Genomic DNA, 57534 nt, shown 5'->3' on the forward strand with positions numbered 1-57534 from the left:
ATGAAGTGATGCCACAGCAACTCATGGGCCTTCACTATTGCTTGCCGATCGGCGTTCTGCTCCACCCGGCACAGCGTCGACTTGCCTGCCAGCGTATCCTCTTCACCGAGCGCTGTCTGAAGGGCCTGATCATAGCGCAGGGCCTCATGGTCGTTGAAATCTTCATAGCCAGCGGCGACACCGAACACCCGCTGACGAACCAACGTGTCGAGCTTATGACGAACCTGTTCCGGTGAGCGGGGATCATGAAGCACGGCGGCCAAGCGGCGTGTTAGGCGATGCTGTTTATCGACTTCACGAAGCAGGAGTAATCCGGCGTCCGACGTAATGTGGCCCCCGGAGAAGTCGGCTTCAATTTGGCGGCGAGAGAGTGGCGAGAAGGTCAGCTTTTCAGGTACCATTTTGGAAGCGGCTGTTGGTGTTGGTTTTTGGTGTAAGGCCCTGAAACGTTAACACTTTCAGCCGCTTTCTTTTATACCCTGTGAGAAATCCGGGCTAGGATTTTTAATGGTAAGGTTGAAGGTGAGATGGCTTGGAAAGGTTCGGAGATCTGCGATAGCCGTTCATGGATTTGGGAATTTACTGACGAAGAACTAAGAGTAATTAATGACGCTCTGAGCCATCTCAAGAAAAAGGGGGGGATAGCGCCTAATTTTAACAAGGAAGACTTTCCTATCCATAATATTAAGTCACGGATAGAAAGCATTAATGAAGAGCTAGAGAATGGTAAAGGTTTTCTTTTAATTCGTGGCCTTGATGCTGGTAAGTATAGTGAGGAGGATCTGGCATCTATCTATTATGGGCTAGGCCTGCATATGGGAAGGCCGGTTACTCAGAATCCTAAAGGAGATATGCTAGGTGTAGTGAAGAACGTTGGTAACGTTAACGATAAGCGTGCCAGAGTTTATGAAACAAATTCCTATTTGCCTTACCATACGGATCTTTCGGATGTTGTGGGCCTCCTTTCCATAAATAAGGCAAAATTGGGTGGTGTAAGTAGCTTGGTTAGTGCAGCAGCTATTTATAACACTATCTTAGAGGAGGCTCCAGATCTGCTCGAAGTTCTATATACCCCTTTCTATTTCGCTCATATTGGAGATGATAACTATACTCCTTGTCCAATTTTTAGCTATCATGAGGGAAAGCTGAGCTGTCGATATCTCAGGAAGTATATTGATCTAGGTCATGAACTTAAGGGCGAACCTCTTTCGGCGGATCAAAAGGCAGCGTTGGATCTTGTTGACGATATTATTCACCGCAACGAGATTAAACTAGATATGATGCTGGAGCCTGGAGATATTCAGTTTGCTAATAACTATATGGTTTTGCACTCGAGGAGCGCATTCGAAGACTACGCTGACGAGCAGCTTAAGAGAAAGCTGCTGCGACTGTGGCTGAAGATGCCAAATGCTCGAAAATTGGCACCGGATTTTCCAGGTCGGAATGGGTTCTCGGATTGAGAGTATGAAACCTACATAACTTAAACTGGCAAGGTTGAGTGTGGTGGGCCGACCTAAGAAGTATTGGGGAAGGGCTGTGGGCTTGCTATAAAATTCATGTGATATTGGGTGCATTGGTGCAACCGATGCGCCTGGTACAACAACAAACTTATAGGCTTAAACGTCATGACGAAGCAGACAACAAATTCGTACTCGACTCACCAGCGCTTGGCCCGTTCCTTCACCTTAGGTGCTCTCCTAGTTAGTCCGCTCATTATGATGCAGGTGCAGGCGAGCGAAATCACTCTTAACTACGCTTTCTTTGCGCCGGCTCAGACCTTTCCTGCAGTGCAGATGGAGCATTGGGCAAAAGAACTTGAGCGGCGTACCGATGGCCGAGTATCGGTCAACACCTTTCCCGGTGGAACTCTGCTAACTGCCAACAATATGTATGATGGCGTGCAGAGTGGTGTCGCCGATATAGGTCTTTCTGTCACTTCATATGAGCCGGCTCGTTTTCCCTTGTTGAATATGGCGTCAGGGCTTACTGGTATTGATATTGATTCTACAGTCGGGAGTCAAGTAGTCTATGATTTGGTTAATGAATTCCCTCCTCAGCAACTAGGCTTAGAGGACTTTAAGGTTGTTATTGCTTTTGCTATTCAGCCTAGCTATTTACACAGTAAAAAACCAGTGACATCTCTGGAAGATATAGAAGGGCTGGAACTTCGAGTTCCGGGCGATAATACTGATGTAATAGAGGCTCTCGGAGGGGTGCCAGTAGGGCTGAGCCAAGCTGAGGTGGGCGAGGCTCTACAGGCGGGTGTGGTTGATGGTTATGTGAGTTCACGAGAAGGATTGATGGATCTCCAATATGCTCGTAGTGTTAAGTATGTCACTGATTATCCAATGACTAATGCTTTTCTAGTGGCAGTAATGAATCGTCAGCGCTGGGACTCTCTCCCTAAGGATGTCCAGCAGGTAATTGATGAGTTGGGCGCCGAGGTGGCCCACTTCGCTGGCGACTACTTAGATAGCCATATTGAAGAGTCACTGAACTGGGCCGCTGAGAACCATGGTGTTGAGACTCTGGTACTGAGTGACGAGGAGGCAGAACGTTGGGCTGAACGCCTGAAACCAATCAACGAGGCACGTTTGACGGAGGCGGCTGAGATGGGGCTGCCAGCTTATGAGTTTTATGACCGTATGATGGAATTGATTCAGAGTTATCGCCATCCCTGAGCCGGGATCGTTCCTACTCTTGGTGACCCTATGTCGCCAGGAGTGATTGAGGCAGTGGGGCAATCGATACATGTATAGACTCAATTTGCTGATAGGCCGTGGACTGCTGGGTGTTCTTGGTGACAGCCAATATAGTGATGCGGCAGGTGGGACCTTCTTTTGGGGGAACTAGCTAGGTTGTTGGCTGGTTGACACCAGTAGTGGTTTCCCCCTCACTGGCTTATGCACAGCTGAACAAGGCCCATGTGGAACTGGATATTTTGGTAGCACATTTCCCTTATCGTCTACAAGCAGTTACTTGGTCAAAGTACCCAATGGCCTCTGGCATGGTTGCGTTATCGGCATCCAGTCCAGCAATGTAATCTGAACCGCCCCGGTTATTCCGGAGATCGGTTTGTTTGAGTCAAGTAGCTTCACCCGACTCCTCCAATTGACGATAATACGTCCTTTCTCGTTCTGCTGGTGGAACGTTTCCGATGTGTTCCAGCAGTCGGCGACTGTTGAACCAGTCAACCCATTCCAGCGTGGCATACTCAACGGCATCCAGTCCCTTCCATGGGCCACGATGATGGATCACCTCCGTTTTGAAAGCCGATTATGGTCTCGACCAGCGCATTGTCGTAGGAATCGCCGGTGGTGCCGACTGAGGCATTGATACCCTCGTCAGCCATACGCCCGGTGTAGCGGATCGAGAGATATTGGCTCCCCCTATCACTATGGTGGATCAACCCGTGTCTGTGTTTTCGTGCCCACAGAGCTTGCTCCAGAGCGTCCAGCACCAGTGCCGTTCTCATCGACGTTGCTACACGCCAACCCACGATACAGCGTGCATAAACATCGATAACGAACGCAACGTAAATGAAGCCAGACCAGGTAGCGACATAGGTAAAATCGGCCACCCAAAGCTGATTTGGACGCATGGCCGTAAAGTCACGCTTCACTAAATCAGGTGCCCGTTTCTGACCGGGATCACTGATGGTCGTGAGGGGCGTTGGCCTCGCACCACGCCGCGAATTCCCAGGCGTTGCATGAGCCGTTCTACAGTGCAACGAGCAACATTAACGCCCCCACGGCGGAGTTGCCGCCAGACCTTACGAGCACCGTAGACGCAGAAGTTTTCTTCCCACACTCGCAGAATCTCAGCGGTAAGAAACGCTTCCTGCCGATATCGATCTGCCCGCCGCTCAGAATCGGGCTCAAGTGCCTTGTGGTGGTAATACGTCGATGGGGCGATTGGCAGCTGGCTACAAATCGACTCGACCCCGAACTGAGCACGATGCTCGTCGATAAATGACACCATCAATTGGGTTTGCGGTAGAACTCCGTCTGGGCGGAAAAAGCAGCCGCCTTACGGAGAATTTCATTGGCGCGCTTCAATTCGACGTTTTCACGCTCTAGCTGCTTGAGTCGTTCATTTTCAGGCAGGTCAGCCGAGCTATCTTCCTGCGTGAGTTCTAAGCGTTTGCACCAGGCTCTTAAGGTCTCTGGTGAACAGCCAAACTTGCTGGCAATGGAGCAGATCGCCGCCCACTTGGACGGGTATTCGCCTTGCTGTTCAAGGACTAATCGAACAGCTCGCTCCCGGACTTCTGGGGAATATCGTTTTGGTGAGTTCATAACTCCACCCTCTCAAGATATGGAGTCTCCGGTAAAGCCGGGGCGGTTCACGTCGTAACGAAAAGGATTTCCACAATACTCAGGACCTGTTGAAGGCGCTTCAGGCACGCGAGGATCAGGGCGATCTCGAGTTCTATTGCTTTGATGAATCAGGCTTTTCGCAAGCATCGTCGGTACCATATGCGTGGAGCCCAATCGGCAAACCATGGGAGGTAACTGCCTATTCCCGTGGACGAAGCTAAACGTACTGGGGTTTCTCGGTCAAGCCGGAAAGCTGGTTTATCACACAACAATCGGGGACAGACACTTATCGAAGCGTTTGACCGGTTTATGGTCCAAAAGGATCCGGAGAGCTTCGCTGTTGTGGTGCTGGACAATGCCAGCATGCATCGCTCCAGGGCATTCAGGCGCAGGATAGTAGACTGGATGTCACATCGGGTGCATCTGGGCTACCTGCCGGCCTACTCACCGGAGCTGAATCTGATCGAGATTCTGTGGCGTTAGACGAAATATACCTGGCTGCCCTTGAGAGCTTACCTCTCGTTTGATCGCCTGTGTAATGAGGTACACTGCCTGCTGAGTGGCTACGGCACTGATCGCACGATTAGTTTTGAATAGGCACTTAAGCTACAGGCAATAGCGATGCTAACAGGCTGGGGTGGGCTATAGGATAAAAGGCTCTCACTGCTAACAAAGTAGGAAAATTATTATAGCTATCATGGTAACAAAGTGGATTTAAACAGCAGATGTAATCGCTAAAAATTTATGATTTAGATAGCATTCAAATTATGGAACATCTTACTCAGGCACTGGTTAATGTAAACAACCTCCTGCTTGCTGAAATCGGCGAACGCTTTTTCCACTAAACGGCCTGTGACTTGTCTTGCAATATCCAGCTTTGCTTCACCCATTTCGGTAATCTCAACTTCAGTAACCCGTCCATCCTGAGGGCTTACTTCGGTTGTCAGTAACCCAGCTTCTTGCATGCGATATACAATTTTGGTGATGGTTGATAGCTTTGCAACAGCATGTACTGATATATCCGACATGCTAAGACGCCCATGCTCATGCAGAATCATCAATATGCGCCATTTTGAAGAACTGAGGCCATGTGGTTTCAGTAAGAAATCCACATCAGCGCAGTGCTTTGCATTCAGCCTTGCGACCCAATAAAAAGGGAAGTCGCGCGAACGGAAATCATCGGCCAGAGGAAAAAACGAAGAGGATAATCCTTCCTTATCGACCATAGATATGCCACCCAAAAAAATAGTAGATTATTCTAGCATATAACGAATAGAGTGTAAGTAGATGCAGCCCAAGAAGATAGCCTGCCATTGACGCTTTAACGTAGCACGCCTATTCACCTTCCAGATATATTGATGAGGTCAACCCTTGAGGTAAAACATGGCTAAAACGTCATTTCTGTTGCAGAAACACGGCGTACTCCATACAGATTCACAAGACGCTATCCGAGAACGTGTCGCCCATTACTTATGCCCGCATAATATGCGCCTGTTTGACGGAACACCGCTGGCATCTCGTATGAGCGCCGTAAGTTTTGATCAGTTGTCGATTATTGAATTGCAGTACGGTGCCAACGTCGAAATCGATCCGGAGGATGAGGCTAACGTCTACCTATTTCGTGTCACGCTTGAGGGTCAGGGGGTTATTATTTACCACGATCGGCAAGTGAGTATGGTTCAAGGCGGCGTGACTGTGACTTCCCCCTGCCAACGTGCGCTTATTCAAACCTCGCAAAATTGCCATAACATTATTGTGCGCATTCCTCGTCATCAGTTAGAACAACGATTAGCCCGCCGCCTCCAGCAGCCTGTTAATCTACCGATTATCTTTGATCACTATGCTCCCGAGCATTCGCCAGGCACAGAGTTCCTGCTCAATACTATCAAGTACTTTGCCCATTTCACTGATTTGCATCTTAAGCATCCTGGCTCTGAGGAGCAGGTCAAGCGGATGGAAGACTACCTCTATGACAGCCTTCTAGGGCTTTTCAAGCATAACTATAGCCAGCGCTTGCAGGCAAATACCTCACCACTTCCTCACTATGTGAAAAGCGCTAAGCAGCATATTGATCAACACCTGAAACAGGGCATCGCTCTTAATACTTTGGCGCATAAGGTAGGAGTGTCGACACGCACGCTGCAATATGGTTTCCAACAGTTTATAGGGCTTTCACCCAAGGCCTACCTTACACAGCAACGTCTGCAAAGCGTGCATGAAACTCTCTTGAAAGCCCCCCGGGGCCAGCGCGTTACCGATATCGTACTGCAGCATGGCATCAATAGTCTGGGGCATTTTACCACACAGTACAGAGAAGTTTATGGCGTCACACCAGTACAAACGCTGCACGCCAACCACCACCATACAATGAACAGAACGCTCCCCCTCGACTCCTCATCTCTTTGCTAGCGTTACTGCACCCCGGCACGGTATGTCTCAAAGAGTTCATTCATGCGTGCCACAAAGTCGTATGCGGGCAGTCCTTGCCCGTCTGCGTCCGAGAGTATTATGTCGTTGACTGGCGCCAGCCGTTCATTCCAGCGAGCCGTTTCCTCCGCGGAGAGAGAGATCACCTCAACACCCTCTTCGTCTTCCGCCCACTCTAGGGAGCGCTGAATATGCTCGTCAAGATACTGACCGGTGAACGCCGCCATCTCTGATGCAAGTTCATCAATCACATCTTGCACATCAGGGGGTAACGATTCCCATTTTTCCTGGGTCATCAACGCCGCAAAGATGGTATTAGTCAACGGATAATCGGTCACATGCTTGACATTACGCGCAAATTGCAAATCCATCAGCACTTCTCGGGAAGCCGCGTACCCATCGATAATGCCTGATTGTAAGGCTTCGCCGGCGTCCGCTTGGGACATGCCGACAGCGGTAATGCCCAATGCATCCAGCGCCCTAGAGTTATCGCCAGAAATCCTGATTTCCAGCCCCTCTGCATCTTCGAGCTGGCGGACGGGGCCAATGGTTTGGAGGTAAGCTGGCTCCGAGGTAAACGCTGTGATCACCTTGAACCCATCAAGTCCCGGCATCTGTTCGCCAAATTCCTGGGTAAGCTGATAGACCGTTCGGCTGGCAATTTCGGAGTTAACGTCTTGACCTGTCATGCTCCCAGTTAGATTGATCAGTGGAAAACGCCCCGGCTCATAGGAAGTGGCGGAAAGACCAATATCGGCCACGCCGTTGAGCACACCGTCGTACATGTTGCTAGCGGTAAGCAATGTCCCTCCAGGGAAAAGCGAGACCTCGACACGCTCATTTGTTCGCTCATTGATCTCCTCTGCCCAGCGCTTCATTTGAATAGCAGGGAAGCTCTGAGCAGGCGCAAAGAAGGCATAACTTAACGTAATAACGGCACTATCCTCATCAGGGGTGCTCGGTAGATTCTTATCCTGGGTGTCGCTACATCCTATCAAGGCCATAGTAGCTGCCAATACGGGCAACCTGCTGACCCACTGTTTGGTATTCATGATCCCTTTCCCTCTTGAGAGCACTTACGAATCCGGTTGGGTGTCGCCGCTTGCCTTGACGACGGGCATGAGTTCCAACAGCGCCAACCGCTTGAGGAAAGCATCTGAGCGCTGTCGGCGGCGTTGCTTCAAATCAACATCTGCGTAATCGAAAAAACCTGCGCCATCCTGAAAACCACGTCGCTGTTTTTGCATATTTTGAGTAATGATGTCAGGCGACTTAAAGCGACCATCAAGTTTGTCGCATAGGTAGTTAGATGCGTAATAAAGCGTATCGCCGCCGCCCCAGTCGATAAACTCCAGTACACCAAGCACCGAATACCGAAGGCCAAGACCGACCCTGATCGCCACATCAACGTCTTCAGCGCTAGCCACTCCCTCCTCAACAAGGCGTGCGGCTTCATTCATCAGCAGTACCTGTAAACGGGGCACAATGTAGCCGGGTGCCGCCTCGCACAGAACAGGCACCTTACCGATCCCCTTGAGTACGTCAAACAGCACATCTATGTAGCGCTGTTCGGTCTCTTTGCTGCGACTGACCTCGACCAACGGCATCAGGTGAGCGGGATTAAGCCAGTGAGCGTTCATGAAACGAGCTGAATTGGAAACCATGCCCGAAAGCTCGCTAACCAGGAAAGTAGAGGTCGTCGAGGTGATAACGACCTCCTCACTCAAGTGCTGGCTTGCCCAAGCCAGTCCTTTCTGCTTGATCTCAAGAACCTCTGGCAGTGCTTCAAACACCAGCCTGCCGCCCATCAGTGCTACTACCTCCTGATGGCCAATAAAGTGCAAATGTGCCGCCATAGGCGCCATCTGCTCCGTCTGTAGTAACTGCTTATCTCGAAGATAAGTAAGCTCTAACATCAAACGGCTACGCGCCTGTGCGTAATAGTGCTCTCGCTCGCTAGCCGGACGCGGCTTGAAATCAACTAACACGACATCTTGTCCGGCAAGGATGAACGAAAGTGCGATGCCTTCGCCCATTCGCCCTGCGCCCAATACAATAATCGGATTTTGCACGCAGCCCTCTCCTGTATTGATGGCTTAGTTCTGAATACCGTGCGCCATTAATTGCCGCATGCCCTCTGGGGATAGAGAATCAAGTCCCAGGCTTTCCAGCGTGCGCCCTTGAGCGTACAGATCCTGACCGGTAATTGCCGAGGCGATGTTCAGCAGCCCCTCAGCAACAGGTGTCGGTTGCCCTACCCAGCGACCGACCGAAACAATCAGCGAAAGACCTAGTCGTGTATCTTCCATCATATATCGATGGCTATGCAGCTCGATGTTCTCTCGCCAGTCACCACTATCCGTGAGTTTTCCGTGAGCCCCCCGTCCATACATCCATTCCTCCCCCTCGCTAGCATAATGGTTAGCAAGTGGAAAGTGAGAAGGCCGATAGCCAAGCGCCTCGCGTACAGCAATACGCTCGTTATCGAGTGCCGTGGTCACACTACGAATAGAGGGCTGGGTGCCTTCATTATGTATGTCCCATGCATCGAAGTGCTCCAATGGTCCGGCATTCATGATGATCAAGGGCGGATGGATAATGGGGCCAGCGTTCATCAGCGCTCCACTCAAGCCGTCTTCAATAGGCTCAACGCTTGGATAGGCCTTGCCCAACACTGAAAAAGCATGCTCCGACAGCTCGCTGGGAAAGACACCTGTAGGAAGGCGGGTTGCGTAAACACTGATCACTACCCTATTGGGGCCATGCTTGCGCGCCAGATAAGGCAGAGTTCCTGTTTCACAGAAAGCGACTCGGCTATGGTTACCTGCCTGCTTCATCACTCGCTGGAAGAGATAACAGCCGAAGGTGCCTGGCGGTAAAAACACCACTTGGTCATCGCGAAGTAATGGCCCCAACTGCTCGGCTAGCGCCTCATGAGATGTGGAAGGCAAGGGAATAATAAGCAGGTTTGCATGGCGAGTCGCTTCACTTAAATCATTAGTTAAAGAAAGTTTTTCTGGGCCACTCCCTACCTGCACTCTTCGCTCACCTTGAGCATCCTTAACGTCTAGATAGCCTAGTTGGCTCAACTCGTTCAGGGCATCACTGTCACGACGCCATAAAGTGACATCAAAGCCTTTTTCAACCATCTCAATAGCTGCGGCATAACACCCATGACCACCACCAATAACGCTAATTTTCATTGTATTTCCTCGCGGTTTTAATTCCTTATCAGATCCGTTTCAAGGTATAGCGATTGCGCGACTGCCAGCTATCCAGAATGCGCAAGCAGTATTCAAAACACGCAATGAATGATCGGCGGCGATCTTTTTCTCACTGTGCTAATTGGTTATTCAAAGATTAAGGAAGCACTGAACAATTCATCTCTGGGCAACTGAAGCGGTCAATGTGGCCCAAGTATTGCTTCCGCGATCACTATTTAGCCACTGCCGGTGGCTTTTTTACCGGGCAGCCGTGTTGCCGGCTACCAAGCCGGATTTCAAGACCTACTAACCCCATGAGCGTGTTTCTGGCATCGTCCAGCCAGTACCAGGTTGGTCAACGCAAACAGGCTGAACAACTGCGCCTGGTTCCTGGTCAGCCCCTTGTAGCGAACCTTGCGATAGCCAAACAGGTTCTTGATGACATGAAACGGATGCTCGACCTTGGCGCGGATACTGGCTTTGGTCTTTTCGAGAGCCAGCAGCAGCGTTTTCTTCCGGCTGTCCTCCATTTTCTTAATCGCGCCGCGTCTGACAGCAGCACAGCACCGAGTCTCCGAATCCTGCGTATCTTCACCCAGATATTTCGCCACGCCGAGATACCCCGCGTCGCCGTATATCCGTTTGTCCTCCTCGCGGACCAGATGCCCCGCCATGGTGACATCGACGACATTAGCCGAGGTGGCGACCACACTGTGGGTCAGCCCGGTCACGGCATCGACGCCGATATGGGCCTTCATCCCGAAGAACCATTGATTTCCCTTCCGGGTTTGCTTCTTCTCCGGATCACGTTGCCTGGCTTTGTTCTTGGTGAAAGGCGCCGCCGACACAATGGTGGCGTCAACGATAGTGTCCTCGCGCATGAAGAGGCCCAGTTCGGCCAGGCTGGTGTTGATCTCCTCGAAGATTCGTTGGGTCAGAGCATGCTTCTCCAGTCGATGGCGAAAGTGAAGCAACGTGGTCGCGTCGGGAACACTCTCGATGGCAAGGTCGATACCGATGAGGTCACGCATGGCCTGGCTGTCATAGATGGCATCTTCAAGTGCTTCGTCGGCCAGTCCGTACCATTGCTGAAGGAAATAGACCCGCAATATCCGTTCCAGACCAATCGGTGGCCGACCGCGCTTACCTGCCGATTTATGGAAGTAAGACGGCGACAACGCCTCGATTAGGCGTTGCCATGGCATTAGGGCATCCATCTGTGCCAGGAACCGTTCCCGGCGAGTGACCTTCTTCTTGTTCTGGTGCTCAGCCTGAGCAAACGAGATCTGCTTCATCGAAAACTCTGTCGGACAGTAGAAATCCCTATTTTACCCTGCCGGTGGCACTTGGGCAGCAACGCCCGTATTTATGCAGCGCTTCCTTAAAAACCGGAAGTGCACCAAAATTAATTTTTTGAACGCAAAATGCACGCTGTTGATGCTTCACGGAAATTAGGGGCAAAGGCAAAATACAAAGACTTTATTTCCATAATCTTAAAAAAATAATAATCGTTTGATTTTATTTATCATTTTTATAAATTGGTCTTTTATTTGCTGTGTTGTAGAACTGAACTGCATAGTTTCAACCGTTTACTTTATTTTTCATGTGATGTTGAATGTTTATGGGCAAATCCTAAGCACAACATTTACCAATAATAAAATAGAGAATTTTCTATGATGAAAAAGCCATCCCCGTACCCCATGCTAACCTTTCCTAAAGCACCGCATCTTCACTTCAGTAGCCTAATGTTGGGTGCGCTCATGAGCGGCTCTGCACTTGCCAGTGACATTAACTTGAATTACGCCTTCTTTGCTCCTACACAAACCTTCCCTGGGATGCAGATGCAATTCTGGGCGGAGGAGTTAGAGAAGCGAACAAATGGTCAGGTGTCAGTCAATACCTTCCCTGGAGGGACCCTACTTACAGCTGGCAATATGCTTGATGGAGTACTTAACGGTGTCGCTGACATCGGCTTAACAACAACCTCCTATGAGCCCGCGCGCTTCCCTTTACTCAACATGATTGGTGATATAAGTGGCCTCGATATCAGCGCCGAAGTTGCCAGTCAGGTTGCCTATCAGCTCGTACAGGAATTTCCACAAGACCAGTTTAATCTCGAAGACTTCAAAGTGATGACCGTATTCACTTCCGAGCCGGGATATCTCCAGACCCGCAACGAAGTCAATACGCTGGACGATCTGGCCGGCTTGGAAATTCGTGTGCCAGGTGAGTCAGAGACCATGCGCGCGTTAGGTGCTGTGCCTATTGGCATGTCGCAGGCGGAGACTGGCGAAGCACTTCAGGCAGGTATCGTTCAAGGCATTGCGTCTTCACGCGAAACCCTGATGGATCTTCAGTACGCTCGCTATCTTGACTATGTCGTCGACTACCCCTTGTCCAACGTCATGATGCTGGCCGTGATGAGTCGGGAGCGCTGGGAATCTCTTCCTGAAGATGTACAACAAACCATCGATCAACTTGGCGCCGAAGCATCTCAATATGCAGGAAGATATCTCGATGGCCATGTGCAAGATGCTATCTCCTGGGCACAAGAGAATCATAATTTAAATATTATCACTCTGGACGCAGAGGAACAGGCGCGCTGGGAAGCCCGTCTTGAACCTCTTAATGAGCAGTATGTTGAGCAGATTGCCGCTCAAGGATTACCCGCTCAAGCACTCTATGACCGGATGCTAGAACTCATTGATCAATACACCCAAAAATAGAAGCTCATTAATAATAAGGCTAACAAATGGTTCATTTCAAAAAACCCGGAACTGTCGTAAAAAACGTACTCCCCTTGGCATTTATCGGGCTATCAACGGCAACTCATGCACTCGATTTCGAGGTAGGCGAAACGAAAGCGAGTGTTTATGGCTATGTCCAGCTTGATGCCGCTTATACGGACGGCAAAAAGATGGATGCAGCTAGTGGTTTCACTCCCTTTGTCGACATTAGACCGGATAATATCGATGGCTCAGATGGCGATCTCGACATGGGAGCTTATACCAGCCGTATCGGTTTACGAACCAATACACCCACCTCAAATGGCCCCGTCAACGTCGTTGTTGAGGGTGATTTCCATGACGGTGGTGGACCTGGATTTCGTTTACGGCATGCCTATGGTGAGTGGAACGGAGTTCTCGCTGGTAAGACGTGGACAAACTTCTCTGGCTTTATTGGTTTAACGCCCACCATCGACTTTACAGGCCCTGTAGGCCGTCCAAACCCTGGCAGATTGGCTCAGCTTCGATACACCACGGGAGGCTTCTCGGTTGCGCTAGAGGACCCTGATGGCTTTAGCGTGGGTGAGGGTATTCTCAGTGGAGCGTCTGGTGTTAACCAAAGCCGACTTCCAAACCTGACCCTACGCTATACACAAGGCATTGACGCCTTCGCCTATGAAATTGGTGGTCTGGTACGCGAAATAGGCTATGACAGTGCGGGTGAAGACAACTATGCCTTTGGCTGGGGTGTCAACGCTAGCGCCGCTTATCAATTTGCTTCAGGTATTACCTTGAGAGGCGCCGTCGCCCACGGTGATGGTATCGGTGGTTATCTTTTTTTCAACCCCGGCGGGGCTGGGTATACCACACCTGACGGCAGTGTCGAGACGATTAAAGCGACCTCTGCGACCACCGGCATCAGCGTTCCGGCAGGGCCTGGCAACGTCAATGTGTCCTATGCCATGGTGCAAGCCGATATGGATGATACTGCGGGTCTGAGACCAGCACCGCCCAATACGCTCTATGGCTATGACCGCTATGATAGCGTCTTTTTAAACTATATCTGGTCGCCTACAGAGCATGTATCCTATGGTGTGGAAGTCGGCTACCACCAAGCTGAACAGCCCTCTGGTACCAGCGGTGATATCACTCGTGTTCAGGGCATGGTTCGCTACACGTTCTAACGCTAAACGGCGATAGATGATAAAAACGCCCACCGATGTCGGTGGGCGTCAGACTGCTGACAAAGTCTTGGCCCTTCGGTCAGGGTTTTGTTTTTATAGGCATATCGTTTTTAGTGATGGCCGATATGCTCAAAGACCCTTCCCCACACCAGCACGAGCTTGAGATGGTAACGCTCGAGGAACTCGTGCCGCCGAACCATCTGCTGCGTCAGATCGAGGCAGCCCTCCACTTCAGCTTTATCCGCGATCGAGTGCGTCATCTCTACTGTGCCTATAACGGTCGGCCCGCGCTCGACCCCGTGCTGCTCTTCAAGGCGTTGTTTATCGGTTACCTGTTCAGTATTCGAAGCGAGCGCCAGTTGATGCGCGAGATCCAAGTTAACGTCGCCTACCGCTGGTTTCTTGGCTTGCGTTTGGCCGACAAGGTACCCGACGCCTCGACGATCAGTCAGAACCGGCGCTGCCGTTTCTCCGACAGCACGATTCACCAGGAGATTTCTATACCGTCGTCGAGCAGGCCATGGCACAGGGTCTGGTGGGCGGTGAAGACAGCACGCATCTCAAGGCCAATGCCAACAAGCACTGCTTCGAGCGGCAAGAGGTCGAGACACCGGCCACCGTAGAAAAGAAGATCAGCCTTACCGACCCCGATAGCGGCTACATAGTGCGCGATGGCAAGCCGCCGGGCTTCTTCTATCTGGATCACCGCACGGTCGACGGCAAATACGCCATTATTACCGATACCCTTGTCACCCCGGCCAGTGTGCACGATAGCGTGCCTTACCTGGCACGTCTCGATCATCAGTGCCAGCGCTTTGGCCTTGATCCGGTCGGTGTGGGTCTCGACGCCGGTTACTTTACGGCAGCTATCTGCCATGGGCTGGAGGAGCGTGGCCTCTATGGCGTCATTGGCTATCGCCGCCCCAGTAAACTCAAAGGCTATCTTCCCAAGCGCGCCTACACCTACGACGCGGCCAGCAACACCTATCAGTGCCCGGAAGGTCAATCGCTGATCTACGCCACGACGGATCGAAATGGCTATCGCCACTATCGCAGTGATCCTGATATCTGCTGCGGTTGCCCTCGGCTTGCGGCCTGTACCCGCAATGCCAGGCAGATCAAAACGGTCACGCGGCACGTGTGGCAGGACGACAAGGATCGGGTCGATGCCCGACGACTAACCGAGCTGGGCAAGAAGCTTTACAAACGACGTAAGCGATCTACTAACCTTGCAATTACCCACAAGTCGATGATGCATCTGGATTGGCAGCTTGGAATCCAGCAACAAGATCTGCTAAGCGAATGAAGCCTCGCCATAGAACGGTGGATCCTGGGAGAGGATCACTTGAGCGATCCAGATAACCACCCAGGCGAGCGACAGCGGTCATATAAAAAGCTATATCGCGTCGTGTGCCTTGTCTGTTTGATGGCATTGATCGGTCGAGAAGCGTTCTTTCAATATCAGTAAAAACAGCTGCAGGAGAGGTCGTTGAAGATTGGCGCTGCAGTATAGTCAACCATGATATTCGCCAGGACACGACACAGCAGAGCGCAATGCAGTTGGCAAGTCGATCTGCTGTAGCGAGACGTATATCCTCAATGCGGCAACCCGTTTCCAGCGTCTTGAAGAATGTCTCGATATTCCAACGCCGTGAATACCAAACAAGCTTTTGCACTGCGTCGGCGTGAGTGGCAACGGGAAGGTTAGTGACCAACTTCCAGTTTATAGGGGAACGCCCTTCGGGTGGGTTTTTCTCTTCCGCAAAAATAATACCAAGCTTCTGTTTTGGGTACTTTTTCTGTTTCCCAATCGGTGGACAAACTGCCATCTTTGCATGCTTGACCGATAGGGTCGCCTCCTGTTGATTGCCTCGCTTGTCACGAAAGTGAATATCGTGTGTTCCACTGACCTGAGTCTTGTCCATCACTTGAGAAATCGTAGTGCCTCTCTCCTCGGCGAGACGATCAACGCAACTGCGGATCAAAAAGTGAGTGCCAAGATCTTGAGCCAGACAAAAGAGTTCAAAAATGTCACTCTCGCGATCACCGATATGCACGCACCGTTCAGGTGAACCTGCGAGCTCAGTAGAACGCTGCAGGTTGTCAAGCCAACGCATGCTTTCTTTCTGCTCGATGGGTACGCGGGTCGGATTAACCTTGCGCTTGAGAGCTTCTGTGCCTTTGAATTTGTTCCGCGTCCAGAATTTGGCAGCTGTTAGACCCAAGGGCAACCCTTGCACGGGCATCGCTATGCGCGAATGCGAGGATTGGCTCGTGTCAAAGAGCAATGCCTGCTGACCGCAGCATGCCAAAACCTCAAGAAGATCGAGCAGGCGCGTTGGCGCCGGCTTTTTTACGTGTTTTTACGTCACCTGAGGGCTCATATGGCTTATCAGAGGGCGTCATGCTCGACGATAATCAGAGACCGCGCGATATGGCCGTTAGTAAGGCGGCAGATGTGAGCATGCTCTGAAAGCAACGAACCCACCGAAATAGATGGGTTCGTCAGTAGCCTGGGACCCACCAATGTCGGTGGGCATTCATGTTCATTGATCTCGGCATATGTTATCTACCCCTATTTAAACACGCAGTATTGATCATCTTAGACTTCGCCCAGCATAAGCAGCCGATAAAGCGTTTCGAGCACGGGCACCTGCAGGTGGTGCTGTCTGGCGATACATACAATGGCGCCATGAATGCTTTCAACCTCAGTTGAACGCCCCGCACGGCGGTCTTGAAGCATGGACGGAAGATGGTGGGCTTGATCGTGAATAGCATGAGAAATACTTGCTAACACCCTGTTTTGATCAACGGCAACGCATTCCTGCTTGGCTACCCAGCAACACTCGCTTACGATGTTTTCGATCAAGTGCTGTCCTTGAACCTTGCGATCCAGCTCGCCAACGATGCAGTCCAGTAGCGTGCACAAGCCGTTGAGTGCCGCATTAAATGCCACTTTCTCCCAGATCCGGACTTCAACATCAGTATCAAGGCAGCTATGCAGGCCAGCGTCCACCAAAACACGCTGCAGCTGCCCCATGAAGGGCTCTTCTCTACCTGTGAAACTCCACCAATAAATCATCCCTTGACCACTACTACTGACCACGCCGGCTGATGCAAGATCGGCAGCAATCGTCGTGATCCCTTGGAGAATCTGTGGAGCTTTAATGTGTTTGGCAAGCAGTGCTGCATTGCCAAGCCCATTCTGCAGCGTCAACACCCAAGTATTAACGCCAACCAGGTAGCTAGAGGCATTAATAGCAGCTTCCGTAGCGCTACCTTTGGTTAATATCAGTAAAAGGTCGACGTCTTCATGCAGCTCTCCCGCCCGATGGATAGGCACGCGCACCTGTTCCACCTCGCCCCTTTGCATGTCCAGCCTGATACCATCGGAAAGAATAGTCGACAGCGTTGCTGGATTGACATCAATCAAATATACCGTATTGCCACTCAACGTGAGTCGAGCAGCAAACAGGCAGCCCATAGCACCAGCACCAATAATCGCAACTTTCATCGTTCGCTCAGAAGGGTAGTGACCGCTCAACTTTCATCTTACGCACCATGGCGGTAAAGAATTCATTGGCAAAGCCACTTTCACGAATTAGATCGGCCGTTAAATTTGCGCATTTCTGGCTAATGGCAGTATCGATTTCAACATCACCGCCTCCCAACGCCCCCGCCGCGCATTGGTTCTCGGCGGCCCGCTGAACGGTCCATAGTAGGAAAACTGCTTTTTCGATGCTGGATTCACCTACGGCAATACCGTGATTACGAAGCGCTAGAATATGCTTATCGCCCAAACTCTCTAGCATCCGCGCCTTCTCATCGGCAAACAGCGTAATGCCCTCGAAGGCGTGATAGGCAACACGGCCGTAGAGCTGGGCGCCATAGAAATCATGATGGCTAAACCCGTTTTTTTTCTGAACAACGGCTGAAATGGGCACGGTATGAGTATGCAGCATACAGTGAATATCATCACGCGCACCATGAACAGCGCTGTGCAGCGCGAAACCAGCCGGATTAGCATCATAATCAGACGCCTCGACCTTGTTACCATCCAGATCAACTTTCAGCAGGTTTAACGGCGTTACTTCGGTGTAATTAAGCCCAAACGGGTTTACAAGATAGTGGCCTTCTGTGCCTGGTACCCTTGCAGAAATATGGTTGAAGATGGTTTCAGTCCATCCGAAGAAATCGACCAGATGGTAACAGTAAGCCAGCTTTACCCTCTGCTTCCACTCTTCATCACTACAATGGCTGGGCTGTTCAATGTGAGCGGGCATAGCAATAGGTTGAATGTTCATTTACAGCGTCTCCTTGCAGGACTCGTGATCGCCTGCGTGTTCAAGATAATGGGCCAAAGAAAAAATAGTTTTAATGGTAGGGATAGCGATATGCTTTCTCGTCGCCAGTTCAATTACGCCTTCAACAATGGCGCCAAGCTCCAGTCCTCGCTCTTGCTGGTAGTCCTGTAACATAGAAGTCTTGACGCCTTCCATTTGCGCTCCGACCTCCAGAAGTTCGGGTAAGGACATCTCTAGCTGGCTGCCGTAGGCGCTTGCCGTGAGCCGCGCTTCTTCAAAAAGCGGCTCTACTACGTTTCGTAGCCATGGGTCTCCATAGAGGGCCTCCAGCGTGGTTCCTGTGATCACCGAAAGTGGATTGGACGTCAGGTTTGCAACTATTTTGCTCCACACAGCATCTCGGATATTCGGCGTGTGAAGTGTCTTAATACCTGCAGACTCAAGCGCATCTATCAACGCCGTAAAGCGCCGTTCACGCTCAATTGATAGCGGCGTGATTTCCCCAAGGACTAGGCGATGTGGTGTTGTTGATTGCGCCTGACCGGGTGAAGTCACCTGTGCCGATATATACACCACACAGCCGATGATGGCGTCAGCTGGCAGGCAATTCACCAACCGCCCACCAGGGTCCACGGCTTCGATATGCTGCGGAACGTTCTGATTGTCAGAAAGACCCATGAAAAGCCACCAGGGAGTACCGTTGACCATAGGCACCAGGCAAGTATGCGCGTTGAATAGAGGCATCAAGCTCGGCAAGAGCGCTGGCACCGCCTGAGACTTGGTACAAAGCAGTACGATGTCCTGCTCCCCAAGCTCGGCGCAGCTATCCGATACAGTTACCCTGGCAACGTGATGCCCTTGCTGGTCGAGAAGTTGCGCACCACATCGTTGGATAGCTGACCGCGTCTTACCCCGCGCCACCACACCCACCTGATACCCCGCACCCACCAGCCGGGCCGCTAAGGTGATGCCAATGGCACCGGCGCCCACAATCGCTATTTTTAGAGAAAAAATGGAGGATGACATGAGGCGCCCTTTTTAAGGTTTAAGCAGCACCGAAGCTGAAGGAAAATCAGTCGCCCACCCCTCTTTCAAGGGCGCAACGAAGACATTTTCCGTTCGGGTTCGAGTAATCAGCCAGCGGCCATCCTGCTGCCTTGCGAACGCATTATTCAATCGAGATGAACGTAGCAGAGAGCTGCCATCCGAGAAGATCCATGGCTGACAGTGCACCCATTGGCCTGTTGCATTATCGCCGTCGACCTGAATTTGCTCAGAGGTTAAATAGTGCACATTGAGTAACAACTCGGGCACTTTTTTCTCGCCCCAAAATTTTTCGAAATGACGGCGAATAGCGGCAGCACCCTCGAGACGGCCAAACTGACCATCATAATATTCGCCAACCCCTTCCCATATCGCATCTTCGGCGTAAAGCGACATGATGAGGTCAATTCGCTCGGCATCACTTTTGACGCCATACTCGGGTAGAGGCGTGTCACACAGAAACATGTAACGCGCTTGAACCCTACGGATCTCCGCTTCAGACTCCAACTTGTTCACACGCGCTAATAGCGCCTGAAAATCGCTTGCGGTTACCTCATTCATCGCTCTCGTCCCCTGTTTGGTGGTGATATGGTGGATGCCTTACCACAGGCGTAACTAGCGTGAACCAAGCTGCTCAATGACGTGTATTAGCCCAGATTTCATATGATTTACTTCTTCGTCGCTGACGCTATCAAATACTTTCTGCTCATACTCGCGCGCCATTTTAAGCAACTTGTTGGCCAGCTCATTACCGGCCGAGGTGAGCGTGAGATGGCGTTGGTCGCCTGACTCGGCCACCAGATCCCGGCAGGTTAAGCCGCTCAAAGTGTCTTCGCAATCCTCTAGAGGCTGTGCAACCCCCTGGGCAACCTGGACGAGAGGCTGAGGGCCACGGTCGAGAAGCAGGGTCAGTATCCGCCACTCCTTTTCATTCACTCCCAGGTGCACCAGACGGGGATAGAAGCCCTGGCGATAGGCGGCAAGGGATTGGCGTAGCAGGTAGAGAAAATGCTGCCCAAGCACCCCTTCACCAGTACGACTCTCTTCCTCGGAAAGCATCATGGGATGAGGCTCTGGCAGCGCATAGCGACCACCGTGAAAGACCAGCGACCCACGGCCATCCTGATAGTCGTAATTCAGGACTTCGCCCACAATGATGAAGTGATCGCCACCTTCATATACTTCCCAAGTTCTGCACTCAAAATGCGCCACTGCACCGACAATGCGAGCACAACCCCCGGCACCTTCCTCTACATCAATACCCTTAAACTTGTTCTCGCCCCGCTGGGCAAATCGGTTAGAAATAGGCACTTGATCACTGGCAAGTACATTGACGACAAAGTGCTCTGCCTGGCAGTAGACGTCTTTGCTGTAGGCGCCTTTATCAATACTCCAAAGGATCAGCGGCGGTGTCATGGAAACGGCATTGAAACTACTGGCCGTCACGCCGTACTGCTCTCCTTTAGCATCCTTGGTGGTTATCACAGTGACGCCGGTAGCAAACTTGCCAAGGGCGTTTCTAAAATCTCTAGTATCGATACTCATGGTTCACCTCAATTATTCGTAAGTTTCAGCGCCCCAGCTTTTCGGCCGTGATACCACCAATCCCATACTCGCTTTTGGGCACTTCACTGATAATCACTCGAACGTTCTCTTTGGGAGCACTGACAGAAGACACCACCGCATCCGTGACTTCGCTGATCAGCGCTTCTTTTTGCTGCTGTGTCCTGCCTGACATCATGTAAACGTGAACGGTAGGCATCGTTATCCTCGTTATTAATTCTTGTGGTCTAATGAATGTGACCCGGTTGGTTTGGCTTACTTAAAACCGTTGCATGCACAGCTCTAAGTACCTAGCAAGTTACCGCCTCCCTCAGCCAGGAATTAAAAAGCAGTCAGCTCACGATACTCGTCGTAACGCTCACTGAAGTCCTGATACGACTGCATCACCTCAGCAAAGCCTCCATCAGCTTGTGCTGCGTTTTCTAGTACATCTTCAGCCGCTGATTGCAGTGCGGTCAGCACTTCATCCGGGAAGCGCTCAACAGTTACACCCGCATTACGAAACTCTTCTAATGCTGCAGATTGCGCCTGCATATCGTGGGCATACATACGGATGCTGAGGTCACTGCAGGCATTTCGCACCGCTAGCTGTTGGCTCTCAGCAAGCCCGGCCCACACATCAGCGTTAACCAGCAGTTCGTTAAGGCTGCCGGGCTGATGCCAGCCGGGGAAGTAATAGTGCTTCGCCACCTCGTAAAAGCCCGCGCTGGTATCAATAGTGGGGAAGCTCAGCTCTGCGGCTCCAATGCGCCCGGTATCAAGCCCCAGGAAAGTCTCCCCAGCAGGAAGGGAAACGGGCGAAACGCCCAACTGGCTGACCACCTCACCGCCCAGACCACTGATCCGCATGCTGAGGCCTTGTAAATCTTCAACCCCATTGATTTTCTGAGTGAACCAGCCACCTGCTTCAGAGATCATGCTGCCGCAGGGGATAGGCACGACGTTGTAGGGTTCATACAATCCTTCCCAAAGTTCCAGCCCACCGCCACCGTAAAGCCAAGCTAGATACTTGGGCACATCCGGCCCGAAGGGGATACTCTGAAACAGCGCGGCTGCCGGTATTTGGCCCGCCCAGTAGCTGGCTGCCGACCAGCCAGCGTCCAGACTGCCGTTGCCTACATTCTCCAGAATTTCAAAAGGCGGCGAAAAGGCACCCGCATCATAAGGTGTGAACGTAAGCTCTCCACCGGTTGCCGTGGCGATATCATCGACGAAACGGTGTATCGAGCTGTCAATGACTTCCAGACTAAAAGGAAAAGCAGATTGCAGCGTGAGCGTTTGAGCCATCGCGGTCGAAGCGAGCAGCGATATGCCCGTACCGGCGAGGGTTTTCTTGAGAGGAAACGTCATAATCTCAACTCCTGTTACAGGTTGTCGTTCTTGTTAAGCGCGTTACAGCATCAAAATCCCCGGGAAGAGCAGGATCATCAGCAAGACAAGCAGCTGGATAGCGATGAAAGGCAGCACGCCTCGATAAATATCCAAGGTGGCGACACGCTCACCCACTGCCCCTTTCAAATAGAAGAGCGAGACGCCAAAAGGCGGGGTGAGAAAGGATGTTTGCAGATTGATAGCGAATAAAACGGCGAACCACACGAGCATTGACGTACCGCTCAGCCCGTTTGCTAGATCAAGCTGAGTCACGATAGGCACAAAGATAGGCATCAAAATCAGTGAGATTTCCAGCCAATCAAGAAAGAAACCCAATAGAAAGACCAGTAGAAGAATCAGAAACAGTACGCTCCAACTGCCACCACCCATCAGCTCCAAACTGCTACGAATCAGGCCATCGCCTCCAACGCCCTTAAAAATCAGAGAGAAGCAGGTGGCGGCAATCACCAGCATCATGATCATGGTGGTAGAGATAACGGCCTCCCGGGCAGCGGTCATGATCGAAGGGCCATTGATCTTCCCCATCAGTCCGGCGAAGATCAGAACCGCCAGAACCCCCACCCCACTGGCTTCCGTGGGGCTCGCCACTCCGAATACGATCGTGCCCAGAACCGTGGGAATCAAGACAAGAAAGGGGAAGAGCGCCAGTGCATTACGCCATATGCCGCGCCGTTCAAGCGTGGCCGCCTCGCTATCCTCGGCGGACGTTGCTACAGGCTTTCCCCACCAGGCAAGTCCAAGCGAATAGAGCATATAGAGTAGTAACAGCAGTGCACTGGGAACAAGCGCTGCTCGAAAAAGGTGCCCGACAGGCACACCCACCAGGCTCGACAAAATAATCAGCATGACCGAGGGGGGCATTAAGATCGCCAGGGTACCTGATGCCGATATCAGACCAGATGCGGAAGAGGCGGAATAACCAGCATCCAGCATGCGGGGTAAGGCCAGTACTGCCAGCAGTACCACGGACGCTCCGACCACGCCGGTAGTGGCTGCCATTAACCCGCCAATGAACAGCACCGTTAACGCTAAATGCCCGGGGAGCCGCCGTAGCATTCGTTCACTGACCTTGAACGCATCCCGCGCCAGACCAGTTCGCTCCAGCAGCAGTCCCATCAAGATAAACATGGGAATGGCGATGTAGAGCCAGTTGTTCAGCGCATTAGCATAAACCCGGGTAAGCATCAGGTTGGCAAAAGCCATGGGTAGATCTGATAGCAATAGAAAGGCCGCCGACACCCCACCCAACACAAGCGCTACCGGGTAGCCAGCGAGAATGCCAGCAAACAGGAGCAGCACCATGCAAAGTGGCATCCATATATCAAGCATGTGTTTGCCTCCCAGTGGCCCAGTACCAAATGCGCATGACGACGATCAGCACCAGTACGGCTAAAAACAACGCCACGCCAACGGGCAACGCTGCCTTGATGATATAGATATCGGTCAAACCACCATCCGTGGAGAGCTCGCCAGTGACATAGGCGCGCTCAGCGAAACGGTAGGCAGGCAGTAGTAGTAAGGTAAAGAAGGGAATACCGAGCAAGAGATGACCGATCAACTCGATGAGGTTCCGAGAACGGGACGATAGTCGCGCATGCAGTACGTCGACTCTCACATGTCGGTCAAGCCACATCACAGGGGCAGCCGCCAGCATCATGGCAAAAGTGAATAGCAGTATCTGCAGCCCCATCAACGAGTTGAAGGTGATGCTACTGCCCAGCAGCCAGTAGGGCGTCTCGAACGCAACCAATTGCGACATCCCCATCAAGTGCATTAAAACGCCGGCTCCAATCACAAAGGCAATCAGCAGCAGGCAGATACCACAGAGATTGAGAGCCCACTCGCATAATCTTGTACTTAAGGAGTGCATGGCGGTGCCCCTTCTTTAAAACTCAAATGTCGATAACAAGCCGCGGACTTTTGGCACGCGAACAGCACACAGCAATTTGGTCGTTATCTTCCTTTTCCTCATTGCTGAGAAATTGGTCACGGTGATCGGGCGTGCCTTCGATCACATCGCAGATACAGGTTCCACAAACGCCCTCTTCACAGGAGACGTTGACCTTGACGCCGGCCGCCTTGAGAGCGTTGGCGATGGACATTCCCTCCTCTACTTGTACGGTCACACCACTGATGGCCGCCTCCACTTCGAAAGCACCACCACTCGTATCCACTTCGGCCGTGAAGAATTCCGAGTGCACTTGGGCGTTGGGCCACTGTGCCTGTTTAGCCGCACCAATAACCCAGTTCATGAAGCCAGTAGGGCCACAGACATAGAGGTGAGTGTCGCTCGGCTGCGTTGCCAAAACGGCATCGATATCCAGGCGCTGGCTGGCATCGCCATCATCGAAATGCAGTACCAGGGCATCGCCGAAGGTGCTCTCGAGTTCATCGATAAAAGCTGCCTTCTCCCTTGACCGAGAGCAGTAATGCAGCTCGAACGAACGACCTGCGGCTTGCAACTCATAAGCCATAGCAATCATCGGCGTGATGCCGATGCCGCCCCCGGTGAGCAGCGTATGCGTCGATGACACCAAGGGAAAGAGGTTGCGCGGTGCGCTCGCCTTGAGTTCGGCGCCTTCATGCAAGGTATCGTGCACCGCTCGAGAACCACCGCGAGAGCCAGGGTCGAGCAAGACACCAAGGCGATAGCGATGCCTTTCACCCGGTGCGTTACTCAACGAGTACTGACGTATCAATCCTTCACCCAGATAGATATCAATATGCGCTCCCGCCTCGAAAGGCGGCAGTTCACTACCGTCCAGGGCCACCAGATCAATCACCGCGATATCGGCGGTCTGGGGCTCTCGACGGTCGACGCGTAGTGTCAGAAGGTTATCTTGCATGGTCATCTCCAGTTGCTCAGCGCATGTAAATGCCGCCGTTGGCATCCCAACAGGCACCATTGACGAAGGCCGCCTGGGGGCTTGCCAGGAAGGCCACCATCTGGGCAACCAGTTCAGGAGCGCCCAGCTGCCCCACGGGGATATTGGCGAGCGCCTTGTCTAGGTTATCGCCGAGCACATCGCGCACCATGGGCGTATCCAGCGGCCCAGGGGCGATGGCGTTGCAGGTCACGCCATCCTTGGCAAGATCACGCGCGAAGATCTTAGTCAAAGTGAGAATCGCCCCTTTGGACGCCGCATAATGTGCGCCTGTCGCCGTACCACCATTCTGTCCGGCCAGCGAGGCGAGGTTGATGATCCGGCCATAACCGTTCGCTTTGAAGTGGCGTCCAAACACTTGGCAGCCCGTGAAGGTCCCTCCTGCATTGGTTGCCATGACCGCATTGAAATCCACTGGGGAGATATCCAGCACCCCCTGCACGGCCGTGCGAGCGGCATTATTGACGAGCACCTCGCAACTCCCAAAACGCTCGACGACCTTGTCCAGAACCGACTGAAAATCGTCGGGCTTATCCACATCCAAAGTCGCCGTCACGGCCAGCTCGCCCGCCAGATCCAGCTCGGAAGCTAGCTCCTCGGCAGGCTTGGGGTCGATGTCGGTGATCACCACGCGAAACCCTTCCTGGTGTAAAGCACGAACGATATGGACGCCTAATCCACGGGCGCCGCCGGTAACGACAGCTGTCTGTATCTTGTCGGGTAGTGGTGTGGCCATCAGAACAAATAGCTGAACGAATTCAGCACCCCATCTGAGTTAAGTAGACGAACCACCTTTTTCTGAAGCATGAAGCTTGAATCGGTGGTGGTGAGGGTATACCGCACGTTTGCTGCCCAGAGGCGCTGGCGTCCGAACTTGTCCTCGACAAGGTGCTGTGCGCAGGAAACAACGACCGTGTCGTCATCAACTGAGTCAATAACAAACCGCGATACGGTGCGAACAGTGGTGGCGGGGGGGGCCGACGAGATCGAAAACCCCTCCTGGAATCGCTTGATACGATCACGACGCATTTTGTCATCGTCGTAGCAGAGGTTAAGCACTTCTGCGTAATTTTCTGCTTCCTCGATAGGAATGATGTACAAGCCTTCGGGTTGCCAGAGATCGAGCCAAGTCTCATACTCTCTTGCATCCAGAATGGCAGCTTCGTTCCAGATGAATTGCGTGACCCACCACAGCAGGTTGTCTTGTTCGATATTGTTCATGTGTTACTCCTGCATCATCCGTTTCCACATTGCATAAGCGGCACGCATACCCGTTTCATCCGAGACATGGCCACGGGGTCCGACTTCTCCCTGAGCTTCCTTTTCGATGCCGCGGTCCACCAGAATAGGCAGCTCTGTTCCACCTTCGACGCCCCGCTGAATGCGCTCCCACACCTCTGCATCGTCAGGAGAACCGAACCCCATGGGTCCTTGGAAGTGCTCGTGTAAACGCAGCCGAATACGATTGGCCGCTGCGGGACCACCGTCCATGCCAAGCGCAATATGACGGATAGCAGTCTTGTCGACAGCCACCGGGGTCAGAACCCGGAAAAACGCCATCGAGCAGGCTACATTGGGGAACAAGTTAAGATTGAAGCCAGACCCGCCGACTGCTCGCACAATGCGACGCACTTGATCATCGGGATAGCCCTCGTTGCGCAGTTCATCCGCCAATGCCTCAAAGCGCTCGGGTATCTTGCGATCTAGATCCTCCTCCAGGTCGACCAGCTCGGGAATCATGACCATCACAGAGTGACCGTTCCCCAGGTCTTCAACAAACCCTTCACCATCCAGGAAGGTAAAGGTTTCCTCGGCTTCTTCGTCGAGCGACTGTAAAAAGGATTTATGTACAATGGGAAAGTGATAAGCATCCGTGGTGTTCTCAAGCTGCACTTTCCAGTTCATAGGAACTGAAAACTGATGCTCGCCGAGCGTCTTTACTGGGAAGCCGCCACCTTGCTTCATGAACAAGTCGATCCACTTCTTAGCAGCGCCAAGAAATTCCTCGAGCGGTTCGATATCGTCGTTAAACGTGGCAAAAACCATCCCGTTATAACTTTCGGTGCGCAGCGTAAATAGGCCAAGCTGGGTCTTGTCGAACTCTTCGCCATACTGCTCTGGATGGGGAATGGCGCGTAGACTGCCATCCAATCCATATCCCCAGCCATGATAAGGACACTGAAAAGAAGACGTCTTGCCTTTTTCGATTTCGCAAACTGTAGCGCCACGGTGTCGACAACGGTTCAACATGACGTGAATGTTGTTCTTACGATCACGCACCACGATGACCTGCTCACGGCCTACTGTAGAAAGTTTGAAAGCACCTTTATCTGGCACTTCGCTTTCGTGAGCCACCCATACCCATGTCTCGCGAAAAATCTTTTCCTGCTCTTTCTCAAACAGCTCTGGGCTGGTGTAGATCGTCGACGCAACCCGACCTGTCTCAACCAATCTGTCGGGATCCAGAGTAATGTTCTTGACGTCTATTAACTGGTTCATGCTGTTCTCCTTATTCCTTGGCCAGCGCCCTTTCATCCACAGCGCTGGCCGTTGACTAGCACTGTTTACTCAGGTACCACCAACTCACGTCCGATACGCGCTTCAACGCGCGCGTACTTCCAGAGTTTGTAGGTGCCATCACCCACTGGGGTGGTACGGAAAAAGTTGCAGGCTTCCACGACGGTATCGTAATCAGGCACATCAGCCATGATGTAAGCCGTCCAAGGCGCTGTTGCGGAGGGACCAACCATGATCCGGTCGTCGTCCATGATGCCCAGAATGGTGACGCCAGGTAGTCCATCAATGCCCTGCATCATCTGGCTGAAAGCTTGCCAAACCTGCTTGCCCTCTTCGGCAGGCGCATCCATAAAGTTCTGATTGATACCGATACAGAAAAGTACGCGTTGCATAGTGATAATCTCCGTTATGAGGTACGTAGGGCCGGTTACAGATAGCCCGGCAGTGGGTCATGGCCGAAAAAGATGGCTCCGGCATTTTTCCAAGTAATCTCACCCATAAAGGCGTGCTGGGTGCACAACTGCGAGTCGCGCAAGATGCGTGATAGTGGATGCGTGTTATCGGCGCCACTCATGCCGCTGATGCGATAGACATCTTGAATAGCTTCGGCACATTCGTGTGTTAGGTGAGTGGTGGACAAACGCAGTAAATTGATTTGGTCCCGGCTAGGCTCACCGCCCGCTTCAATGGCTTTCCAAGCGTCGTCCGTGCTCGCGTAAAAGAAGTGGCGTGCCGCATGCACGCGAGCCTCCGCCTTTGCCAGGGCGATCTGGGCATACTCACGCTCGCCCAAGTTGGGCGCGCCGGTGATCGACTTACGTCCCTGAACAGATGCGCGCACGAGATCCAGCGCCTCTCGCGCCATTCCCAGCGTAGTCACCGATAGCACCTGAGCAGCAAACGAAAGCGAGGGATAACGAAAAAACGATCCTTCGATGGTGGGTTCGCCACCCCGGACAAAGGTCCATTCCTCAGGCACCTCTACGCCCTCCACTACCAGATCATGGCTGCCGGTTCCCACCATGCCGATCATGTTCCAGGTCGGATCGATATCAACTTGAGAGCGAGGCATAACCGCCATGCGCGGCAGCGCACCCTCCTCCTCAGGCAGAATTCCCACGCCGCAAAGCGATGCCCCCATGCAGCCGCTAGCAAACTTCCAGCGGCCGCTCACCTTGAAGCCATTCTCGGTACGCTCGGCAGGCTGTGGCGGAAAAATACCACCCGCAAACACCACATCTGGGCTCTCCCGCCAGACTTCTCGGAGCGTGTTTTCAGGTAAGGCAGCAAGGTAGGCAGGGCTCATGCCAAAACTAGCCACCCAACCGGCCGAACCGTCAGCAGCAGAAATCGCTTCGACCATACGCAGGAATTCCGCCGGCGATTTTTCATCACCATCAAACCGTGCAGGCACCATGGCACGGTAGACGCCGATGGCCTTGAACTGATCGATAATATCCATGGGGATATGCCGTAGTGATTCAATCTCCTCACGTCTTGAACGGATATCGTCGAGCAATGCATCAAAACGCGCCTCGCCCCCCCACTGTTCTTTATTAACGTACTGCGGCATGGTTATCTCCTTGTTGGAATGTTGTCTCCACTGGCGTCCCTTGATGAATAAGTTGCCACCCGGCACGGCAAACTCCTGCATCGTCACCACGGCGACCTATCACTTGCATAGAAACAGGTAGTCCCTGACGCGACGGCAAAGGGATGGATAAAGCAGGATGGCCGGAAAGGTTAAAGGGGCGTGCAAAGAGCGATATGTTCAAATCCTGCCGACCCGCCAATGCCTCGCGAACCGTCATGGGAAAGTGCGGTAACGTCGGCAGTACCAAATAGTCATGCCGGGCTAGCAAGGTATCTACTTCAGAGGTGAAGGCATGGCGCACCTGCTCGGCTTCGGCGAGCTCACCATCGGAGGTAGAGGCTGCTGCACTCAAGCGCTTTTCTATATCGTGCCCCAGCTTGCCAATGCCAAGCAGCGCCTCACAAGCCAGGTAGGTTTCGCGATTAATAACAGTCATGGCTGCTTGAAATGCCTCATCCATCAGCGGCAATGACACTTCCATTCTCCTCGCGGTAGCGCGGCTAAGCTGATCTTCCAGACCTTCAAGGATGATCGATTCGGCACTGACCCTGGCGACCCCCAGTGTACTCATTGATCCAGCTACCGCCTGCGAGAATGCAGGATCCACCGCGCCCATAAAGTCGATTAGATCCTGTAAGTTACCCGCCAAGGGCCCGACACAGTCGAGGCTGCTCGCCGCGGGCATGACGCCATTCCGACTCAAACGACCAAAGGTAGGCTTCAATCCGTATACACCGCAGCAGGCTGCTGGTACGCGAATTGAGCCACCGGTATCGGTACCGATACCAATATCGGCAAGCCCCGCCGCGACGGCTGCCGCCGAACCACTTGATGAGCCACCGGGAATCAATTCTGGATAGTTGGGATTTTCCGGCGTTCCCGTCCAGCCATTCACACCCGTCATGCCAAAAGCCAATTCATGTAAATTGGCTTTGCCGACTATGTGATACCCCGCCTGAAGGGTACGCGAGACGATTTCAGCATGCGCCGAGGCCGGCGCTGCCTCGGCAAGGGCGGCCGATGCTGCCTGTGTGGGCGCGCCAGCAATATCGATCGTATCCTTGACGACAACGCGCTTACCGCCCTGCCCCATATTGAGTATTGATGTCAGTATCGCCATGCTAAATCGCCTCGATAGACATATCACATGAAATTTCAAGTATTTGAATCAAAATATATCTTTTCCAAGTTGCTAACGAATACTTAGCGAACGTTAAAGAATGAACAGCACAAGCTGAGGTAGTACAAGCAAAAGCGCAATGCACAGGATATAAGGAGGTAAAAAGTATCCAACCCCGCGAAAAGTCTCTCCAAGCCGAAGCTCCGCATCCAAACTTTTAACAATAAAGGCATTCACGCCCACTGGAGGAGTGATGGCCCCCATACTAGTGACAATGCATACCACCACACCAAACCATATAGGGTCATACCCTAGCGCAATGGCCACTGGGAAAAAGATAGGGATTGAGATAATCAGAAAGCCCATTGCATCCATCAAGGCTCCACCTACAATGTAGATCAAGAGGATAAAAGCCATGACTAATACCGCAGGCAAGGGTAATGCGGCTGCCCACTCACCCACCATGAACGGTAGCCGGGTAATGGTCAGAAAACGTCCAAAAATCACCGCTCCGGCGATCAGCATCAAAATCATTGCCGACGATTTCAAGGCGTTGGCAACGGCTTCCTGAAGGACCGTCCAGGTGAGCTTACCCTGAATCAGGGTAATTAGCATTGCACCAACACAACCAACTGCCGCCGCTTCCGTTGAGGTGAACCAGCCAGAGAAAAGCCCGCCCAAAACAAGTATGAACAGTACCCCAACCTCAATAACGCCTTTTAGTGAGCGCCAGCGTACGGACCACGATGAACGGCTGCCCGCTGGTCCCATATGAGGTTTGAAACGACACAGTAGCGCAATCGTTGCAATGAACAGCAAGACAAGAATAAGACCAGGCACAATACTGGCTAAAAACAGATCACGGATTGCCAGCTCAGCCTGCAGGGCAATAACGATTAATACCGAACTGGGAGGAATAATGACTCCTAGCGTCCCGCCTGCCGCAACACTTCCCGCACTTAGCGCCCGGTTGTAGCCAAATTTTTTCATTTCGGGTAGCGCAATAGTACCGACCGTCGCCGCAGTGGCGGTGTTCGAGCCGCTAACAGCCGCAAAACCTGCACTACTTAGAATAGTGGTTGTTGCCATAGAGCCGCGTAAATGGCCAATCCAAGCATAGGCCGAGGCAAATATTTTCTCCGTGATGCCCGAGCGAAAAAGGAGTTCACCCATAAAAATAAATAACGGAATGACACTCAACGAGTAACTTGATAACTGCTCCCAAATACCGGAACTGATCACGTTATAAGCGGCAATAGGGCTCGTCATATAAAGCATGCCGAAGAAACCGACCATGAACATCGCGAAGCTAATAGGCATTTTCGCTAAAATAAGTAGAAACAGGCAGAGTATTCCAACCAAGGCCACCATCGTCATACTCATTGTGTTACCACCTTTTTAAGACTGCTTATAAAATCAGTGAAGAGGACAAAACAAAATGCCGAAAAGCCTAACGCAACTAAATAAACAAAGGGATAAATCGCAACACGTAGAGTTTGAGATAAAGAGCCTCGTTGCATGGCATTAAAGCCATACTCCCAAAGTTTCCAGGCCACCATGGAGAAGAACAAAAAACTAGCCAGGGCAACTAACGTGGTTAAAGAGGCCTGAACACGTACCGTAAAGTGAGCAACCAGTAGATCCAGCTCCACATGCGCCCGTAAACGTTGCGAGTAGGCCAGCGAAAGCGCCACGACAACAGCCGTCAGCCAGCCCACCACTTCTGTAGTGCCTCCGAAAGATGCACTTACTTGACGTACGATGATATTACCTACCACGATAAACACCATCAGCAGAAGTGCAGATCCGGCTATATAGAGCAATAAAAGACTAACCAACCGATTTATCGTATGCATAAGAGCCTCTTTGAATCACCAACATTTATGTGCTTAACCGCAATTAAATGCGTTAGAAACATTCACAATTATTGATATTCGTTGATCAGCTCAACATAACGATCGTGCAGCTCAAAGGCAGGAAGCCCTTGAGATGCCACATCGTCCAGTCTTTCTTCGTTCAGAGGTTGTAGTAATTGAGACCAGCGTTGCGCTTCGCTTTCATCCAGGGTCAACTGCTCAACATCGTGATTTTCCGCCGCCCAGATTAAAGACTCTTCGATATGCTCATCCAAGTATGCGCCTGCGAAAGAAGCCATTTCAGCCCCCAGTGCATCAATTTCCTGTTTCACATTATCGGGCAGCGACTCCCAGCGCTGTTTGTTCATGACAGCGACGAAAACAACGTTGGTGAGTGGGTAATCGGTAATGTAGCTAACGTTTCGAGCGTACTGTAAGTCCATCAGCGTCTCGCGAGAGCCCACATAGCCGCTAACAATACCAGCTTGTAGCGCCTCGCCCGTCTCAGACTGCGTTAGACCAACGGGTACACCACCAAGTGCCTGCAGGACGGCAGTGCTATCACCTGGCACACGGATCTCTTGCCCCTCAAACTGTTCAAGTGATGTTACTGGCGTTTGGGTATGTAAATAGCCAGGCTCCGAAGTAAACGCTGTGATCACTTTGAACTCTTCAAGCCCCAGAGACTCAGCAGAAAACTCGCTAACTAGATCATAAAGCGCCTGACTTGCAACTTGCGAGCTCACTTCAATACCTGTAAGGCTGCCAATCAAGTTGATTAGCGGAAAACGGCCCGGCTCATAAGAGGTCGCAGAAAGCCCGATGTCTGCGACACCGTTCAAAACACCGTCATACATATTGGAAGCACTGAGTAGCGTACCTCCTGGGAAGGTATTGACTGACACCTGACCATCTGTTCGTTCACTGAGCAACGTCGCCCAGCGCTCCATCTGTACAGCAGGAAATGTCTGCGACGGAGCAAAAAAGGCATAGCTTAAATTCACGCTCTCGGCCAAGGCGGGCGTACTTAGTAAAATACCTGCACACACTCCTCCAAAACGCGCCATCAAATGCTGGCACGGAAACGCTTTTAATAGCTGATGCGGCTTACTAGTCATTGCTTAATACCTCTATTTTATTGTTGTGCTGCATGCAGGTGTATCATCCCGCACCACAAACATTCAACATCACATGAAAAGTAAAGTAAATACCCTAAAAGTTGTTTTTTTAACAATGCTAAAAACTAGCCAAAAATTAAAAACCCAATATTTATCATAATTTTATGAACGAAAATCATGGCGACATTTACGTTACGCTTTTACCCTCATCAACTTCAGCACCACATAAGTGCATCAAACACCACCTCGCCAGCTAAAGTGCACCCAATGTTAGATTCACATCCATCTTCGAACACTGCCTCAAAACCGTTTTCTTGTCTTACAGTGCAACATCAAATACCAGAGGCACGAGCGTATAAAGCGCGACAACAATCATCACTAGTCCAATCATATTCAGCCAGATACCTGCACGAATCATGTTTTTAATCGGCAGGTCTCCTGTCGCAAAAGCCACAGCATTGGAGGGCGTAGCCACCGGCAACATAAAGGCGCAGCTCACCGCAAACGTGACCACAATGGTCATCAAGAAAGGATCGATCCCTAACCCAGAAGCGATAGCCCCCATAATGGGGAAAAAAGCGGCAGCCGTTGCAGTATTACTGGTCAGCTCGGTCAATAGGATGATCACCAGAGCTGTCGCCGTCAGTATTACAATGGGTGGCAGGCCAACTAATCCAGAGACGCTCTCCCCGATCCAAATACTCAATCCTGTGGCGGTGAACTGTGCAGAGAGAGTCAAACCTCCGCCAAACAGAAGCAGCACCCCCCACGGAACGTCACGCGTTGCCGACCACTCCAGCAGCGCCCCCTGCCCCTTGGTCGCCGGAATGATAAACATTAATAAAGCGGCCAGAATGGCAATGCTGGTGTCATTGATATTGGAAAGCCAGGGCAGCGCTGATTGAACTACCGAAAGCTTGCCGATCAGCGGTACACATACCCAGAAAAACACGGCGCCAGCAAATACCATCAATACGCGCTTTTCCTCTGAGGAGAGTCGCCCCATTTCCTTGAGTTGCGACTCGATCATAGCTCGACCGCCCTGAACTTCCTCAACTTCCGCACGAAATACAATTTTGTTAAGCACAAACCAAGCTGCAATAAGCATGGTCGTGGAGAAAGGCACCCCCAACAGCATCCAATGACCAAAACCGATATCTAGCCCATGAGTCTCACTCATATAGGCTCGCATCAATGCCATAGGCGGTTGGCCGATTAGCGTTGCCATTGAGCCAATGGTGATCGCATAGGCAATACCTAGCAGAACAGCGGCTGAGAATTTCGGAGTATCATCGTCATTACCCAGGGACTTTACTAAAGCAATAATGGAGCCACCTATCGGGACCATAATAACGGCAGTGGCCGTGTTGCTGACCCACATAGTGATGAACCAGCTGGCAAACATTAGCCCGAAAACGATTTGAGCGGGTTTAGTGCCGACGGTGAGAATCGTTAACAATGCAAAACGACGATGTAGATTCCAGCGCTGCGTTGCCAAACCTAGCAGAACACCCCCAAGGACTAAAAATACGATGCTATGAGCATAAGGCGAAGCAGTTGCGCTAATCGAAGCGATATCAAAAAAGGGAAACAGCACCAGAGGTAATAATGATGTAGCCGGAATCGGTATCGCTTCGGTCATCCACCAGACTGCCATCAATATGGCAATCGCTGCTACAAGGCGAGCGTTGTAAGCCAATGAATCAGGCAAGAGAAAGAAAATAAGTAACCCAACTAACGGGCCCAGCAAGAGCGACAAAGGCTTGAATGTTGAAGCTTCATCATTGGAAGAATGGCTGGCCACTCCAGAAAATTGCGACATGAGAGTTACTCAAAATGAATCGTGCACTAGAGTGTTACGTATTAGAGCTTCATGCGACCAATACCTATGGGGTTGTCTTACATACCCAACTTAATGGAACAAACACTATGGCTCTTTCCCTATTTAAATAGACAATTCATACACTTGAATAAAAAACTTATTGTTTTATTAATACATAAGAATGGTCCCCAATTAAATTCAGGAGTATTACTGCCTAATATCTCAGGACTATTTAAGACTAATGGATTTGAAAGACGTAAAATTAAATCTAGTTAAATTATTTATTTCTTATTCCACTTTATTGTTTATCGAGGATATCGTCAGAAAAACCTCATCGTTTAAGATACATATCATTGTGGGCCAAGGGCATTAAGAGCAAACAGAGCCAGGCTTAGCGCTACTCAAGCGACTCATAGGGCAAACCCACATAGTTTTCGGCAATGGTGGCAAGCCCTGCTTTTGAGCTTGTCACGTAGTCCAATTCAGCCAGCTGCAGGCGGCTATTGAAATCCTCCTGTTCTGAAAACGTGTGCAGCATGGACGTCATCCACCACGCTTGAGGCTTGCTTGGGCTGGTTATGTATAACGTTAACCACGCCATTACCCAGGCCCGCATCGTTCAGCACCTGCCCAATCAGCGCGTGCGTATTCGGGCACATTTCAGAAGCTTTAACCACACGCCAAGGGGGCGGCAATGGCCCGCGTGCCCAGAATAATAGGCGCGTCCCAGGGCGCGATCCCCACCACCACACCGCACGGTACGCGAATGCCCATGGCCAGGCTATCAGGTACATTGGAGGGAATCACATCGCCCTGTATCTGGGTAGTCAAGGCGGCCGACTCGCGCAGCACGTTGGCAGCCACCATGACATTAAAGCTGGCCCAACCTGGGGCAGCACCGGTTTCATCGACCATGGCATCAATAAATTCTTGCTGGCGGGCCTCCATTAAATCGGCGGCTTTAGCCAGCTTCGCCCGGCGCTCGCCGGGGCCTGTCTGGGACCAAGACTTGAAAGCGCCGTGAGCCGCTTCGATAGCCCGGTTGACATCGTCAAGCGAGGCAGCTGCCACTTGTGAGACTGTTTCACCGCTCAGCGGATTGCAGCGTTTGAAGGTGGCACTATCTGAAGCAGGGAACTGCTGGCCGTCGATTAATAGTTGAACTGACGTCATGGCATGGCTTCATTTAATACAGGAAGTATTATTAATGTTCAGTCGATAACTAATCGATTATTCACCCCAGCTCAGCACCTGCTTGCGAATATCCAGGCCGGTCGCTTAGGTCACACCGTGGTTCGCCACGTCGCCCAAATCCGTTGCCAGCACGCCAAGCAGCTTCTCGGCGATTAGCTCGGGCGCTTCTATTGAAGGCACATGACCTACGCCGTCAAAAACCTCAAGCGGTGCGCCGTCAAGCTCGGCAGACAAGGCTTCTAGTGTCGCCGGCGGCGTGGCCAGATCTTCACTGCCGCCGAGTAGCTGCACCTTGACGTTCTTGTTGGAGAGCTTGCCGGTAAACGTCTCGCGGCCGAGCATTTCACACAGCTGCGCGTAGGATTCATCGTCACCGCGACCCATCTGAATGCACCAGCCCGCTTTCAGTGCGGGGTTTGCCTCAAAGGCCGCCGCTGCAAACCAGCGCGGCACGATCTCTGGTGACATCGCCGCAAGCCCTTCCTGACGCACACGGCCTGCGCGGGTGCTCCATAAATCAGACGTGCCGATGACCGCGCCGGTATTGGTAAGCGTGGCGGAGAACAGACGCTCGCTATGCTCAGCAATCAGCTGCTGGCCTACCACGCCCCCCACCGAAGTGCCGGCGAAATGAAAGCGCGCAGCGCCCGCAAGTTCGGCAAGCGCCAAGGCCTCGGCGGCTAGATTGGCGGGCGTAAGCTGCTCGCCGGTGACTGCCTGGCTGGCGCCATGACCGGGTAAATCCCAGGTAAGTACGCGATAGCGCGGCAGCAGCACGGGAATAACGTCGTCCCATACGGCCTGGCTCATGCCTAGCGGATGAGCCAATACGATAAGCGGATTCGCCGCAGCGCCCAGTAGCCGATAGGCCACGCTGCGGCCGTTGATGGTATGAAATGCCATGGATATCTCCGTTAAGCGCGTTCGATCAGCGTAGCAATACCCTGGCCCACGCCCACACACATGGTGCACAGGGCATAGCGTTTGCCGCTGTTTTGCAGCTCATGCGCAGCGGTTAGCAGTAGCCGCGCGCCGGACATGCCCAGCGGATGGCCCAGCGCAATCGCGCCGCCGTTAGGGTTAACACGTGGGTCGTCGTCTTCAAGGCCTAAATCGCGCATACAGGCCAGCGCCTGGGCGGCAAACGCTTCGTTAAACTCGAACACATCGATCTCATCCAGCGAAATACCGGTACGCTTGAGCAGTTTCTGCACGGCGGGAACCGGGCCGTAACCCATGATGCGTGGCTCGACCCCGGCCGTTGCCATGCCGATAATCTTGGCCATGGGCGTCAGGCCGTGCTGCTGAACAGCCGCTTCGCTTGCCACCAGCATCGCGGCTGCGCCGTCGTTAACGCCGGAGGCGTTGCCTGCCGTGATGCTGCCGCCATCGCGGAAGGGTGTCGGCAAGGCGGCGAGTTTCTCCAGCGTGGTTTCCCGCGTGTGCTCATCGGTATCAAAGATCAGCGGCTCTTGCTTACGGCGCGGAATCTCAATGGCGGTGATTTCCTGGGCAAACCGGCCGGCCTTTTGGGCGGCAGCAGCTTTCTGCTGGGAGCGCAGCGCAAACGCGTCCTGATCTTCCCGGGAAATATTGAACTGCTCGGCGACGTTCTCCGCCGTCTCAGGCATGGAGTCCACTCCATAGGCTTTCTTCATCAACGGATTGATAAACCGCCAGCCAATGGTGGTGTCTTCGATTTTCTGCCCGCGGGCGAAGGCGCTGTCGGCTTTGCCCATCACATAAGGCGCGCGCGACATCGATTCCACGCCGCCGGCCAGCGCCAGCTCCATTTCACCGGCTTTAATCGCCCGAAACGCCGTACCTACCGCGTCCATGCCTGACCCGCACAGGCGGTTCATGGTGGTGCCAGGAACCGAGGTGGGGATGCCTGCCAGGAGTGACGACATGCGCGCGACGTTGCGGTTATCTTCACCGGCCTGGTTGGCACAGCCCATAAAGACTTCTTCAATTGCAGCAGGATCGAGATCCGGCGCATCGGCCAGCACTGCCTTGAAGATCGTGGCGGCGAAATCATCCGGACGCACACTTGCCAGCGTGCCGCCAAACCGGCCTACGGCGGTACGTCGCGGGTGACATAAATAAACGTTTGTCATAACCGACTCCTTATTCGCCCGTGTGGGCGCGTTCGGTGCGGGCTTTCAGCTCGCGCAGGATCTCAAGTTCTTTCTCGCTGGGCTCAGGGGTGCTCTCAAGCTGATCGGCAAAACGCACCTCCCAACCGGTTGCATCCATTACGTCCTCGCGATTAACACCGGGATGCAGCGATACCACGACCAGCTCTTTGGTCTCGGGGTCGGGCTTCATCACGCATAAATCGGTGATAACTCGCGTGGGGCCTTTGCCAATATTAGGCACGTTATCGCGCCCTTTGCCGTCACGGCCAAAGCCTAGCGTCGTGACAAAATCGACGTCTTTGACGAAGGCCCGTCGGGAATGTTTCAGGGTAATAAACACTTCGCCAGCGTTGGTAGCAATCTCCGGTGCACCGCCACCGCCCGGCAGGCGTACCTTGGGCTCACGGTAATCGCCGATCAACGTGGTATTCAGGTTTGCGAAACGGTCGATTTGCGCTGTGCCCAAAAAGCCCACGTTCACTTTGCCGCCCTGCAGCCAGTAGCGGAACATTTCCGGCACTGCCACGGTGGTCAACGCCGACTCGCACAGCTCGCCGTCACCAATGGAAAGCGGAAGAATATCGGGCTTGGTTTGCAACGTGCCGGATTCGTAAATCAAGACTACGTCCGGCGCATGGGTAAGGCGCGCCAGGTTGGCAGCTTCGGAAGGCAGGCCGATACCCACAAAGCAGGTGGTACCGTTTTCCAGCGCGCGTGCCGCGGTGACGGTCATCATTTCAGAAGAGGTGTATTCCAGACTCATCAGACGTTCTCCCCTGCATGATTTTGAACACCCTTAAAGACGTTCTCATCGAGCCACTGAGTAAAGGTGTCGCGGTCGCGGGCGATGGCATCCCACTCTTTATAAAAACGGTTACTGCGACCGTAATAGCCGTGGGTGTAAGAAGGCAGCGCGCCTTTTTCTGCCACCGCAATGGCGCTGATCGCCCAGCCTGGAATGACGCAGGCATTGGGGTGCGCTTTCAGATCATCGACGATCTCTTCGACCGTGACGATACTGTGCTTGGCGGCGAGTATGGCTTCTTTCTGTACGCCGACAATTCCTTCCACCAGCACGTTGCCCTGGCGGTCCGCACGCTGAGCGTGAACGATGGAAACATCGGGGCGCACTGAAGGCACCGCTGCCAGACGCTCACCGGTAAACGGGCACTCAATGAACTTGATCTGATCGTTCACGCTGGGCAATTCACTGCCGATGTAGCCGCGGAAAACAGCCAGCGGCAGGCCAGCCGCGCCCGCTTCAAAGGCGCACGCCATGGCCGCGTGGCTGTGCTCAAGAATCTCGATCTTGTGCGGCCAGCCTTTCTCCACGGCATCACGCAGGCGATGCAACGACCCGACTCCTGGGTTTCCACCCCAGGAAAAGATCACTTTCTTGGCGCAGCCGGCGCCAATCAACTGATCATAGATGATGTCAGGGGTCATACGGATCAGCGTCAGGTCGCGCCTTTTCTGGCGGATCACTTCGTGACCAGCGGCAAATGGAATCAGGTGGGTAAAGCCTTCCATGGCCACGGTAGCGCCGTCCTGGACGTAGCGCGCTACCGCGTCATGTAAGCTGAGAAACTCGGCCATGATGGGTGCCTCTTAGCGGGTCGTTGGCATGCTTGTTAATGAGTGGTCAACACTTAGTTCGCAAAGCGAACACAGATCCTCTATACGAACAAGTTACTGCTGAACGTTATTGGGGTCAATTCCACCCACGCATACCTTGAGCTCTTCTACGGCGCCCGCCTATCTCACAACCTACGCTAAGCAATTGTTTTGAAATTAATTTATTACGATTCCAGCCATTTTATGGCGCGTTCGACCTGGACCCCGCTGCTACCAAGGTATAAAGCCGGATCGCAAGCTTTACGTAGCGAGTCGTTATCAATAGTTCCGTTTGCCTCAGGATGATCGGCCAGTGCTTCGATCAACACCTCTGCATAATCTCTTGCTTCACGACGCGAGGTTTCCGCCGCCGATGCACTTAGGCCTTTGGCGTCATCTGCGCCTAGCACCGGGGTCAGCAGCCGTGCCACCGGCTCAGCCATAATGCCGCCCCCAGTCGCCGCCAGGTTGCGCCACATGTTATCGGGATATACTTCAAGCCCTTCAAGCAGCACGGCCGCCTGTTCCAGCGCGCCTTCCACCAGCAGGACGCTTTCCACCAGCGGAGCCCACTCGGCATGCCATTCGCCCAATCCGCGCTCCAGCGGCTGGGCGGCAGCGTTCAGCAACACGCTAGCATGCCCATGTACCTGCCTTGCCGCGCCCCTGATCAGCGCACTGCGCACCGGGTTTCGCTTATGGGGCATCGAGGAGGACTCGCCCATCCCCGGTGCTGAAGGCTCGGCCACCTCGCCTACTTCAGTCTGGGTGAGAAGCGATACATCCAAGGCCAGTTTCTCGGCAGCGCCCGCTACGGCATCCAGCGCCGTGCCCAGCGCATGGATAGGGTAACGGTCGGTATGCCATGGCAATACCGGTGCTGCCAGACCTAGCTTTTCAGCCAAGGCGTCCATCCACTCAAGCCCCAGTGCATCCCACCCGGAAGCACGCATCTAACGCGTACCGGCTCATAAAAGGATGTTTTAAAAATCCAGCAGGCATGGGCGCTTAGCCTCCTTTTAGCGTTATAGAGAACCACAAGAACAGTTTAGACATGCGAAACTGAACACATTTGTACACATGTTCGCCATTCGAACTATACGCTAAAGAGAGGGAAAGGCGTTTGCAACCGTCATTCAGCAGTCGCTTTGACTCACCATCGAATGCATCTTGGCTGCGACAGAAATCGGCCATGATGCATGTTCTCTATCATGGCCAAGCGAATGAGGTCGGGATTTTCGACTGAAAACAAAAAGTAAATCTTACCGATGGCGTAACGCCAAAATGCTGTCGGAGATGGTTTTTTCGTAATTAGAGGGGTGTGTTTCTTACATCACGCCTGATAACCGCATGAATGTTTAATAAACCTCTGGCTGCTTTTTAAACAGCGCCTATCGAGCCTTCATAATAGCGTCAAGAGCCGCTTGATATCCGTGTACTCCAAGCCCTGCGATCACCCCATCGGCGCGCAGCGACACATAGGAGTGGTGGCGAAAACTCTCACGCTTGTGCACATTGGAGATATGCACTTCGATGACAGTGCCTTCGAACGCGTTTAGCGCATCGAGTATGGCAACCGATGTGTGCGTATAGGCTGCCGGGTTTATAATTATCGCCTGGCTACCGTCCTGACGGGCGGCGTGTATTGCATCGATCAGTGCGCCTTCGTGGTTGCTTTGAAAGCAGTTGATTTCCCACCCTGCCAACACTGCCGTCTCGCGCAGCTGGTTATTCACGTCATCCAGGGTTTCATGACCATAGATTTCGGGCTGTCGTGTGCCTAAAAGGTTGAGGTTCGGCCCGTGAAGCACCGTTACTTTTTGTTGGCCCATAAGTAGCTTTCCTAATGGTGAGTAAAGCAAATGTGAGGCGCGCATATATCATGGCACAGACTAACGAATAATTGTTCGCTATTCGAACAACATGTTACATTGGAATTTTGAAATGCGTCCAAACGGTGGATCATTCGTTATGAAAGACTCTTTACAAGAAGACACTCTCACGCCCGATAGCCGTGACTTTGTTTCAGCGCTTGCCAGTGGCCTGGATGTCATCTTGGCGTTTGACGATACCCATTCGCGCATGACGTTAAGCGAGGTCGCCGCGCGAACCGACATGAACCGCGCCAAGGCGCGCCGCTTTCTACTAACACTGCACGCCTTGGGCTATGTTCGCAAACATCAGCGCTATTTCGAGCTGGCACCCAAGGTCTTGCAGCTAGGCTATTCGTTTCTTTCCGCTAATAATTATCGTAGCGTTATCCAGCAGTACTTGGAAGATATTACCGCGCAAACCGGCGAATCCTCATCGCTTGGCCAGCTTGAAGGTGATGATGTTATCTATATCGCACGCTCGGCCGCGCCTCACCGCTTGATGGCGATCTCCCTTTCCGTGGGTACACGTCTGCCGGCGGCCCATACCTCAATGGGCCACGTGCTGCTTGCCCAGCTATCTGAGCGGGCGTTGGAAAGCTATCTTGAGCGTATCGCACTGAAGCGCTACACCGATAAAACCATTATCGACAAGGGCGCGCTTAAAAAGCGGATTGAAACGGTACGTCAACAGGGTTATGCCATTGCCGACCAAGAGCTGGACTCGGGCTTGCGCTCATTAGCAGTACCTGCGTTTAACGCATCAGGGCAACTGCTTGGGGCAATCAATATCAGTACGAACGCAGCGCGCATTGATATGGATACACTGCTGGAGGAATACTTGCCGCTTTTACAAGACAAAGCGGCGCAGATCCGAGCTTCTATTACGACCTAGGCTAATAAAGCGTTGTCATTAATTAGTAGGCTATGCTTAAAGGCCCGCTGCCGGTGAACTATCCATGACCCTTCCCCTCTACCTAGGCCTACCCATGTGGGCGAACCAGGACTGGCAGGGCAGCCTTTATGCTCGCCACGCAAAAAGTGATTTGCTTAGCGACTATGCCAGCGTGTTCTCAAGCGTAGAGGGCAATACGACGTTTTATAGCGGCGCGCCGAAAACGGAGACGATTGCCGCCTGGGCTCGCCAGGCACCGGCTCACTTTCGCTTCTGCTTTAAACTACCGGCAAGCGTTACTCACGATCAGCGGTTGACCAATCTCGACGACGTGTGGGCTTTTCTAACCGCGTTGACGCCGCTTCATGACCGGTTGGGTCCTACCATGGTTCAATTACCGCGTGACTTTGGCCCTAACGAACTTCCTCAGCTAGAAGTGTTATTAAAGGGCTGGCCCGGGCATTTACCATGTGCCGTCGAGGTCCGTCACCCCGACTTTTTCCACAAAGGCGCGGCTGAAAAAGCTCTTAACCAATTGTTGATAACTTATTGTGCCAACCGAGTGATGCTGGACGTGCGTCCGGTCTTTTCTACACCGGCTAATGGCCACTTGGGCCTTGCTCATGCCCAACAGGAAAAGCCGAAACTCCCGCTACACGTGCTTTCCACAGGTAATTTTCCGGTCATTCGCTTTATTGGCCATATTGACAAAACGATTAATACGGGCTACTTCGCACCTTGGAAAGCACAGCTAAAGCTGTGGATAAGTCAGGGGAAAACCCCTTTCTTATTTGTGCATACTGCCGACAACCTCAAGTCCCCGGACATGGCCCGAACGCTCTACAATGCGCTTGACGAACTCACCTGCCTGCCACCGCTTAATGCCTTTCCCGGCGAGACGCAAAACCAACTGTTTTAACCTAATATTAATTTAACCTAACTGGCACGGGCCCTCCTGATCGGATAAATTGCGCATACTTTCGATAAGCGAGGGGGTTGGGCTTATCGAACATGCGTAAATGGGACGCATAGCGGCTTATTACAATTTAACTAACTAGTAGGTGATGTATGGCAAAGCTTGCACATGCACAATGGTCATCTCGTATGGGCTTTGTGCTGGCTGCCGCTGGATCGGCAGTAGGCTTGGGGAACATCTGGCGCTTCTCTTATATGACAGGCGAAAGCGGCGGTGCCGCCTTCGTGCTTGTCTATCTGGCGTGTGTCACGCTGGTCGGCCTGCCGATTCTGGTAGCGGAATGGATGATTGGCCGTCGCGGCCAGAAGAATCCAATTAACACCATGGCCGACCTGGCAAGCAGCCACGGGCGCTCTCGGGCCTGGGCAACTATCGGTATCAGCGGCGTTCTGGCCGCGTTTCTGATTCTGTCCTTCTACAGCGTCATCGGCGGCTGGTCGCTGAACTATACGCTAAGCTCGGTGATTGGCACGTTTAACGGCCAGGACGCCGACGCGGTTGGCGCTATCTTTACTAATTTGCTGGGCAGTCCTACAACGCTACTGCTCTGGCATAGCGCGTTCATGGTGCTGGTCGTCGGTATCGTAGCACGCGGCGTGACTAAGGGGCTTGAAGCGGCGTCACGTATTCTGATGCCTGCGCTGGTGGTGCTGTTGTTAATTCTGGTCGGCTACGGCGTGGCGAGCGGCTACTTCGGTGAAGCGCTGAGCTTTATGTTCAGCCCTGACTGGGACGCGCTAGATGGCGGAGTTGTACTTGCGGCGATGGGCCAGGCTTTCTTCACGCTCTCGCTGGGTATGGGCATCATGATGGCGTATGGCTCTTACCTTGGTGAAGATGTCAACCTGATCAGCACTGCCCGTACCGTTATTATCCTGGATACGGCTATCGCCCTGCTCGCGGGTCTGGCGATCTTCCCGATCGTATTCGCCAATGGCTTAAGCGCCAGTGAAGGTCCAGGGCTGATTTTCGTAACGCTCCCCCTTGCCTTCGGCAATATGTCGGGCGGCACGATTTTAGGCTTGATGTTCTTCCTGCTGCTGACATTTGCCGCGCTGACATCGGCTATTTCGCTGCTTGAGCCGGTGGTTGAAACGCTGGAAGAGCGCACGCCCTTAAGCCGTACAGGATCAACGTTGGTAAGCGGTATTGCGGTGTGGGTATTGGGCGTGGCGGCGCTGCTGTCGTTTAACGTATGGTCCGATGTACTGCTCTTCGGCCTCAATATCTTCGACTTCCTCGACACCTTCACCAGCAAAATCTTGCTGCCGTTGACGGGTCTGGGCGCGATCATCTTCTTCTCGATCTGCCTGGATAAAGAAGAAGCGCGCAAGGAGCTGCGTTTGGATATCTACGATTTCACGCTGTGGAATCTACTCGCCAAATACGTGGCGCCACTCGGCGTGATCGTCGTCTTCCTGACGGGTCTCATTTAAATAAACTAACATGGCGTGCCCCGCCAAACGGTGGGGCAGCACGCTAGTCAATAGCTAACGATCTATCCAGCTAGTGCAATTCGCCTTCTTGCCGCTCATCTTCTTCCGGCAGGGGGGCGATATCCCGGTACAGTTTCTGAAATTCCCGATGTAGCTCAATCCCTCGACGCGCTCGTAAGTTGCGTTGAGCGGCACTCCGTTGACGCTGAGCATGTTCATCTACTTCCATGCTCATGAAAATATCCAGCAGTTCGCTCTTAACCGAGGTGATTCGTTCGACGTTTCTCATAATCGACGTGCCTCCAGGTGAATATGCCTTCGTCCACCTGCATCCGTGACGACTGTTAAATGATGCAGTGCGGCACTTCACTTATTACTATACCTTACTTGACAAAATGATGACGAAAGTTGACGAATTTGCTTAACGCCATTTAAACGCACGGCTAAGTCGGCGTTTCATTGCCCATTTATGCCGTCACTCAGGCATACTGTCGAAAATGCTGTTTAATACAGCAAAGCGCATGTAGTGAGACCAGCGCACTGGATAACCGAGGAGCTAAATGTGAGTCGCGCCCTGTTCGATGAGATGAGACGCCGCATGGAGCACTTTCGTCGCTCCGAACAAAAGGTAGCGCGGTTTGTGCTGCGTAATCCTGATGAGGTCATCCATATGCGGATTGTAGACCTCGCAACGGAAGCCGGCGTCAGCGAACCCACCGTGGTGCGCTTCTGCCGCGCCCTGGGCTGTAACGGCTTTCAGGATTTTAAGCTGCAGTTAGCGCAAATGCTGGCCTCTGGCAGCCAGTTTGCTCAGTTCTCGATGAACGATAGCGACTCCGTCGCTGAATTTTCTCACAGCATTTTCGACTCCACCGTTGGCACGCTACTTTCTGTACGTGACCGGCTGGATAACGACGCCTTGGGCCGCGCGGTGAATGCGCTGGCCATGGCCAATCGGGTCGAGTTTTACGGCTTTGGCGCCTCAGGCGCAGTCGCTTTTGATGCCCAGCACAAATTTTTCCGTTTGCAGATATCCACTTCCGCCTACGCTGATCCGCATATGCAGAATATGTCGGCCGTAACCCTTAAAGAGGGCGATGTGGTGGTGGCCATTTCACAGACGGGCCGCACCAAAGCGCTGGTGGCCAGCGTGCGTCTGGCCCGCGAAGCGGGTGCCACAGTGATTGGGCTGTGCCCTAGCGGTTCGCCCTTGGCGGAAGAAGTTAGCCTGCCGCTGTATATCGACGTTCATGAAGATACTGAAATCTACACGCCGTTGAGCTCGCGGATTGCCCACCTGGTGTTGATCGATGTATTAGCCGTGGGGGTTGCCAAAACCCGCGGGCCCAAACTGGCGGAACAGCTTAAAGCCGTGAAGAAAAGCCTGAATACGCTGCGCTATCCCGAAGACAACTAATTTTTGTCGCCGACGCCTGTATACACAGCCAGTGTGTTTGCTGTGCTAAACTAGGCGCCCATTTTCGATCCGGCAGCGGCTTTTATGGACGACGTCACGGCGATACTCGATCAGCTCAACACCGCTCAGCGTGAGGCAGTCAGTGCCCCGCAGGGTAACCTTCTCGTGCTGGCCGGTGCCGGTTCCGGTAAAACCCGCGTACTGGTGCACCGGATCGCCTGGCTGATGCATGCAGAAGGCTTATCGCCCTACGCGCTGCTGGCGGTCACCTTTACCAACAAAGCCGCCCGCGAAATGCGCACGCGCCTTGAAGCGCTGCAGGGCATTTCGTTACGCCATGTCTGGGTGGGCACGTTCCACTCGATAGCTCACCGCCTGCTGCGGACTCACTGGCAAGATGCGCGGCTTCCGCAAAACTTCCAGATTATCGATTCCGATGACCAGCTTCGCCTGGTCAAGCGCCTGCTTAAAGACTACTCCATCGACGATGAGCGCTTCCCGCCGCGTCAGGTGCAAGGGTTTATCAGCGGCTGTAAGGAAGAAGGTCTGCGCCCGCATCAGGTCAATGTGGATGGCGACGCCTATCTGGCCCAGATGGTTGAGCTTTACGAGCGCTACCAGCTGACCTGCGAGCGCGGCGGCTTGGTGGATTTCGGCGAGCTGCTGCTGAGAAGCCTGGAGCTTCTGCGCGATAATCCAGCGCTTTTAAATCACTACCGTGAGCGCTTTGGCCACGTGCTGGTGGATGAGTTTCAGGACACCAATACGCTGCAGTACGCCTGGCTCAAACTGCTCACCGGCATGCAGACCCCCATGACCGCCGTCGGCGACGATGACCAGTCCATTTATGGCTGGCGCGGGGCCAAGGTCGAAAATATTCGCCGCTTTGAAGAAGAGTTTCCAGAAACCCATACGGTCCGCCTTGAGCAGAACTACCGCTCGACCAGCGCCATTCTGGATGCCGCCAATGCGCTGATCAGCCATAACAGCGAGCGGCTGGGTAAAAATCTATGGACCGACGGTATCGAAGGCGAGCCCATTTCGGTATACGCCGGGTTTAACGACCTGGAAGAAGCGCGCTATATCGTCGATACCATTAAAGAAAAGGTCGACGAAGGCTTCAATCGGCGCGATATCGCAATTCTTTATCGCTCCAACGCCCAGTCGCGGCTATTGGAAGAAACCCTGATCCGCCAAGGGATGCCCTACCGTATTTACGGCGGGCACCGCTTCTACGAGCGCTTGGAGATCAAGAATGCCCTGGCCTATTTACGCCTGCTGCTCAACCGCGATGACGACGCCTCCCTTGAGCGGGTGATCAACGTGCCCACCCGCGGCATCGGCACCCGCACCGTGGAAATTCTGCGCCACCGCGCCCGGCTCGAGAGCATCTCGCTGTGGCAGGCACTGCACGACGCGTTGGGCGACGGCACGCTGAAAGGCCGCGCGGGCAATGCTGTGCAGGCTTTTGCCAACCTGATCGAGCAGCTCGACAACGACGCTGCGGGCCTGACGCTTTATGAAATCATCGATCATGTCACCGAGCACACCGGGCTGATTGAGCACCATAAAAGCGAGCGCGGTGAAAAAGGCCAGGCGCGGGTCGAAAACCTTGAAGAGCTGGTGACCGCCGCCCGCGCCTTTACCCAGGGAGATGCGTTTGAAACGCCGGAAGCAGGCGAAGGCATGGCCGCACTTGAAGCCTTTCTTTCCGAAGCGGCGCTTAATGCGGGCGACCATGAGGCCGAGGAGTTCGAAGATAGCGTGCAGTTGATGACGCTTCACTCTGCCAAGGGTCTGGAGTTTCCGGTGGTATTTATTGCCGGCGTAGAAGAGGGGCTGTTCCCGCATAAAATGTCGATTGAAGAGCCAGGACGGCTCGAAGAGGAGCGCAGGCTTTGCTACGTGGGCGTTACCCGCGCCATGCAAAAGCTTTACCTGACCCATGCGGAAACCCGTCGCATGCATGGCAAAGAGGTCTTCCCCCGCCCCTCACGCTTTTTGCGCGAACTACCCCCGCATCTGCTAGAAGAAGTCCGCTTACGCGGACATATCTCGCGCCCGGTGACGGCAGCGCGCACAAGCTTTGCCCAGCAGCGCGTGGAAGGCGATGGCGACCTGCCGACCCTGCACGTGGGCCAGCGCGTGGGCCACCCGGTATTTGGCGAGGGGGTGATTCTTAACGCCGAGGGCGAAGGCGCCCGCGCACGCGTACAGGTCAGCTTTGAGGGCGATGGCGTTAAATGGCTAGTGCTGGGGTTTGCCAAACTAATCCCGCTATAGCGCGCGCATTAAGGGAAATGAATCGGCAGGTTGCCCAATAAAACCGGATTAGCGCATACTGACGAGCGGAAACTTGCGCTCACGTGCAATTACACAAAAATCATACTTTCTCGGAGTTAAGCCCGCCATGCAACGCCGCCAATTCCTGAAAACCGCCGGCCTGGGTGCCGCCGGTGTCGCCGCCGCACCTTTCGTAACCAGCGCCCACGCGCAAGAAACCTACACCTGGGACATGGTCACGTCCTGGCCGAAAAATTTCCCGGCGCTGGGTACCGGTGCCAACGACTTTGCCAAGCGCGTCGAGCAGCTTTCCAACGGCCGGATGACCATCCGCGTACACGGTGCCGGCGAGCTGGTGCCCGCCCTGGAAGTGTTTGATGCGGTTGCCGCCGGAACGGCTGAAATCGGCCACTCCACGCCTTATTACTGGCGCGGCAAGCTAGCCGCTGCACAGTTTTTTACGGCCGTGCCTTTCGGCATGACCACCACGGAGATGAATGCGTGGCTATATCACGGCGGTGGCCAGGAGCTGTGGGATGAGATTTATGCCAAGCATAATCTCAAACCGTTTGCCGTGGGCAACACAGGCCCGCAGATGGCGGGCTGGTTCAAAAAAGAGATCAACTCGCTAGCCGATATGCAGGGCCTCAAACTGCGCCTGCCAGGCCTTGCCGGTGAAGCCATGAACGGCATCGGGGTGAGCACCGTCAACATGGCGGGGTCTGAGATTTTTACCTCGCTGCAAACCGGCGTGCTAGATGCTGCCGACTGGGTAGGCCCTTACAACGATATGGCGTTTGGTCTGCATCAGGTCGCCGACTACTACTACACCACGGTGTGGAACGAGCCGACGGCTACCGTCGAGACCATGATCAACCTGGATGCCTGGAACGCCCTGCCGGAAGATCTCCAGGACGTTATCCGCGAAGCAGCACGCGCCTCCAACCTGGCTATGTACACCGAGTTCGCCTTCCGTAACGCCCAGGCGCTTGAAACACTGGTGGATGAGCACGGTGTTGAGCTGCGCGAGTTCCCAGAGGATGTGATCCAGGCGCTTTATGAGTCATCGCAGCAAGTGATTCAGAATCAGGTCGAAAACGACGAAGACTCGCGCCGCGTTTATGAGTCCTACTCTGCCTTCCAGAAGGTTATTCGTCCGTTCAGTGATATCGGCGAATATGCCTATCTGAAAGGCCGCGATAAAGTGGGCGGCTAAGCGTTATCGATTGATGACGTTTGGATAAAAACGTTTGCATGAACCAGGGGCGCTTCGGCGCCCCTGATCGTTATAACGGATGATGGTTAAAACGGATAATAGCTAGACAGAATATTAGCTGTGAACGGCGCGAATACGCCCATTGTCGTCCAGTGCCACCATAACAAATAGCGCTTCGGTCACCTTTTGGCGCTCTTCAAGACGTCGTCCCAGAGGCGGGCGCACCCAAACTTCCACATCAATTTTAATCGAGCTGTGGCCAATCTCTTTTACTTGGGTATAAATGCTCACCATTGAGCCAACACGTACTGGGCTTAAAAAGTCCATCGACTCAATCGCCACTGTCGATGTTCGCCCGCCTGCTTCACGCCCTGCCGCCAGTTCTGCCGCCTGATCCATATGATTGACCAGCCACCCGCCCGAAATATCGCCGTAAAGGTTGGTATCCTGTCGAGAAGCCAGTAATTTTAGGGTGAGCTGTCCTTGAGGCGCGGGGACATCGTCCAGGTCGGTTTCTAAAAGTGTCATTAGTTGGTCGCTTAATAAGGTTATTGTTGTGCTAGTGCTGCATTGCAATATAAAAACGCTAGTTAATCATAAGAGGAAACTCGTTTGAAGCGTATCGGTTTATCGTCGGGCAAGAAGCCGCGTCTGCGTTTAACGCTCGCCATGGCGCTAATGCTATGCGCATCAGCGGTCTGGGGGCAACCTCAACCGATTAGCGGCACGCTGGGCGTTATTGGCTCTGACACCATGGCCGGGCTAATGTTGCGCTGGGGCGAGTCACTCACCGCCCGCTACCCTGAGGTTAACCTGCAGTTTCAAGCCACCGGGTCGGCCAGCGTCCCCCCCGCATTAACGGCAGGTACTACCCGGTTGGGGCTTATGTCACGCCCGATGTATGCTGGCGAACGTCAGGCGTTTATCGACCGGTATGGCTATCCGCCGCTGGAACTCAAAGTGGCGAAGGACGCACTGATTCTGGCCGTGCACCGGCATAACCCGTTAGGAGCCATCACGCGTAAGCAGGCCGACGCTATTTTCTCCACTGACCAGACGTGTGGTGCCGAAGCTCCAATAAGACGCTGGGACGAATTGGCCACGACACGTGACTGGCCGTATGGAAGCATCGCCCTGCATGGGCGTAATTTAGCCTCGGGCACCCATGGGCTATTTCAGGCCGAGGTGCTTTGCGGCGGCAATTTCAGGCCTGATATCAGCGAACATCCTGGCTCCTCAGCGGTGGTTGCCGCAGTGGGAGAGTCTCCCAACGCCATGGGCTATGCAGGCTATAACCACCTGACGCCGATGGTTCATGCGCTAAGCCTAATTACCCAGGAAGGCGCTGAAATCGCGCCTAGTGAGCAGGCCATTCAGCGCAGCGAGTACCCGCTATCGCGCGACCTGTACCTGTACGTTAATTTACCGCCCGGCGATTCGCTACCACCGGCTGACCAAGCCCTGCTAGCACTTATTTTATCCGAGGAAGGCCAGCGCATTGCCCGCGCAGCGGGGTTTGTGCCGCTTCCCGATAACGATATAGATGCTCAGCGTACCTGGTAGGTAACTATCATCTAATTGTCATAAAAATGACTTAGAGTAAGGAGAATTCACCATGCAAACCCTCTTCATGACGGCCCCGGCTCTCTTATGATGTTGATATGACCCCACCTCGCGCTGCTGTTTCTCGCCAGCCACTACGCCAGTTAAAAAACCGTATAGCCACCGGTCTGATTACTGCTGGCGGTATTGGTGTATTGCTGGCGATTTTGGCGATCGGCGTGTTTCTCGTTTGGGAAACGTTGCCTCTGCTGGCATGGGATCAAACGTTTGCCTTCAGCAAACTCTCGCCGCTGGCCTGGGGAACGTTAAAAGCCGCTCTGGCTGCCATGCTGTTTGCCCTGCCGATAGCCCTAGGAGCCGCGATGTATTCGGCTCTATTTATGTCGGCTCGCCTACGCAGCCGCGTTAAGCCAACACTTGAAATGATGGAAGCGATACCCGGCGTGGTGGTGGGGTTTATTGCCGGTTTAGTGCTTGCCCCTTGGGTTGAGCGTCATCTGGCCAGCACCCTGGCGCTATTGATCTGGTTACCTATCAGCGCGGGCTTGGCAGGTGTCCTCTGGCACATGGCCGCATCGCGCTGGCGGCAGTGGCTGCCCCTTTCATGGGCCGGCCTGTGGCTTTTGCCCTGGCTCGTGTGCATGGTGCTTTTGGCGCTGTGGTTTGCCCCCCTGCTTGAGAATTTTTTGTTAGGCGGCGACTTGCGCCGCCTGCTCGAGCAGCACTGGGGAATGGATTACGCCACCCGCAATGCGCTGATTGTGGGTATCGCCATGGGGTTTGCCGTTATACCCAGCATCTACGCCCTGGCGGAGGATGCTTTAGCCGATGTGCCAACAAGCTTGATGGAGGGTGCCCAAGCGCTGGGCGCCAGCCGCTGGCAGGCGCTCTGGAAAGTTGCCTTACCGGCTGCTGGCCCCGGTATTTTCTCGGCGGTGATGATTGGCGCGGGGCGTGCTGTCGGTGAAACCATGATTGTGCTGATGGCCAGTGGCAACATGGCGTTGTTGAGTGTCAGTCCTTTTGAAGGCATGCGCTCCATGGCAGCGGCCATTGCCATTGAGCTTCCCGAAGCCTCGCCCGGCGGGCTTACCTACCACCATTTGATACTTGCTGCTCTGGTGCTGTTTATCTTTACGTTTTTGGTTAATACCCTGGCTGAAGTAGTCCGTTCACGCATGCGACGCCGGTATCATAAAGCGGGGCGCCATTCATGAACCGCTTCTCAAGTACGCCTCGCCGACGCTTGCTGGACGCGCTCTGGCCATGGTTATGTGCCGCTAGCGTCGCTTTATCACTTTTAATGCTAGCGGCCTTGTTAGCGCTCTTGGTGGTACGCGGATTAGGTCATTTTTGGCCCGCCACGCTTGAAGAAATTACCCTGCGCTCAGGTGCAATCGTCGCCGGGCAGCCGACCCGCGAGGCCCCGCTACCGCAAGCAGAGGGCTTTGAACGGCTTTACTTTACGGCGAACCGGGACATCGACGGCGTTAGCTGGCGCTGGGTAAATCTGGACGACATCGTCTCACGCAGCACGCCAAGCGACCTGATTCGCCTGGAACGTAACCCGTGGGGTGATTTTATCGGCCGCTTAGCCGGCGTGGAAACGGGCGGGCAGTTGCTCCGTGAAGACCAGGCATGGCGTTATCTAACTCAGGCGCTCGCCCTGCCCCAGGCGGAACGCCCTGATGCCGAGCTTCTGCTAGTAACCACCGATGGCCAGACACTGCGTCAATCACTGAGCGGTGTCAGCCAGGCGCTGGCGCCTAACGCCATGTCCTGGTGGCAGAAAATGCACACCTGGAGCCGAAACGTCTGGCAGTTCTTGAGCCAGGGTCCACGTGCCGCCAATACGGGCGGCGGTGTCTGGCCGGCTATTTTTGGCACCGTACTGATGGTCATCTTAATGTCGGTGATCGTGACGCCTTTTGGGGTGCTAGCGGCCATCTATCTCAATGAAATCGCCCACCAGAACCGCCTTACCCGCTTGGTACGTATTGGAGTACGTAATCTGGCCGGCGTACCATCGATTGTGTATGGCGTGTTTGGCCTGGGCGTTTTCGTATACGGCATTGGCGGCACGCTTGATAGCTGGTTTTTCAGCGATACGTTGCCCTCACCGACCTTCGGCACCGGCGGCCTTTTGTGGGCATCTTTAACCCTGGCATTGTTAACGCTACCGGTCGTGATTGTGGCGACCGAAGAGGGGCTGGCACGTATTCCTGATGCTCAGCGTGAAGGGGCGGTGGCACTAGGCGCCACGCGCCTGGAAATGCTGGTGCGCATTGTCCTGCCCATGGCCATACCCGCCATGCTGACCGGGGTTATCCTCGCGGTTGCCCGTGCGGCCGGCGAAGTGGCGCCACTGATGCTGGTGGGCGTCGCCAAGCTGGCCCCGCAAATGCCCGTGGACGGTGAATTCCCTTATTTACATCTAGAGCGCAAGTTCATGCATCTTGGCTATCATCTATTTGACACCGCCTTTCATGGCGAGGATGTACAGGCTGCTATGCCACTGGTGTACGCCACGGCACTTCTTTTAGTGCTCATTGTGCTGGTGCTTAATCTTACTGCCATATTTCTGCGTCATTATTTTAGGCGCCAACGAGGAAGCGAATGCTAGCGTCATTAGATTCAGCCACAGCCTCTCAGGCGCCGGTGACGCACTTTTCGTCCGAGCACAGCGCCCTGAGCATCAACCAGTTTAACCTTGCTTATGCGGGGAAATCGGCCCTGCGTGACTTAACGCTTAGCATACCGCGCCACCGGGTAACGGCATTTATTGGCCCGTCAGGCTGTGGCAAGTCCACCCTGCTGCGCGCCATTAACCGGCTGCACGATCTTAATGAGAGCGTGGCGCACAGTGGGAATATTCAGCTTGAAGGGCAGGATATCTACGCCCCGCAGATGAACGTGACCGAGCTGCGCCGCCGAGTGGGGATGGTGTTTCAAAGCCCTAACCCGTTTCCCATGTCGATTTATGAAAACGTGGCCTTTGGCTTGCGTTTACAACACCGCCTACCCAAACGGCAGCGTGATGACATCATCGAGTGGGCGCTTACCTCAGCGGCGCTGTGGGACGAAGTAAAGGATCGCCTTCACCGCTCAGCCTGGCAGCTTTCAGGCGGCCAGCAGCAGCGTTTGGTGATTGCCCGGACGCTAGCCGTCCAGCCCGATGTACTGCTACTCGATGAGCCAGCATCAGCGCTTGATCCGATTTCAACGTTAAAGATCGAGGAATTGATCCGTAATCTTAAATCGCAGCTTACGCTTGTTCTTGTAACTCACAATATGCAGCAGGCCGCCCGGGTATCCGATTACACCGCTTTTTTACACACTGGAGAACTTGTTGAGTATGGCCCTACCGATCAAGTCTTCACTAACCCGCGCTTACAACGCACCGAAAACTACATCACCGGCCGCATGACTTGAAAACAATAGTCCGGGCCTAACCGACCTTATCTCAGGAGTGCTCAATGGATATTACGAGCGATACCCACAGCCAGCATATCTCACGCCAGTTCAACCAAGAGCTGGAAGAGTTGAAAACCCACCTGATGACCATGGGCGGGCTGGTGGAAAAGCAGGTGCAGGACGCCGTCCACGCGTTGCTTGAAGGTGACACCCGCTTAGCTGAAAAAGTGCGTGACAATGATCGCCAGGTTAATGATCTGCAGCTGCAAATCGATGAAGAGTGCACCCGCGTATTGGCGCGCCGTCAGCCAGCAGCGTCGGATTTACGCTTGGTGCTCGCCGTGATCCGCGCGACCTCGGACCTTGAGCGTATCGGCGATGAGGCGAGTAAAATTGCCCGCAATGCGCTACTGCTCAGCGAAAACAGCAGCCCGGTTCGCGGGTTGATCGAGGTTCGTCATATCAGCGAGCACGTACGCAAAATGCTGCGCGATGCACTGACAGCCTTTGCCCGCTTCGATACCGAGCTGGCCATGCAGGTTGTGCGTGAAGACGAGTCGGTCGATGATGAGTACGGCAGTGCCATGCGCTCGCTAATGACCTTCATGATGGAAGATTCACGCTCGATTAGCTCAATACTTAGCATCATGTGGGTACTGCGCGCACTGGAACGCGTTGGTGACCATGCCGACAATCTGGCGGAGTACGTGGTATACCTCGTCAAGGGGCTCGATATTCGCCATAGCGATCTGGACACCGTCGATCAGAAGGTAGCGAAAAAGCCTTGACCCACGAGGCATTTCCTCTTGCAATACGTCTGGGCTGACACCAGCCTGGACGTCTGCGTTTATGAGGAATGAGTGACATGTTGGATGCGATAACAGCGCTTAAGCAGGGCACGCGCCTGGTCTATCAAAAGGGTCTGCGGCGATATATTTTCCTGCCTATCCTCGTCAATATCCTTGTTTATGGCGCCATGTTAGGCGTTGTGGTCAATCGCTTTTCCGGCTGGCTGGATCACTGGATGAGCCTGGTACCTACCTGGCTTGACTGGCTCTCCTGGCTGATCTGGCCGCTTTTCATGATTAGCTTACTCGCCGTGGTGTTTTTTACCTTTACCTTGATCACTCACCTTATCGCGGCGCCTTTTTACGGCTTTCTGGCGTCGAAAGTGGAAATTCAGGCAACCGGACGAATTCCGCTGGATGACCGGGGACTGACCAAAACGGCGATTGATGCCGTAGGCCGGGAATTGGTTAAGCTAGGCTATATCGCCCCCCGCGCCATTGCGCTGTTTATTATCAGTTGGATACCGGGACTGAATCTTTTTGCGCCTCTGCTATGGGGGCTATTTTCAGCATGGATCATGGCCATTACTTACTTAGACTATCCCATGGATAATAATAAGGTCGCATTTAAAGATATGCGCCAACGGCTTACCAAGCGCTGGTGGCAAAGCCTTAGCTATGGCGGCTTGGTAACCCTGATCACCTGGATACCACTGGCCAACCTCTTTCTGATACCCGGCGCGGTGGCAGGCGCCGTCTTGATGTGGGACCAACATTACCGCACGGCTCGCGAACTCACGCACCAAGGCTCTGCATAGCCGAGTGGTTAGTTCTGAAACGCAAAAACCCCGCATGAGCGGGGTTTTTTATGCTTGCTAATTTTTCTTACTACCTTTGTTTCTTACCACCCTAGGTTTTTATTAACTTAGAGTAGAAAAGGCTTACCAATCAGTGCTGTCGCCTTCATCGCGCGTTAAATCAGACGCTTTGTAAGAGCTTGTGTTTTGACGGTCACTCTCTTGCTGGCTAGTCGGCGAGTAGTTAGTGTTCATACGATCGCTGTCACCGTGGTTCAGCTCGTTCGCAGCGTAAGTGGCTGACTCAGACGTACGGGTGGACTGTGACTGATGAGTAATCTCACCGACAGAGCGATCTTTGTTTAACTCGATAGAGCTATGCGCAAATGCCAGCGGGCTTGCGATAAGGCCCAAAGAAACACTGAAGATACCTACTTTTTTTACCATTGCTTTAAATAACATGACTTACTCCTGATAACATGAATGCCGCTTATAAGGTTGATAGCTATAGCTAATGCCCAGCTAATCGTCTAGCGGCTATCGCTCTCATCTATCTTTTGCATTAGAAATGCCAACAATGCCATATATAAATATTAGCTTTAAATATCAGGCACATGCTGAATAAACGCTGCACGCAAAACACCGCCGCACAAATAGATAGCACGCTAACGTGTTGCGTAATAATGGCACATGCGTCTTTGTTATTCAACCAAAGTGGCACACTGTGTAGTCGCAGGGCGTATTGTGTTTTAAAAAACTAGGTGGTGAGCCTATTAAAATCAGGCTGGCAGTCACCTAAAGCATCAAAGCAGAGCAACAAATTTCATTTTCAAAAAAAATATTTTTTCCCACAAAAGA

General features: G+C 53.2%; 55 protein-coding genes, 4 pseudogenes and 1 other annotated feature. Of the genes and pseudogenes, 20 read left to right on the top strand and 39 right to left on the bottom strand.

The features are described 5' to 3' along the window. On the bottom strand, positions 1-401 hold a 401-nt coding region (locus INT33_RS09850; protein WP_193091777.1), incomplete at its 3' end, for a transposase. Positions 402-527: 126 nt separating this feature from the next. Between INT33_RS09850 and INT33_RS09855 the strand changes: the two genes are divergently transcribed. Continuing rightward, positions 528-1460: a TauD/TfdA family dioxygenase gene (locus INT33_RS09855; RefSeq protein WP_193091778.1), complete on the top strand. Its 933-nt coding sequence runs from the start codon at positions 528-530 to the stop codon at positions 1458-1460. 165 nt (positions 1461-1625) lie between these two features. Continuing rightward, a complete protein-coding gene (locus INT33_RS09860; protein WP_193091779.1) occupies positions 1626-2681 on the top strand; it encodes a TRAP transporter substrate-binding protein in 1056 nt (351 codons plus the stop codon). A 403-nt stretch (positions 2682-3084) separates the two neighbouring features. On the opposite strand, the pseudogene INT33_RS09865 reads toward INT33_RS09860, so the two are convergent. Further along, a pseudogene (locus tag INT33_RS09865) lies at positions 3085-4298 on the bottom strand (IS3 family transposase). Beyond that, positions 3907-4023, bottom strand: a sequence feature (AL1L pseudoknot). It overlaps the preceding pseudogene by 117 nt. A gap of 53 nt (positions 4299-4351) precedes the next feature. Between INT33_RS09865 and INT33_RS09870 the strand changes: the two are divergent. Continuing rightward, positions 4352-4916 (top strand): annotated as a pseudogene (locus INT33_RS09870) (IS630 family transposase); the annotation flags it as partial. Between the two features lie 152 nt (positions 4917-5068). Here the strand turns inward: INT33_RS09870 and INT33_RS09875 are convergent. Next, complete coding sequence (locus tag INT33_RS09875; protein WP_193091780.1) at positions 5069-5545, bottom strand: MarR family winged helix-turn-helix transcriptional regulator; 477 nt, start codon at positions 5543-5545, stop codon at positions 5069-5071. Between the two features lie 157 nt (positions 5546-5702). Here INT33_RS09875 and INT33_RS09880 point away from each other — a divergent pair, with 157 nt between their 5' ends. Next, positions 5703-6728, top strand: a complete 1026-nt coding sequence (locus tag INT33_RS09880; RefSeq protein ID WP_193091781.1) for an AraC family transcriptional regulator — start codon at positions 5703-5705, stop codon at positions 6726-6728. Between the two features lie 2 nt (positions 6729-6730). Here INT33_RS09880 and INT33_RS09885 read toward each other — a convergent pair whose 3' ends face one another. The 4 genes from INT33_RS09885 to INT33_RS09900 form a co-directional block, all read right to left on the bottom strand. Further along, entirely contained in the window at positions 6731-7762 is a 1032-nt protein-coding gene (locus INT33_RS09885) for a TRAP transporter substrate-binding protein (RefSeq protein WP_226940141.1), read from the bottom strand. Between the two features lie 60 nt (positions 7763-7822). Then, positions 7823-8818: a 3-hydroxyacyl-CoA dehydrogenase NAD-binding domain-containing protein gene (locus INT33_RS09890; protein WP_193091783.1), complete on the bottom strand. Its 996-nt coding sequence runs from the start codon at positions 8816-8818 to the stop codon at positions 7823-7825. 24 nt (positions 8819-8842) lie between these two features. After that, positions 8843-9949: an NAD/NADP-dependent octopine/nopaline dehydrogenase family protein gene (locus INT33_RS09895; RefSeq protein ID WP_193091784.1), complete on the bottom strand. Its 1107-nt coding sequence runs from the start codon at positions 9947-9949 to the stop codon at positions 8843-8845. Between the two features lie 296 nt (positions 9950-10245). Then, on the bottom strand, positions 10246-11244 hold the full coding sequence (locus INT33_RS09900; RefSeq protein ID WP_193091785.1) for an IS5 family transposase: 999 nt from the start codon (positions 11242-11244) through the stop codon (positions 10246-10248). Between the two features lie 465 nt (positions 11245-11709). Here INT33_RS09900 and INT33_RS09905 point away from each other — a divergent pair, with 465 nt between their 5' ends. From INT33_RS09905 to INT33_RS21160, 3 genes and pseudogenes are all read left to right on the top strand, one after another. Beyond that, positions 11710-12675: a TRAP transporter substrate-binding protein gene (locus INT33_RS09905; protein ID WP_226940142.1), complete on the top strand. Its 966-nt coding sequence runs from the start codon at positions 11710-11712 to the stop codon at positions 12673-12675. Positions 12676-12749: 74 nt separating this feature from the next. Further along, positions 12750-13859, top strand: a complete 1110-nt coding sequence (locus INT33_RS09910; RefSeq protein WP_193091786.1) for a DcaP family trimeric outer membrane transporter — start codon at positions 12750-12752, stop codon at positions 13857-13859. 125 nt (positions 13860-13984) lie between these two features. Then, positions 13985-15117, top strand: a pseudogene (locus INT33_RS21160) (transposase); the annotation flags it as partial. On the opposite strand, the gene INT33_RS09925 reads toward INT33_RS21160, so the two are convergent. Then, positions 15095-16105 carry an IS4 family transposase gene (locus INT33_RS09925; RefSeq protein WP_226940143.1) on the bottom strand — a complete coding sequence of 337 codons (1011 nt, stop codon included), beginning with the start codon at positions 16103-16105 and terminating at the stop codon, positions 15095-15097. The pseudogene INT33_RS21160 and the gene INT33_RS09925 sit on opposite strands and share 23 nt — an antisense overlap. On the opposite strand from INT33_RS09925, the pseudogene INT33_RS21560 reads away from it, so the two are divergent. Beyond that, positions 16094-16321: pseudogene (locus INT33_RS21560) on the top strand (hypothetical protein); the annotation flags it as partial. The gene INT33_RS09925 and the pseudogene INT33_RS21560 overlap by 12 nt on opposite strands. A gap of 140 nt (positions 16322-16461) precedes the next feature. Here the strand turns inward: INT33_RS21560 and INT33_RS09930 are convergent. The 28 genes from INT33_RS09930 to aroQ form a co-directional block, all read right to left on the bottom strand. Then, entirely contained in the window at positions 16462-17373 is a 912-nt protein-coding gene (locus INT33_RS09930) for a ketopantoate reductase family protein (protein WP_193091788.1), read from the bottom strand. Between the two features lie 7 nt (positions 17374-17380). Beyond that, positions 17381-18163 (bottom strand): class II aldolase/adducin family protein, encoded by a 783-nt coding sequence (locus tag INT33_RS09935; RefSeq protein WP_226940144.1) that lies wholly within the window; start codon positions 18161-18163, stop codon positions 17381-17383. After that, complete coding sequence (locus INT33_RS09940) at positions 18164-19189, bottom strand: ketopantoate reductase family protein (protein WP_193091789.1); 1026 nt, start codon at positions 19187-19189, stop codon at positions 18164-18166. A 12-nt stretch (positions 19190-19201) separates the two neighbouring features. Further along, positions 19202-19768, bottom strand: coding sequence for a nuclear transport factor 2 family protein (locus INT33_RS09945; RefSeq protein WP_193091790.1), 567 nt, complete (start codon positions 19766-19768; stop codon positions 19202-19204). Between the two features lie 54 nt (positions 19769-19822). Then, positions 19823-20752 (bottom strand): flavin reductase, encoded by a 930-nt coding sequence (locus INT33_RS09950; RefSeq protein ID WP_193091791.1) that lies wholly within the window; start codon positions 20750-20752, stop codon positions 19823-19825. Between the two features lie 25 nt (positions 20753-20777). Beyond that, a complete protein-coding gene (locus INT33_RS09955) occupies positions 20778-20969 on the bottom strand; it encodes a 2-hydroxymuconate tautomerase (protein WP_193091792.1) in 192 nt (63 codons plus the stop codon). 122 nt (positions 20970-21091) lie between these two features. Beyond that, positions 21092-22120 carry a TRAP transporter substrate-binding protein gene (locus tag INT33_RS09960; RefSeq protein WP_193091793.1) on the bottom strand — a complete coding sequence of 343 codons (1029 nt, stop codon included), beginning with the start codon at positions 22118-22120 and terminating at the stop codon, positions 21092-21094. A 42-nt stretch (positions 22121-22162) separates the two neighbouring features. Beyond that, positions 22163-23491, bottom strand: coding sequence for a TRAP transporter large permease (locus INT33_RS09965; RefSeq protein ID WP_193091794.1), 1329 nt, complete (start codon positions 23489-23491; stop codon positions 22163-22165). Further along, positions 23484-24032, bottom strand: a complete 549-nt coding sequence (locus INT33_RS09970) for a TRAP transporter small permease subunit (protein ID WP_193091795.1) — start codon at positions 24030-24032, stop codon at positions 23484-23486. Before INT33_RS09970 ends, INT33_RS09965 begins: the two co-directional genes overlap by 8 nt. 22 nt (positions 24033-24054) lie before the next feature. Next, the gene (locus tag INT33_RS09975; protein WP_193091796.1) at positions 24055-25008 is read right to left on the bottom strand and encodes a PDR/VanB family oxidoreductase; all 954 of its coding nucleotides are present in this window, start codon (positions 25006-25008) and stop codon (positions 24055-24057) included. A gap of 16 nt (positions 25009-25024) precedes the next feature. After that, positions 25025-25783: an SDR family NAD(P)-dependent oxidoreductase gene (locus tag INT33_RS09980; RefSeq protein WP_193091797.1), complete on the bottom strand. Its 759-nt coding sequence runs from the start codon at positions 25781-25783 to the stop codon at positions 25025-25027. Next, on the bottom strand, positions 25783-26268 hold the full coding sequence (locus tag INT33_RS09985) for an aromatic-ring-hydroxylating dioxygenase subunit beta (protein WP_193091798.1): 486 nt from the start codon (positions 26266-26268) through the stop codon (positions 25783-25785). Before INT33_RS09985 ends, INT33_RS09980 begins: the two co-directional genes overlap by 1 nt. Positions 26269-26271: 3 nt before the next feature. Beyond that, positions 26272-27546 carry an aromatic ring-hydroxylating oxygenase subunit alpha gene (locus tag INT33_RS09990; RefSeq protein WP_193091799.1) on the bottom strand — a complete coding sequence of 425 codons (1275 nt, stop codon included), beginning with the start codon at positions 27544-27546 and terminating at the stop codon, positions 26272-26274. Positions 27547-27611: 65 nt separating this feature from the next. Next, complete coding sequence (locus tag INT33_RS09995; protein WP_226940145.1) at positions 27612-27956, bottom strand: IacB protein; 345 nt, start codon at positions 27954-27956, stop codon at positions 27612-27614. A 35-nt stretch (positions 27957-27991) separates the two neighbouring features. After that, entirely contained in the window at positions 27992-29137 is a 1146-nt protein-coding gene (locus tag INT33_RS10000; protein ID WP_193091800.1) for an acyl-CoA dehydrogenase family protein, read from the bottom strand. Continuing rightward, entirely contained in the window at positions 29121-30278 is a 1158-nt protein-coding gene (locus tag INT33_RS10005; RefSeq protein WP_193091801.1) for an amidase, read from the bottom strand. Before INT33_RS10005 ends, INT33_RS10000 begins: the two co-directional genes overlap by 17 nt. A 93-nt stretch (positions 30279-30371) precedes the next feature. Beyond that, entirely contained in the window at positions 30372-31661 is a 1290-nt protein-coding gene (locus tag INT33_RS10010; protein ID WP_193091802.1) for a TRAP transporter large permease, read from the bottom strand. Continuing rightward, positions 31658-32134: a TRAP transporter small permease gene (locus tag INT33_RS10015; protein ID WP_193091803.1), complete on the bottom strand. Its 477-nt coding sequence runs from the start codon at positions 32132-32134 to the stop codon at positions 31658-31660. The genes INT33_RS10010 and INT33_RS10015 overlap by 4 nt, the downstream gene beginning before the upstream one ends. A 68-nt stretch (positions 32135-32202) precedes the next feature. Then, complete coding sequence (locus INT33_RS10020; RefSeq protein ID WP_226940146.1) at positions 32203-33252, bottom strand: TRAP transporter substrate-binding protein; 1050 nt, start codon at positions 33250-33252, stop codon at positions 32203-32205. A 319-nt stretch (positions 33253-33571) separates the two neighbouring features. After that, positions 33572-35074: an SLC13 family permease gene (locus INT33_RS10025; protein ID WP_193091804.1), complete on the bottom strand. Its 1503-nt coding sequence runs from the start codon at positions 35072-35074 to the stop codon at positions 33572-33574. 397 nt (positions 35075-35471) lie between these two features. Further along, positions 35472-35612: a hypothetical protein gene (locus INT33_RS10030; RefSeq protein WP_226940147.1), complete on the bottom strand. Its 141-nt coding sequence runs from the start codon at positions 35610-35612 to the stop codon at positions 35472-35474. Between the two features lie 131 nt (positions 35613-35743). Next, entirely contained in the window at positions 35744-36247 is a 504-nt protein-coding gene (locus tag INT33_RS10035) for an aldehyde dehydrogenase family protein (RefSeq protein ID WP_226940148.1), read from the bottom strand. Between the two features lie 105 nt (positions 36248-36352). After that, positions 36353-37171: an alpha/beta fold hydrolase gene (locus tag INT33_RS10040; RefSeq protein WP_193091805.1), complete on the bottom strand. Its 819-nt coding sequence runs from the start codon at positions 37169-37171 to the stop codon at positions 36353-36355. Between the two features lie 11 nt (positions 37172-37182). Beyond that, positions 37183-38385 (bottom strand): 3-oxoadipyl-CoA thiolase, encoded by a 1203-nt coding sequence (gene pcaF / locus INT33_RS10045; protein WP_193091806.1) that lies wholly within the window; start codon positions 38383-38385, stop codon positions 37183-37185. 10 nt (positions 38386-38395) lie between these two features. Next, entirely contained in the window at positions 38396-39169 is a 774-nt protein-coding gene (locus tag INT33_RS10050) for a CoA-transferase subunit beta (RefSeq protein WP_193091807.1), read from the bottom strand. Further along, entirely contained in the window at positions 39169-40002 is an 834-nt protein-coding gene (locus INT33_RS10055; RefSeq protein WP_193091808.1) for a CoA transferase subunit A, read from the bottom strand. Before INT33_RS10055 ends, INT33_RS10050 begins: the two co-directional genes overlap by 1 nt. Positions 40003-40205: 203 nt before the next feature. Then, positions 40206-40973: a lyase family protein gene (locus INT33_RS10060; RefSeq protein ID WP_226940149.1), complete on the bottom strand. Its 768-nt coding sequence runs from the start codon at positions 40971-40973 to the stop codon at positions 40206-40208. Between the two features lie 438 nt (positions 40974-41411). Next, entirely contained in the window at positions 41412-41852 is a 441-nt protein-coding gene (gene aroQ, locus INT33_RS10065) for a type II 3-dehydroquinate dehydratase (RefSeq protein WP_193091809.1), read from the bottom strand. A 139-nt stretch (positions 41853-41991) separates the two neighbouring features. Between aroQ and INT33_RS10070 the strand changes: the two genes are divergently transcribed. The 3 genes from INT33_RS10070 (at position 41992) to INT33_RS10080 (ending at position 45198) form a co-directional block, all read left to right on the top strand. Then, positions 41992-42786 carry an IclR family transcriptional regulator domain-containing protein gene (locus INT33_RS10070; RefSeq protein WP_193091810.1) on the top strand — a complete coding sequence of 265 codons (795 nt, stop codon included), beginning with the start codon at positions 41992-41994 and terminating at the stop codon, positions 42784-42786. A 64-nt stretch (positions 42787-42850) separates the two neighbouring features. Next, positions 42851-43705 carry a DUF72 domain-containing protein gene (locus INT33_RS10075; RefSeq protein ID WP_193091811.1) on the top strand — a complete coding sequence of 285 codons (855 nt, stop codon included), beginning with the start codon at positions 42851-42853 and terminating at the stop codon, positions 43703-43705. Between the two features lie 149 nt (positions 43706-43854). After that, a complete protein-coding gene (locus tag INT33_RS10080; protein ID WP_193091812.1) occupies positions 43855-45198 on the top strand; it encodes a sodium-dependent transporter in 1344 nt (447 codons plus the stop codon). Between the two features lie 70 nt (positions 45199-45268). Here the strand turns inward: INT33_RS10080 and INT33_RS10085 are convergent, their stop codons facing one another. Beyond that, entirely contained in the window at positions 45269-45487 is a 219-nt protein-coding gene (locus INT33_RS10085) for a PA3496 family putative envelope integrity protein (protein WP_018918494.1), read from the bottom strand. Positions 45488-45760: 273 nt separating this feature from the next. Between INT33_RS10085 and hexR the strand changes: the two genes are divergently transcribed. The 3 genes from hexR to INT33_RS10100 all read left to right on the top strand — a co-directional run bounded on the left by hexR (position 45761) and on the right by INT33_RS10100 (position 50114). After that, complete coding sequence (gene hexR / locus INT33_RS10090; RefSeq protein ID WP_018918493.1) at positions 45761-46615, top strand: transcriptional regulator HexR; 855 nt, start codon at positions 45761-45763, stop codon at positions 46613-46615. A gap of 84 nt (positions 46616-46699) precedes the next feature. Beyond that, entirely contained in the window at positions 46700-48898 is a 2199-nt protein-coding gene (gene uvrD, locus INT33_RS10095) for a DNA helicase II (protein WP_193091813.1), read from the top strand. 127 nt (positions 48899-49025) lie between these two features. Beyond that, positions 49026-50114, top strand: coding sequence for a TRAP transporter substrate-binding protein (locus tag INT33_RS10100; protein WP_192537440.1), 1089 nt, complete (start codon positions 49026-49028; stop codon positions 50112-50114). Positions 50115-50228: 114 nt separating this feature from the next. On the opposite strand, the gene INT33_RS10105 is transcribed toward INT33_RS10100, so the two are convergent. After that, the gene (locus INT33_RS10105) at positions 50229-50642 is read right to left on the bottom strand and encodes an acyl-CoA thioesterase (RefSeq protein ID WP_192537439.1); all 414 of its coding nucleotides are present in this window, start codon (positions 50640-50642) and stop codon (positions 50229-50231) included. Positions 50643-50726: 84 nt separating this feature from the next. Here INT33_RS10105 and INT33_RS10110 point away from each other — a divergent pair, with 84 nt between their 5' ends. The 6 genes from INT33_RS10110 (at position 50727) to cysZ (ending at position 56697) form a co-directional block, all read left to right on the top strand. Then, positions 50727-51677, top strand: coding sequence for a PstS family phosphate ABC transporter substrate-binding protein (locus INT33_RS10110; protein ID WP_226940150.1), 951 nt, complete (start codon positions 50727-50729; stop codon positions 51675-51677). A gap of 98 nt (positions 51678-51775) precedes the next feature. Beyond that, positions 51776-52894 carry an ABC transporter permease subunit gene (locus INT33_RS10115; RefSeq protein WP_193091814.1) on the top strand — a complete coding sequence of 373 codons (1119 nt, stop codon included), beginning with the start codon at positions 51776-51778 and terminating at the stop codon, positions 52892-52894. Beyond that, positions 52891-54300 carry a phosphate ABC transporter permease PstA gene (gene pstA, locus INT33_RS10120; RefSeq protein WP_193091815.1) on the top strand — a complete coding sequence of 470 codons (1410 nt, stop codon included), beginning with the start codon at positions 52891-52893 and terminating at the stop codon, positions 54298-54300. The genes INT33_RS10115 and pstA overlap by 4 nt, the downstream gene beginning before the upstream one ends. Next, positions 54294-55109 (top strand): phosphate ABC transporter ATP-binding protein PstB, encoded by an 816-nt coding sequence (gene pstB / locus INT33_RS10125; RefSeq protein ID WP_193091816.1) that lies wholly within the window; start codon positions 54294-54296, stop codon positions 55107-55109. The genes pstA and pstB overlap by 7 nt, the downstream gene beginning before the upstream one ends. A 44-nt stretch (positions 55110-55153) precedes the next feature. Further along, positions 55154-55879 carry a phosphate signaling complex protein PhoU gene (phoU, locus tag INT33_RS10130; RefSeq protein WP_192537435.1) on the top strand — a complete coding sequence of 242 codons (726 nt, stop codon included), beginning with the start codon at positions 55154-55156 and terminating at the stop codon, positions 55877-55879. 77 nt (positions 55880-55956) lie between these two features. Continuing rightward, positions 55957-56697 (top strand): sulfate transporter CysZ, encoded by a 741-nt coding sequence (cysZ, locus tag INT33_RS10135; RefSeq protein ID WP_192537434.1) that lies wholly within the window; start codon positions 55957-55959, stop codon positions 56695-56697. A gap of 123 nt (positions 56698-56820) precedes the next feature. On the opposite strand, the gene INT33_RS10140 is transcribed toward cysZ, so the two are convergent. Next, positions 56821-57138, bottom strand: coding sequence for a hypothetical protein (locus tag INT33_RS10140; protein WP_193091817.1), 318 nt, complete (start codon positions 57136-57138; stop codon positions 56821-56823). Positions 57139-57534 lie beyond the last annotated feature (396 nt).

This window comes from Halomonas colorata, from assembly GCF_014897985.1.
In the GTDB taxonomy this organism is placed as follows: domain Bacteria; phylum Pseudomonadota; class Gammaproteobacteria; order Pseudomonadales; family Halomonadaceae; genus Vreelandella; species Vreelandella colorata.

Excerpts from the sequence above, each read along its gene's own strand:
- pstA (WP_193091815.1), top strand. The coding sequence starts at position 52,891 with ATGAACCGCTTCTCAAGTACGCCTCGCCGACGCTTGCTGGACGCGCTC.
- INT33_RS10000 (WP_193091800.1), bottom strand. The coding sequence starts at position 29,137 with ATGCCGCAGTACGTTAATAAAGAACAGTGGGGGGGCGAGGCGCGTTTT.
- INT33_RS10030 (WP_226940147.1), bottom strand. The coding sequence starts at position 35,612 with ATGCTGCACACGTTTTCAGAACAGGAGGATTTCAATAGCCGCCTGCAG.
- INT33_RS09990 (WP_193091799.1), bottom strand. The coding sequence starts at position 27,546 with ATGAACCAGTTAATAGACGTCAAGAACATTACTCTGGATCCCGACAGA.
- INT33_RS10075 (WP_193091811.1), top strand. The coding sequence starts at position 42,851 with ATGACCCTTCCCCTCTACCTAGGCCTACCCATGTGGGCGAACCAGGAC.
- INT33_RS09895 (WP_193091784.1), bottom strand. The coding sequence starts at position 9,949 with ATGAAAATTAGCGTTATTGGTGGTGGTCATGGGTGTTATGCCGCAGCT.
- INT33_RS10005 (WP_193091801.1), bottom strand. The coding sequence starts at position 30,278 with ATGGCGATACTGACATCAATACTCAATATGGGGCAGGGCGGTAAGCGC.
- INT33_RS10035 (WP_226940148.1), bottom strand. The coding sequence starts at position 36,247 with ATGACGTCAGTTCAACTATTAATCGACGGCCAGCAGTTCCCTGCTTCA.
- INT33_RS09875 (WP_193091780.1), bottom strand. The coding sequence starts at position 5,545 with ATGGTCGATAAGGAAGGATTATCCTCTTCGTTTTTTCCTCTGGCCGAT.
- INT33_RS09965 (WP_193091794.1), bottom strand. The coding sequence starts at position 23,491 with ATGCTTGATATATGGATGCCACTTTGCATGGTGCTGCTCCTGTTTGCT.
- INT33_RS09860 (WP_193091779.1), top strand. The coding sequence starts at position 1,626 with ATGACGAAGCAGACAACAAATTCGTACTCGACTCACCAGCGCTTGGCC.
- INT33_RS09940 (WP_193091789.1), bottom strand. The coding sequence starts at position 19,189 with ATGTCATCCTCCATTTTTTCTCTAAAAATAGCGATTGTGGGCGCCGGT.
- INT33_RS09855 (WP_193091778.1), top strand. The coding sequence starts at position 528 with ATGGCTTGGAAAGGTTCGGAGATCTGCGATAGCCGTTCATGGATTTGG.
- INT33_RS09995 (WP_226940145.1), bottom strand. The coding sequence starts at position 27,956 with ATGCAACGCGTACTTTTCTGTATCGGTATCAATCAGAACTTTATGGAT.
- aroQ (WP_193091809.1), bottom strand. The coding sequence starts at position 41,852 with ATGGGCCAACAAAAAGTAACGGTGCTTCACGGGCCGAACCTCAACCTT.
- INT33_RS09955 (WP_193091792.1), bottom strand. The coding sequence starts at position 20,969 with ATGCCTACCGTTCACGTTTACATGATGTCAGGCAGGACACAGCAGCAA.
- pcaF (WP_193091806.1), bottom strand. The coding sequence starts at position 38,385 with ATGACAAACGTTTATTTATGTCACCCGCGACGTACCGCCGTAGGCCGG.
- INT33_RS09960 (WP_193091793.1), bottom strand. The coding sequence starts at position 22,120 with ATGACGTTTCCTCTCAAGAAAACCCTCGCCGGTACGGGCATATCGCTG.
- INT33_RS09905 (WP_226940142.1), top strand. The coding sequence starts at position 11,710 with ATGAGCGGCTCTGCACTTGCCAGTGACATTAACTTGAATTACGCCTTC.
- INT33_RS10040 (WP_193091805.1), bottom strand. The coding sequence starts at position 37,171 with ATGGCATTTCATACCATCAACGGCCGCAGCGTGGCCTATCGGCTACTG.
- uvrD (WP_193091813.1), top strand. The coding sequence starts at position 46,700 with ATGGACGACGTCACGGCGATACTCGATCAGCTCAACACCGCTCAGCGT.
- INT33_RS10060 (WP_226940149.1), bottom strand. The coding sequence starts at position 40,973 with ATGCGTGCTTCCGGGTGGGATGCACTGGGGCTTGAGTGGATGGACGCC.
- INT33_RS09945 (WP_193091790.1), bottom strand. The coding sequence starts at position 19,768 with ATGAATGAGGTAACCGCAAGCGATTTTCAGGCGCTATTAGCGCGTGTG.
- INT33_RS10115 (WP_193091814.1), top strand. The coding sequence starts at position 51,776 with ATGACCCCACCTCGCGCTGCTGTTTCTCGCCAGCCACTACGCCAGTTA.
- INT33_RS10140 (WP_193091817.1), bottom strand. The coding sequence starts at position 57,138 with ATGTTATTTAAAGCAATGGTAAAAAAAGTAGGTATCTTCAGTGTTTCT.
- pstB (WP_193091816.1), top strand. The coding sequence starts at position 54,294 with ATGCTAGCGTCATTAGATTCAGCCACAGCCTCTCAGGCGCCGGTGACG.
- INT33_RS10105 (WP_192537439.1), bottom strand. The coding sequence starts at position 50,642 with ATGACACTTTTAGAAACCGACCTGGACGATGTCCCCGCGCCTCAAGGA.
- INT33_RS09880 (WP_193091781.1), top strand. The coding sequence starts at position 5,703 with ATGGCTAAAACGTCATTTCTGTTGCAGAAACACGGCGTACTCCATACA.
- INT33_RS10070 (WP_193091810.1), top strand. The coding sequence starts at position 41,992 with ATGAAAGACTCTTTACAAGAAGACACTCTCACGCCCGATAGCCGTGAC.
- INT33_RS10050 (WP_193091807.1), bottom strand. The coding sequence starts at position 39,169 with ATGAGTCTGGAATACACCTCTTCTGAAATGATGACCGTCACCGCGGCA.
- INT33_RS10020 (WP_226940146.1), bottom strand. The coding sequence starts at position 33,252 with ATGACTAGTAAGCCGCATCAGCTATTAAAAGCGTTTCCGTGCCAGCAT.
- INT33_RS09980 (WP_193091797.1), bottom strand. The coding sequence starts at position 25,783 with ATGGCCACACCACTACCCGACAAGATACAGACAGCTGTCGTTACCGGC.
- INT33_RS10080 (WP_193091812.1), top strand. The coding sequence starts at position 43,855 with ATGGCAAAGCTTGCACATGCACAATGGTCATCTCGTATGGGCTTTGTG.
- phoU (WP_192537435.1), top strand. The coding sequence starts at position 55,154 with ATGGATATTACGAGCGATACCCACAGCCAGCATATCTCACGCCAGTTC.
- INT33_RS09985 (WP_193091798.1), bottom strand. The coding sequence starts at position 26,268 with ATGAACAATATCGAACAAGACAACCTGCTGTGGTGGGTCACGCAATTC.
- INT33_RS10010 (WP_193091802.1), bottom strand. The coding sequence starts at position 31,661 with ATGAGTATGACGATGGTGGCCTTGGTTGGAATACTCTGCCTGTTTCTA.
- INT33_RS10085 (WP_018918494.1), bottom strand. The coding sequence starts at position 45,487 with ATGAGAAACGTCGAACGAATCACCTCGGTTAAGAGCGAACTGCTGGAT.
- INT33_RS10055 (WP_193091808.1), bottom strand. The coding sequence starts at position 40,002 with ATGGCCGAGTTTCTCAGCTTACATGACGCGGTAGCGCGCTACGTCCAG.
- INT33_RS09950 (WP_193091791.1), bottom strand. The coding sequence starts at position 20,752 with ATGAGTATCGATACTAGAGATTTTAGAAACGCCCTTGGCAAGTTTGCT.
- INT33_RS09970 (WP_193091795.1), bottom strand. The coding sequence starts at position 24,032 with ATGCACTCCTTAAGTACAAGATTATGCGAGTGGGCTCTCAATCTCTGT.
- INT33_RS09925 (WP_226940143.1), bottom strand. The coding sequence starts at position 16,105 with ATGCCCGTGCAAGGGTTGCCCTTGGGTCTAACAGCTGCCAAATTCTGG.
- INT33_RS10100 (WP_192537440.1), top strand. The coding sequence starts at position 49,026 with ATGCAACGCCGCCAATTCCTGAAAACCGCCGGCCTGGGTGCCGCCGGT.
- cysZ (WP_192537434.1), top strand. The coding sequence starts at position 55,957 with ATGTTGGATGCGATAACAGCGCTTAAGCAGGGCACGCGCCTGGTCTAT.
- INT33_RS09935 (WP_226940144.1), bottom strand. The coding sequence starts at position 18,163 with ATGAACATTCAACCTATTGCTATGCCCGCTCACATTGAACAGCCCAGC.
- INT33_RS10015 (WP_193091803.1), bottom strand. The coding sequence starts at position 32,134 with ATGCATACGATAAATCGGTTGGTTAGTCTTTTATTGCTCTATATAGCC.
- INT33_RS09930 (WP_193091788.1), bottom strand. The coding sequence starts at position 17,373 with ATGAAAGTTGCGATTATTGGTGCTGGTGCTATGGGCTGCCTGTTTGCT.
- INT33_RS09975 (WP_193091796.1), bottom strand. The coding sequence starts at position 25,008 with ATGCAAGATAACCTTCTGACACTACGCGTCGACCGTCGAGAGCCCCAG.
- INT33_RS09900 (WP_193091785.1), bottom strand. The coding sequence starts at position 11,244 with ATGAAGCAGATCTCGTTTGCTCAGGCTGAGCACCAGAACAAGAAGAAG.
- INT33_RS10025 (WP_193091804.1), bottom strand. The coding sequence starts at position 35,074 with ATGTCGCAATTTTCTGGAGTGGCCAGCCATTCTTCCAATGATGAAGCT.